Annotated in this window: 53 protein-coding genes and 1 pseudogene (2 of these 54 only partly in view); 22 read left to right on the forward strand and 32 right to left on the reverse strand. The window is 59.2% G+C overall.

What is annotated here, in order from left to right:
• The 4 genes in view from yidC to rpmH are tightly spaced (at most 16 nt apart) and all read right to left on the reverse strand, a layout consistent with a single transcriptional unit that may run on beyond the window.
• A protein-coding gene (yidC, locus tag ACP7B0_RS16740) for a membrane protein insertase YidC (protein ID WP_426142552.1) crosses the window boundary here: on the reverse strand, nt 1-807 show its beginning. 876 nt of this gene lie to the left of the window's left edge; only the first 807 of its 1,683 coding nucleotides appear in the window; it begins with the start codon at nt 805-807; its stop codon lies off the left edge, out of view.
• A 2-nt stretch (nt 808-809) separates the two neighbouring features.
• Entirely contained in the window at nt 810-1,055 is a 246-nt protein-coding gene (gene yidD / locus ACP7B0_RS16745; RefSeq protein WP_020292031.1) for a membrane protein insertion efficiency factor YidD, read from the reverse strand.
• Nucleotides 1,048-1,449 (reverse strand): ribonuclease P protein component, encoded by a 402-nt coding sequence (gene rnpA / locus ACP7B0_RS16750; protein WP_426142553.1) that lies wholly within the window; start codon nt 1,447-1,449, stop codon nt 1,048-1,050. The genes yidD and rnpA overlap by 8 nt, the downstream gene beginning before the upstream one ends.
• A 16-nt stretch (nt 1,450-1,465) precedes the next feature.
• The gene (gene rpmH / locus ACP7B0_RS16755; protein ID WP_003213577.1) at nt 1,466-1,600 is read right to left on the reverse strand and encodes a 50S ribosomal protein L34; all 135 of its coding nucleotides are present in this window, start codon (nt 1,598-1,600) and stop codon (nt 1,466-1,468) included.
• Between the two features lie 587 nt (nt 1,601-2,187).
• Here rpmH and dnaA point away from each other — a divergent pair.
• From dnaA to gyrB, 4 genes are read left to right on the forward strand one after another with little or no spacing between them, the layout of a single operon-like run.
• Nucleotides 2,188-3,696 (forward strand): chromosomal replication initiator protein DnaA, encoded by a 1,509-nt coding sequence (gene dnaA / locus ACP7B0_RS16760; RefSeq protein WP_426142554.1) that lies wholly within the window; start codon nt 2,188-2,190, stop codon nt 3,694-3,696.
• A gap of 38 nt (nt 3,697-3,734) precedes the next feature.
• Entirely contained in the window at nt 3,735-4,838 is a 1,104-nt protein-coding gene (gene dnaN / locus ACP7B0_RS16765) for a DNA polymerase III subunit beta (RefSeq protein ID WP_426142556.1), read from the forward strand.
• A 23-nt stretch (nt 4,839-4,861) separates the two neighbouring features.
• Nucleotides 4,862-5,965: a DNA replication/repair protein RecF gene (recF, locus tag ACP7B0_RS16770; protein ID WP_426142557.1), complete on the forward strand. Its 1,104-nt coding sequence runs from the start codon at nt 4,862-4,864 to the stop codon at nt 5,963-5,965.
• Nucleotides 5,966-5,969: 4 nt separating this feature from the next.
• The gene (gyrB, locus tag ACP7B0_RS16775) at nt 5,970-8,387 is read left to right on the forward strand and encodes a DNA topoisomerase (ATP-hydrolyzing) subunit B (RefSeq protein ID WP_426142559.1); all 2,418 of its coding nucleotides are present in this window, start codon (nt 5,970-5,972) and stop codon (nt 8,385-8,387) included.
• Nucleotides 8,388-8,438: 51 nt separating this feature from the next.
• Here the strand turns inward: gyrB and ACP7B0_RS16780 are convergent, their stop codons facing one another.
• From ACP7B0_RS16780 to ACP7B0_RS16790, 3 genes are all read right to left on the reverse strand, one after another.
• Entirely contained in the window at nt 8,439-9,338 is a 900-nt protein-coding gene (locus tag ACP7B0_RS16780; protein WP_426142560.1) for a LysR family transcriptional regulator, read from the reverse strand.
• Between the two features lie 81 nt (nt 9,339-9,419).
• Entirely contained in the window at nt 9,420-10,592 is a 1,173-nt protein-coding gene (locus tag ACP7B0_RS16785) for an FAD binding domain-containing protein (protein WP_426142561.1), read from the reverse strand.
• A gap of 50 nt (nt 10,593-10,642) precedes the next feature.
• Nucleotides 10,643-11,362, reverse strand: coding sequence for a DsbA family oxidoreductase (locus ACP7B0_RS16790; protein WP_426142562.1), 720 nt, complete (start codon nt 11,360-11,362; stop codon nt 10,643-10,645).
• Between the two features lie 304 nt (nt 11,363-11,666).
• On the opposite strand from ACP7B0_RS16790, the gene ACP7B0_RS16795 reads away from it, so the two are divergent.
• From ACP7B0_RS16795 to ACP7B0_RS16805, 3 genes are read left to right on the forward strand one after another with little or no spacing between them, the layout of a single operon-like run.
• Entirely contained in the window at nt 11,667-12,935 is a 1,269-nt protein-coding gene (locus ACP7B0_RS16795) for a c-type cytochrome (RefSeq protein WP_426142564.1), read from the forward strand.
• Nucleotides 12,936-12,937: 2 nt separating this feature from the next.
• Entirely contained in the window at nt 12,938-13,402 is a 465-nt protein-coding gene (locus tag ACP7B0_RS16800) for a (2Fe-2S)-binding protein (protein ID WP_426142566.1), read from the forward strand.
• A complete protein-coding gene (locus tag ACP7B0_RS16805; RefSeq protein WP_426142567.1) occupies nt 13,399-15,648 on the forward strand; it encodes a molybdopterin cofactor-binding domain-containing protein in 2,250 nt (749 codons plus the stop codon). Before ACP7B0_RS16800 ends, ACP7B0_RS16805 begins: the two co-directional genes overlap by 4 nt.
• Before the next feature lie 67 nt (nt 15,649-15,715).
• On the opposite strand, the gene ACP7B0_RS16810 is transcribed toward ACP7B0_RS16805, so the two are convergent.
• On the reverse strand, nt 15,716-16,633 hold the full coding sequence (locus tag ACP7B0_RS16810) for a LysR family transcriptional regulator (RefSeq protein WP_426142569.1): 918 nt from the start codon (nt 16,631-16,633) through the stop codon (nt 15,716-15,718).
• Nucleotides 16,634-16,758: 125 nt separating this feature from the next.
• Here ACP7B0_RS16810 and ACP7B0_RS16815 point away from each other — a divergent pair, with 125 nt between their 5' ends.
• The 6 genes from ACP7B0_RS16815 to ACP7B0_RS16840 all read left to right on the forward strand — a co-directional run bounded on the left by ACP7B0_RS16815 (nt 16,759) and on the right by ACP7B0_RS16840 (nt 22,517).
• Nucleotides 16,759-17,517 (forward strand): 5-oxoprolinase subunit PxpA, encoded by a 759-nt coding sequence (locus ACP7B0_RS16815; protein WP_426142570.1) that lies wholly within the window; start codon nt 16,759-16,761, stop codon nt 17,515-17,517.
• 102 nt (nt 17,518-17,619) lie between these two features.
• A complete protein-coding gene (locus tag ACP7B0_RS16820; protein ID WP_426142571.1) occupies nt 17,620-17,865 on the forward strand; it encodes an acetyl-CoA carboxylase in 246 nt (81 codons plus the stop codon).
• A 10-nt stretch (nt 17,866-17,875) separates the two neighbouring features.
• Nucleotides 17,876-19,249, forward strand: a complete 1,374-nt coding sequence (locus tag ACP7B0_RS16825) for an acetyl-CoA carboxylase biotin carboxylase subunit (protein ID WP_426142572.1) — start codon at nt 17,876-17,878, stop codon at nt 19,247-19,249.
• The gene (locus ACP7B0_RS16830) at nt 19,246-20,118 is read left to right on the forward strand and encodes a 5-oxoprolinase subunit B family protein (RefSeq protein WP_426142573.1); all 873 of its coding nucleotides are present in this window, start codon (nt 19,246-19,248) and stop codon (nt 20,116-20,118) included. Before ACP7B0_RS16825 ends, ACP7B0_RS16830 begins: the two co-directional genes overlap by 4 nt.
• Nucleotides 20,115-21,089, forward strand: a complete 975-nt coding sequence (locus ACP7B0_RS16835) for a biotin-dependent carboxyltransferase family protein (RefSeq protein ID WP_426142574.1) — start codon at nt 20,115-20,117, stop codon at nt 21,087-21,089. Before ACP7B0_RS16830 ends, ACP7B0_RS16835 begins: the two co-directional genes overlap by 4 nt.
• A gap of 111 nt (nt 21,090-21,200) precedes the next feature.
• On the forward strand, nt 21,201-22,517 hold the full coding sequence (locus tag ACP7B0_RS16840; protein WP_426142575.1) for a purine-cytosine permease family protein: 1,317 nt from the start codon (nt 21,201-21,203) through the stop codon (nt 22,515-22,517).
• A gap of 141 nt (nt 22,518-22,658) precedes the next feature.
• On the opposite strand, the gene ACP7B0_RS16845 is transcribed toward ACP7B0_RS16840, so the two are convergent.
• Nucleotides 22,659-23,615 carry a threonine dehydratase gene (locus tag ACP7B0_RS16845; RefSeq protein WP_426142576.1) on the reverse strand — a complete coding sequence of 319 codons (957 nt, stop codon included), beginning with the start codon at nt 23,613-23,615 and terminating at the stop codon, nt 22,659-22,661.
• Between the two features lie 96 nt (nt 23,616-23,711).
• Here ACP7B0_RS16845 and ACP7B0_RS16850 point away from each other — a divergent pair, with 96 nt between their 5' ends.
• From ACP7B0_RS16850 to ACP7B0_RS16860, 3 genes are all read left to right on the forward strand, one after another.
• Nucleotides 23,712-24,521: a helix-turn-helix transcriptional regulator gene (locus tag ACP7B0_RS16850; RefSeq protein ID WP_426142620.1), complete on the forward strand. Its 810-nt coding sequence runs from the start codon at nt 23,712-23,714 to the stop codon at nt 24,519-24,521.
• Nucleotides 24,522-24,988: 467 nt separating this feature from the next.
• On the forward strand, nt 24,989-25,222 hold the full coding sequence (locus tag ACP7B0_RS16855; protein ID WP_426142621.1) for an arginase family protein: 234 nt from the start codon (nt 24,989-24,991) through the stop codon (nt 25,220-25,222).
• A gap of 124 nt (nt 25,223-25,346) precedes the next feature.
• Nucleotides 25,347-25,667 (forward strand): arginase family protein, encoded by a 321-nt coding sequence (locus ACP7B0_RS16860; protein WP_426142622.1) that lies wholly within the window; start codon nt 25,347-25,349, stop codon nt 25,665-25,667.
• A 102-nt stretch (nt 25,668-25,769) separates the two neighbouring features.
• Here the strand turns inward: ACP7B0_RS16860 and ACP7B0_RS16865 are convergent, their stop codons facing one another.
• From ACP7B0_RS16865 to ACP7B0_RS16875, 3 genes are all read right to left on the reverse strand, one after another.
• The gene (locus ACP7B0_RS16865) at nt 25,770-26,291 is read right to left on the reverse strand and encodes a hypothetical protein (RefSeq protein WP_426142577.1); all 522 of its coding nucleotides are present in this window, start codon (nt 26,289-26,291) and stop codon (nt 25,770-25,772) included.
• Nucleotides 26,288-27,574: an AAA family ATPase gene (locus ACP7B0_RS16870; RefSeq protein WP_426142578.1), complete on the reverse strand. Its 1,287-nt coding sequence runs from the start codon at nt 27,572-27,574 to the stop codon at nt 26,288-26,290. Before ACP7B0_RS16870 ends, ACP7B0_RS16865 begins: the two co-directional genes overlap by 4 nt.
• Before the next feature lie 453 nt (nt 27,575-28,027).
• A complete protein-coding gene (locus tag ACP7B0_RS16875; RefSeq protein WP_426142579.1) occupies nt 28,028-28,897 on the reverse strand; it encodes an AraC family transcriptional regulator in 870 nt (289 codons plus the stop codon).
• Nucleotides 28,898-29,159: 262 nt separating this feature from the next.
• Here ACP7B0_RS16875 and ACP7B0_RS16880 point away from each other — a divergent pair.
• A pseudogene (locus ACP7B0_RS16880) lies at nt 29,160-29,320 on the forward strand (IS66 family transposase); the annotation flags it as partial.
• 57 nt (nt 29,321-29,377) lie between these two features.
• On the opposite strand, the gene ACP7B0_RS16885 reads toward ACP7B0_RS16880, so the two are convergent.
• From ACP7B0_RS16885 to ACP7B0_RS16920, 8 genes are all read right to left on the reverse strand, one after another.
• Nucleotides 29,378-29,764, reverse strand: coding sequence for a cupin domain-containing protein (locus ACP7B0_RS16885; RefSeq protein WP_426142580.1), 387 nt, complete (start codon nt 29,762-29,764; stop codon nt 29,378-29,380).
• A gap of 97 nt (nt 29,765-29,861) precedes the next feature.
• Complete coding sequence (locus ACP7B0_RS16890; protein ID WP_426142581.1) at nt 29,862-30,674, reverse strand: AraC family transcriptional regulator; 813 nt, start codon at nt 30,672-30,674, stop codon at nt 29,862-29,864.
• 119 nt (nt 30,675-30,793) lie between these two features.
• Nucleotides 30,794-31,021 (reverse strand): putative glycolipid-binding domain-containing protein, encoded by a 228-nt coding sequence (locus ACP7B0_RS16895; RefSeq protein WP_426142582.1) that lies wholly within the window; start codon nt 31,019-31,021, stop codon nt 30,794-30,796.
• A 64-nt stretch (nt 31,022-31,085) separates the two neighbouring features.
• The gene (locus ACP7B0_RS16900; RefSeq protein WP_426142583.1) at nt 31,086-31,946 is read right to left on the reverse strand and encodes an energy transducer TonB; all 861 of its coding nucleotides are present in this window, start codon (nt 31,944-31,946) and stop codon (nt 31,086-31,088) included.
• Nucleotides 31,943-32,389 (reverse strand): protein TolR, encoded by a 447-nt coding sequence (gene tolR / locus ACP7B0_RS16905; protein ID WP_426142584.1) that lies wholly within the window; start codon nt 32,387-32,389, stop codon nt 31,943-31,945. The genes ACP7B0_RS16900 and tolR overlap by 4 nt, the downstream gene beginning before the upstream one ends.
• A 13-nt stretch (nt 32,390-32,402) precedes the next feature.
• Nucleotides 32,403-33,113, reverse strand: a complete 711-nt coding sequence (gene tolQ, locus ACP7B0_RS16910) for a protein TolQ (RefSeq protein WP_426142585.1) — start codon at nt 33,111-33,113, stop codon at nt 32,403-32,405.
• Between the two features lie 96 nt (nt 33,114-33,209).
• Nucleotides 33,210-35,132, reverse strand: a complete 1,923-nt coding sequence (locus ACP7B0_RS16915) for a phytase (protein WP_426142586.1) — start codon at nt 35,130-35,132, stop codon at nt 33,210-33,212.
• Between the two features lie 67 nt (nt 35,133-35,199).
• Entirely contained in the window at nt 35,200-37,743 is a 2,544-nt protein-coding gene (locus tag ACP7B0_RS16920) for a TonB-dependent receptor (RefSeq protein WP_426142587.1), read from the reverse strand.
• Nucleotides 37,744-38,106: 363 nt separating this feature from the next.
• Here ACP7B0_RS16920 and ACP7B0_RS16925 point away from each other — a divergent pair, with 363 nt between their 5' ends.
• Entirely contained in the window at nt 38,107-39,021 is a 915-nt protein-coding gene (locus ACP7B0_RS16925; protein WP_426142588.1) for a GGDEF domain-containing protein, read from the forward strand.
• 9 nt (nt 39,022-39,030) lie between these two features.
• Nucleotides 39,031-40,068 carry an AraC family transcriptional regulator ligand-binding domain-containing protein gene (locus tag ACP7B0_RS16930; protein WP_426142589.1) on the forward strand — a complete coding sequence of 346 codons (1,038 nt, stop codon included), beginning with the start codon at nt 39,031-39,033 and terminating at the stop codon, nt 40,066-40,068.
• A 29-nt stretch (nt 40,069-40,097) separates the two neighbouring features.
• On the opposite strand, the gene ACP7B0_RS16935 is transcribed toward ACP7B0_RS16930, so the two are convergent.
• From ACP7B0_RS16935 to ACP7B0_RS16960, 6 genes are all read right to left on the reverse strand, one after another.
• Nucleotides 40,098-41,363 carry a histidine-type phosphatase gene (locus ACP7B0_RS16935; protein WP_426142590.1) on the reverse strand — a complete coding sequence of 422 codons (1,266 nt, stop codon included), beginning with the start codon at nt 41,361-41,363 and terminating at the stop codon, nt 40,098-40,100.
• Between the two features lie 7 nt (nt 41,364-41,370).
• Complete coding sequence (locus ACP7B0_RS16940) at nt 41,371-43,491, reverse strand: TonB-dependent receptor (RefSeq protein ID WP_426142591.1); 2,121 nt, start codon at nt 43,489-43,491, stop codon at nt 41,371-41,373.
• A gap of 115 nt (nt 43,492-43,606) precedes the next feature.
• Nucleotides 43,607-44,032: an ExbD/TolR family protein gene (locus ACP7B0_RS16945; RefSeq protein WP_426142592.1), complete on the reverse strand. Its 426-nt coding sequence runs from the start codon at nt 44,030-44,032 to the stop codon at nt 43,607-43,609.
• Entirely contained in the window at nt 44,032-44,769 is a 738-nt protein-coding gene (locus tag ACP7B0_RS16950) for a MotA/TolQ/ExbB proton channel family protein (RefSeq protein ID WP_426142593.1), read from the reverse strand. The genes ACP7B0_RS16945 and ACP7B0_RS16950 overlap by 1 nt, the downstream gene beginning before the upstream one ends.
• 80 nt (nt 44,770-44,849) lie before the next feature.
• Nucleotides 44,850-45,584, reverse strand: coding sequence for an energy transducer TonB (locus tag ACP7B0_RS16955; RefSeq protein ID WP_426142594.1), 735 nt, complete (start codon nt 45,582-45,584; stop codon nt 44,850-44,852).
• A 173-nt stretch (nt 45,585-45,757) separates the two neighbouring features.
• On the reverse strand, nt 45,758-45,937 hold the full coding sequence (locus tag ACP7B0_RS16960; RefSeq protein WP_426142595.1) for a hypothetical protein: 180 nt from the start codon (nt 45,935-45,937) through the stop codon (nt 45,758-45,760).
• A 47-nt stretch (nt 45,938-45,984) separates the two neighbouring features.
• On the opposite strand from ACP7B0_RS16960, the gene ACP7B0_RS16965 reads away from it, so the two are divergent.
• The gene (locus ACP7B0_RS16965) at nt 45,985-48,630 is read left to right on the forward strand and encodes an MGH1-like glycoside hydrolase domain-containing protein (RefSeq protein ID WP_426142596.1); all 2,646 of its coding nucleotides are present in this window, start codon (nt 45,985-45,987) and stop codon (nt 48,628-48,630) included.
• 184 nt (nt 48,631-48,814) lie between these two features.
• On the opposite strand, the gene ACP7B0_RS16970 is transcribed toward ACP7B0_RS16965, so the two are convergent.
• From ACP7B0_RS16970 to glyQ, 4 genes are read right to left on the reverse strand one after another with little or no spacing between them, the layout of a single operon-like run.
• Nucleotides 48,815-49,585 (reverse strand): lysophospholipid acyltransferase family protein, encoded by a 771-nt coding sequence (locus ACP7B0_RS16970; protein WP_426142597.1) that lies wholly within the window; start codon nt 49,583-49,585, stop codon nt 48,815-48,817.
• A 48-nt stretch (nt 49,586-49,633) separates the two neighbouring features.
• Entirely contained in the window at nt 49,634-50,185 is a 552-nt protein-coding gene (gene gmhB / locus ACP7B0_RS16975; protein ID WP_426142598.1) for a D-glycero-beta-D-manno-heptose 1,7-bisphosphate 7-phosphatase, read from the reverse strand.
• 17 nt (nt 50,186-50,202) lie between these two features.
• Nucleotides 50,203-52,257 (reverse strand): glycine--tRNA ligase subunit beta, encoded by a 2,055-nt coding sequence (glyS, locus tag ACP7B0_RS16980; RefSeq protein ID WP_426142599.1) that lies wholly within the window; start codon nt 52,255-52,257, stop codon nt 50,203-50,205.
• Complete coding sequence (gene glyQ / locus ACP7B0_RS16985) at nt 52,254-53,207, reverse strand: glycine--tRNA ligase subunit alpha (RefSeq protein WP_020292021.1); 954 nt, start codon at nt 53,205-53,207, stop codon at nt 52,254-52,256. Before glyQ ends, glyS begins: the two co-directional genes overlap by 4 nt.
• 80 nt (nt 53,208-53,287) lie before the next feature.
• Here glyQ and ACP7B0_RS16990 point away from each other — a divergent pair, with 80 nt between their 5' ends.
• Complete coding sequence (locus ACP7B0_RS16990; RefSeq protein ID WP_426142601.1) at nt 53,288-53,839, forward strand: DNA-3-methyladenine glycosylase I; 552 nt, start codon at nt 53,288-53,290, stop codon at nt 53,837-53,839.
• Nucleotides 53,840-53,877: 38 nt separating this feature from the next.
• Entirely contained in the window at nt 53,878-54,765 is an 888-nt protein-coding gene (locus ACP7B0_RS16995; RefSeq protein WP_426142602.1) for a lysophospholipid acyltransferase, read from the forward strand.
• 145 nt (nt 54,766-54,910) lie between these two features.
• Here the strand turns inward: ACP7B0_RS16995 and trkA are convergent, their stop codons facing one another.
• Nucleotides 54,911-56,284: a Trk system potassium transporter TrkA gene (gene trkA / locus ACP7B0_RS17000; protein ID WP_426142603.1), complete on the reverse strand. Its 1,374-nt coding sequence runs from the start codon at nt 56,282-56,284 to the stop codon at nt 54,911-54,913.
• A gap of 125 nt (nt 56,285-56,409) precedes the next feature.
• On the reverse strand, nt 56,410-56,976 hold the final stretch of the coding sequence (rsmB, locus tag ACP7B0_RS17005; RefSeq protein ID WP_426142604.1) for a 16S rRNA (cytosine(967)-C(5))-methyltransferase RsmB. 750 nt of this gene lie beyond the right edge of the window; 567 of the gene's 1,317 nt are visible here — the last part of the coding sequence; its start codon lies beyond the right edge, outside the window; it ends in the stop codon at nt 56,410-56,412.

Here is a 56,976-nt window from a genome sequence, read left to right on the forward strand (position 1 = left end):
CCAACCACCTTGAACGGTTTCCTTGATCGAAGCCTTGTCGATGTCTTTCATCGACACCTTTTTGTAGGGCTCCGAAGGCGTCCAGAGGGCAGCACCCAGGTAAGTGGCGGTGCCAGTTGCAGTGGTCGACGATGGATCGGAACTGGCGTCGCGCTTGAGTTGCGCAAACAGGTTACCGGACCATGGCTGAGCGCTCTGGTTGTCGATGACGTAGCTGACAACCAGGTCATACAGGCCGCGCTTGAACGTGAAGCGCTTGATGTAATTGACACCGTCGGCGGTGAATTTCAAATCGACGACCAACTGGTCCTGACCATCGACCATTTGATAGGACTTCTGCGCGCTCGAGTAAACAGGGCGACCTGCTGGACGAGCATCCGGGCCATTGGCGCCGGTCAAACCGCTCTGGGCCAGAAAGAGACGCTCGCCGCCATTGTCGAACAGCTGGAACGGCACTTCAGGATGGTCCTGACGGCGGGGATACAGCGGCAGTCTCAGTTGAACGACATCGCCGCCAACCGGGTCGATTTCGAGGTTGAGCACATCCGTTTTGACCTGGATAAGGTCTTTGCTGGCGGCAACCGGGGTCTCGACTGGAGCAGTCACATCGCCGTTGGCACTAGGAACATCGGCATTTGCAGCATCATTCTTGCCGGCGGCCGTATCCGGTAGAGCCGGTGCGGTGGTGCTGGTAGCAACATTCTGAGTCGGCAAGGCGGCCTGACCGTAGTCTTGGTTCCATTTCAGGACCCCGACGTAGGTCACGATTGCCAGGGCGACGATCAGGATCGTGCGTTTAATATCCATGATTACTCGGCCATCGAAGAAGAACGGGAGGTAGGGACAGGTGGAACCGGGTCATAACCACCGGCATTCCACGGATGACAGCGACCTAATCGACGAAAGGTCAGCCAGCCGCCGCGTAGAAGGCCATGATTTTCGATGGCTTCATACGCGTAGCAGGAGCAACTGGGGTAGAAACGACAGTGACTTGCCATCAGCGGGCTGATCGCATAGCGATAAAACTGGATCGGAACGAGCGCCAGCTTACGCATTGGTACTGTCTACCCCTACTGTTTCGGCTTTTGCCGCTGAAACAGGCTGACTACGCGCCAGACGTTTCCAGAGTTTGCCGAAATGCTGAATCAGTTCGGGGTTGTCTATCTCACCCAAACCTTTGCGCGCGACAATCACGATATCCCAACCGACCAGATGATCCTGGTGTTGGCGAAATGATTCGCGCATTAGGCGTTTCAAGCGGTTGCGCTCAACGGAGAGTTTGACGCTCTTTTTACCGATAACCAGCCCCAGGCGGGGGTGATCGAGGTCGTTGTTACGCGCAAGGAGCAGGAGATTTTTCCCCGGAACCTTGCCGGTAGGGGAGTCAAAGACTGCCTTGAAATGTCGGGGGGTCAGCAAACGCTTTTCCCGACTGAAGTCCTGACTCACCTCCAGTGCCGTGTGATCAAACTGCCAGACGCGCACGACCTTTGGCGCGACGACGCGACAGGACGGCACGGCCGTTTTTGGTAGCCATGCGAGCACGGAAACCGTGAGTACGAGCGCGTTTGATAGTGCTTGGTTGGAAAGTACGTTTCATGTCGTGTTACCTGGTTCGTCCACAACGGGCCGGAATGGCCCCCGTTTTAAGAGACCGGGGATTCTAGAGAAAGCGCGCGGCCAGGTCAATTTCCAACCAACGTTTCCTTCATTTACTTCTTGGGGGGTGTTTTCTCCTGTTCCTGAGATCAATTGGAAATCGAGCGTCGTGCTAGATATAGAAATAAAGAAGGAAAGTATTTAAAGCTTCTTTATAGAGCTTATTAAAGCTAGGGAGCGACCTGTCTGTGGATAACTGCATTGAGCCCTTGAATGACGTGCTGTACAGAGAATGACAACACTGTCGAGAAACCGTGCTCTGCCTGTGCTGCACTGTCGGAAAACCTGTGCATGGAATGGCCTTTTATCCACAGGCGCGTTATCCACAGACTTTCGACCCTACTTATGCAACGAGCTGAAGCATGGTTATCCACAGAGCTTATGCACATGCCGTCTGTCGCTTAAATGACGTACAGGACCCTGACTCACGCCCTTATCTAGGCAAGCTACATGTGGATAAGTCGCGCTCCGGTCGTTACAATGGCCGCTTGTTTTTTGCCTCACCGGCTTTCGACTTAGGGGATATCCGTGTCAGTGGAACTTTGGCAGCAGTGCGTAGAGCTTTTGCGCGACGAGCTGCCTGCCCAGCAATTCAACACCTGGATCCGTCCGCTACAGGTCGAAGCCGAAGGCGACGAGTTGCGCGTCTATGCGCCGAACCGTTTCGTTCTCGATTGGGTGAATGAGAAATACCTGAGTCGCCTGCTGGAGCTGCTGGGTGAGCACGGTCAAGGCCTGGCCCCTGCTCTGTCCTTATTAATAGGCAGCAAGCGCAGCTCCGCTCCTCGGGCTGCCCCCAATGCGCCTTTGGCCGCGTCCGCATCTCAGGCTTCTACCTCAAACCAGATTGTTGCGGCCGCTCCGGCAGCTATGGCGGCTCCTGCGCCTGCTCAGTCAATGCCCGTCCATGACGAACCGTCGCGGGCCAGCTTTGATCCCATGGCGGGCGCGGCCTCGCAGCAGGCACCGGCACGGGCCGAGCAGCGTACTGTCCAGGTCGAAGGCGCGCTCAAGCACACCAGCTATCTGAACCGGACGTTCACCTTCGAAAACTTTGTCGAGGGTAAGTCCAACCAGTTGGCGCGTGCTGCTGCCTGGCAGGTTGCAGACAACCCCAAGCATGGTTACAACCCGCTGTTCCTCTACGGTGGCGTGGGTTTGGGTAAAACCCACTTGATGCATGCTGTGGGTAACCATCTATTAAAGAAGAACCCGAACGCCAAGGTTGTGTACCTGCATTCGGAGCGTTTTGTGGCAGACATGGTCAAGGCGCTGCAACTGAACGCCATCAACGAGTTCAAGCGCTTCTACCGTTCGGTGGATGCGCTGCTGATCGATGACATTCAATTCTTCGCCCGCAAAGAACGTTCTCAGGAAGAATTCTTTCATACTTTCAATGCGTTACTGGAAGGTGGCCAACAAGTCATTCTGACCAGTGACCGTTATCCCAAAGAGATTGAAGGTCTTGAAGAGCGTCTGAAGTCGCGCTTCGGCTGGGGCCTGACGGTCGCGGTCGAGCCACCTGAACTGGAAACCCGGGTCGCGATCCTGATGAAGAAAGCGGATCAGGCGAAGGTGGATCTGCCCCATGACGCGGCGTTCTTCATCGCTCAGCGCATCCGCTCCAACGTTCGTGAACTCGAAGGCGCGCTCAAGCGTGTGATCGCACACTCGCACTTCATGGGTCGCGACATCACCATCGAACTGATCCGTGAATCGCTGAAAGACTTGCTGGCCCTGCAAGACAAGCTGGTGAGTGTGGATAACATTCAGCGCACGGTTGCCGAGTACTACAAGATCAAGATATCCGACCTGCTTTCAAAGCGTCGTTCCCGATCTGTGGCCCGACCGCGTCAGGTGGCAATGGCGTTGTCCAAAGAGTTGACCAACCACAGCCTGCCTGAAATCGGCGATGTGTTCGGCGGCCGTGACCATACGACGGTCTTGCACGCGTGCCGCAAGATCAACGAGCTAAAGGAATCCGACGCGGACATCCGCGAGGACTACAAGAACCTGCTGCGCACTCTGACTACTTGATGACACCAACGCAGCTTATTAAGGCAAGGGACTAGACCATGCATTTCACCATTCAACGCGAAGCCCTGTTGAAACCCCTGCAATTGGTCGCCGGCGTGGTTGAACGCCGCCAGACCTTGCCGGTGCTCTCCAACGTGCTCTTGGTCGTTCAAGGCCAACAGCTTTCGCTGACCGGTACTGACCTAGAGGTCGAGCTCGTCGGCCGTGTTCAGCTGGAAGAACCTGCTGAGCCAGGCGAAATTACGGTTCCTGCGCGCAAGCTGATGGATATCTGCAAGAGCTTGCCCAACGACGCGCTGGTCGACATCAAGCTCGACGATGCCAAGCTGGTCGTCAAAGCGGGCCGTAGTCGTTTTACGTTGTCGACATTGCCTGCCAACGATTTCCCTGCTGTTGAGGAAGGTCCGGGCTCCCTGACCTTCAACCTGGTACAGAGCAAGCTGCGCCGTTTGATCGAGCGCACCAGCTTTGCCATGGCTCAACAGGACGTGCGCTACTACCTCAACGGGATGTTGCTGGAGGTCAGCGCAGGTATCCTGCGTGCCGTTGCCACTGACGGCCACCGTCTGGCCATGTGCTCGATGACTGCCGAAATCGAACAGGCAGACCGTCATCAGGTGATTGTCCCGCGTAAAGGTATTCTTGAACTGGCGCGCTTGCTGACTGAGCAGGATGGCATCGTCAGCATCGTGCTAGGTCAGCATCATATTCGTGCCACAACCGGTGAGTTCACCTTTACGTCGAAACTGGTAGACGGGAAATTTCCTGACTACGAGCGTGTGCTGCCCAAAGGTGGCGACAAACTGGTCCTTGGCGACCGTCAGGCCTTGCGCGAAGCATTCAGCCGTACCGCGATTCTTTCCAACGAAAAATACCGGGGTATTCGTCTGCAGTTGGCCGCTGGCCAGTTGAAGATTCAGGCGAACAACCCGGAGCAGGAAGAAGCGGAAGAAGAAATCAGCGTGGACTACAACGGCGACTCGCTGGAAATCGGCTTCAACGTCAGCTATCTGTTGGACGTTCTGGGCGTCATGACCACCGAACAGGTTCGCCTGATCCTGTCTGACTCCAACAGCAGCGCCTTGGTGCAGGAATCGGATAACGACGATTCTGCCTATGTCGTCATGCCGATGCGCCTGTAACCAGCCTGTTCAGCGGAACCTAGATGTCTCTCAGCCGCGTCTCGGTCACCGGGGTGCGCAATCTGCACCCGGTGACGTTCTCCCCCTCCCCCCGTATCAACATCCTTCACGGTGAAAACGGCAGTGGCAAAACCAGCGTGCTGGAAGCCATCCATTTGCTTGGACTTGCCCGATCCTTTCGCAGCGCTCGTCTGCTCCCCGTCATTCAGTATGAACAACCGTCCTGCACGGTTTTTGGACAAGTCGAACTTGCTGAAGGTGGACACAGCAGCCTGGGTGTTTCGCGGGATCGCCAGGGTGATTTTCAGATTCGGATTGACGGGCAAAATGCACGCAGTGCCGCGCAGCTCGCAGAGACTTTACCGCTGCAACTGATCAACCCGGACAGTTTTCGTTTGCTTGAAGGTGCGCCAAAGATCCGCAGGCAGTTCCTCGATTGGGGTGTGTTCCACGTGGAACAACGTTTCATGTCGACGTGGCAGCGCCTTCAGAAGGCCCTCAGGCAGCGGAACTCGTGGCTGCGGCATGGTACACTTGACGCCGCTTCGCAAGCGGCATGGGATCGTGAGCTGTGCCTGGCCAGTGATGAAATAGATGAGTTTCGCCGAGCATACATCAAGGCTTTGAAGCCAGTCTTTGAACAGACCCTGAGCGAGCTGGTTGAGCTCGAAGGTTTGACCCTGAGCTATTACCGAGGATGGGACAAGGAAAAGGAACTGAGCACGGTGCTCGCTTCTTCTCTTCATCGGGATCAGCAGATGGGCCATACACAAGCGGGACCACAACGCGCTGACTTGCGCCTTAGATTAGGCGCACACAACGCCGCGGATATTTTGTCCCGGGGTCAGCAGAAATTGGTGGTCTGTGCGCTGCGTATTGCCCAAGGGCATCTCGTTAGCCAGGCTCGACGCGGCCAATGTATTTACCTGGTGGATGACCTCCCGTCTGAACTGGACGAGCGTCATCGCCAGGCACTTTGCCGTTTGCTGGAAGAATTACACTGCCAGGTTTTTATTACCTGTGTAGACCACGAATTATTGAGGGAAGGCTGGCAGACGGAAACGCCAGTTGCTTTGTTCCACGTGGAACACGGCCGTATCACCCAGACCCACGACCATCGGGAGTGATTGCATGAGCGAAAACCAAACGTACGACTCCTCCAGCATTAAAGTGCTGAAAGGGCTAGATGCCGTACGCAAGCGTCCCGGAATGTACATCGGTGACACTGACGATGGCAGCGGTCTACACCACATGGTGTTCGAGGTGGTTGATAACTCGATTGACGAAGCACTGGCTGGCCATTGCGACGACATCAGCATCATCATCCACCCTGACGAATCGATTACCGTCCGTGACAACGGTCGCGGCATTCCGGTAGACGTGCATAAAGAAGAAGGCGTCTCGGCGGCAGAGGTCATCATGACCGTGCTCCACGCCGGCGGTAAGTTCGACGACAACTCCTACAAAGTATCCGGCGGCCTGCACGGCGTAGGTGTTTCGGTTGTAAACGCCCTCTCTGAATTACTGCTGCTGACCGTGCGTCGCAGTGGCAAGATCTGGGAACAGACCTACATCCATGGTGTTCCACAAGAGCCTATGCGGATTGTTGGTGAGAGCGATTCCACCGGTACCGAGATCCACTTCAAGCCATCCGCTGAAACCTTCAAGAATATCCACTTCAGCTGGGACATCCTGGCCAAGCGGATTCGTGAACTGTCTTTCCTTAACTCCGGTGTGGGCATCGTCCTGAAAGACGAACGCAGCGGCAAGGAAGAACTGTTCAAGTACGAAGGCGGTTTGCGCGCGTTCGTTGAATACCTGAACACCAACAAGACTCCGGTCAATCAGGTGTTCCACTTCAATATTCAGCGCGAAGATGGCATTGGCGTCGAGATCGCGTTGCAGTGGAACGACAGCTTCAACGAGAATCTGTTGTGCTTCACAAACAACATTCCGCAACGCGACGGCGGTACTCACCTGGTCGGCTTCCGTTCGGCGCTGACGCGTAACCTGAACACGTATATCGAACAGGAAGGTCTGGCCAAGAAGCACAAGGTCGCGACCACCGGTGATGATGCACGTGAAGGTTTGACCGCGATTATTTCGGTGAAAGTGCCGGATCCTAAATTTAGCTCGCAGACCAAAGACAAACTGGTTTCGTCCGAAGTGAAAACGGCAGTTGAACAGGAGATGGGCAAGCACTTCTCCGACTTCCTGCTGGAAAACCCGAACGAAGCCAAAGCCGTTGTTGGCAAGATGATCGACGCTGCTCGCGCTCGTGAAGCCGCGCGCAAGGCTCGTGAGATGACTCGCCGTAAAGGCGCGCTGGACATCGCTGGCTTGCCTGGCAAGCTCGCTGACTGCCAGGAAAAAGACCCTGCTCTCTCCGAACTGTACCTGGTGGAAGGGGACTCTGCTGGCGGATCAGCCAAGCAGGGGCGTAACCGTAAAACTCAAGCGATTCTGCCCCTCAAAGGCAAGATCCTGAACGTCGAGAAGGCGCGTTTTGACAAGATGATCTCTTCCCAGGAAGTGGGCACCTTGATCACGGCGCTTGGCTGCGGCATTGGCCGCGACGAATACAACATCGCCAAGCTGCGCTATCACAACATCATCATCATGACCGATGCTGACGTGGACGGTTCACACATCCGCACCTTGCTGCTGACCTTCTTCTTCCGTCAGTTGCCTGAGCTGATCGAGCGTGGCTATATCTACATCGCTCAACCGCCGCTGTACAAGGTCAAGAAAGGCAAGCAAGAGCAATACATCAAAGACGACGAGGCCATGGAAGAGTACATGACCCAGTCGGCTCTGGAAGACGCCAGCCTGCACTTGAACGAGTCGGCACCGGGTATTTCCGGCGAGCAACTGGAGCGTCTGGTCAACGATTTCCGCATGGTCATGAAGACCCTCAAGCGCCTGTCGCGTTTGTATCCTCAAGAGTTGACCGAGCATTTCGTTTACCTGCCTCCGGTTACCCTTGAGCAACTGTCGGATCACGAAGGCATGCAAGCCTGGCTTGCCCTGTTCGATGCGCGTCTGCGCGTCGGCGAGAAGTCCGGTCTGGTGTACAAGGCCAGCTTGCGTGAAGATCGCGAACGTAACGTCTGGCTGCCTGAGGTGGAACTGATCTCCCACGGTCTGTCGAACTACGTGACGTTCAACCGGGACTTCTTCGGCAGCAACGATTACAAAACCGTCACGGCTTTGGGGCTGCAGATCAGCACGTTGCTGGAAGAAGGCGCTTACGTACAACGTGGCGAACGCAAGAAGCAGGTCAGCGAGTTCAAGGAAGCCCTCGCCTGGTTGATGGCCGAAAGCACCAAGCGTCACACCATCCAGCGCTACAAGGGTCTGGGCGAAATGAACCCGGATCAATTGTGGGAAACCACGATGGACCCTTCTGTACGCCGCATGCTTAAAGTCACCATTGAAGATGCTATCGGTGCTGACCAGATCTTCAACACCCTGATGGGTGACGCGGTGGAACCTCGCCGTGACTTCATCGAAAGCAATGCGCTGGCAGTGTCCAATCTGGACTTCTGACAGGTCGTTGTTGCGCTCATTAAAAACCCGGCTAATGCCGGGTTTTTTTATTCAGTGAGCGAGGATTTCCTTGAGGAACTCTATAAAGACATTGATGCGACTGGAACCCCGGTGGTTGGGCAGATACAGCGCGTTGATGCAGGTGCTCGCATTGCCAGGGTTGACCTCGTATTGCTCCATGACGCGGGTCAGCCGTCCTTCGGCAACGTCGTGACGTACTAGCCAATCGGCCAACAGCGTCACCCCGCCACCGGCCAATGCTGCCTCGCGCAGAATGTCGGCATTGTTGCTTAGCAGCCGGCCCTGCACGTTCAGCCGCATGACTTCCTCATTGCCCAGGAATGTCCAATGGCGGTGGCCCGTGCGGTAATCAAACCGCAGGCATTGATGCTCGAGCAGGTCACGGGGGTGTCGGGGCAGTCCGGTGCGCGTCAGGTATTCGGGGCTCGCCACGACCCAACGCTGGAACCCACCTACCCTTTTGCTGACGATGTCATCATTGACGACCGACGACCCGAGACGCACAGACACGTCGATCTGCTCGGTGAGCAGGTCGGTGACCTCGTCGCTCAGGGAGAGGTTGATTTCCAGGCCGGGATGGCGGTCAAGCAATCGCCCCAGGTGCGGGGCGATGATGCGCCGGCCGAACTCCACCGGGACGCTGGCCCGCAAGCGCCCCTGAGCTTGGCTGCCACGGTCGTTGACCACGGCATCGGCTTCGTCGACGGCTTCCAGAATCTCCAGGGCTTTTTCGTAATAGTGCTGCCCCGCCACGGTGACACTGGTGTTGCGTGTGGTGCGGTTAAGCAGACTGGCCCCCAGCTCGCTTTCCAGCCCCGCGACTTGCCGTGTCACTGACGACGTGGAGATGCCGAGCTTGCGCGCCGCGGATGAATAACCACCGCAGCGTACCGTTTCGACAAACATTTTGAGCGCCAGTAACTTATCCATAAGCCAATACCGAGAGCGAAAAGTCGAGGCACGACTCTGCATGACCGTGCGTTGGGCGTCTTGCATGGCTGTGCTCAAGCGTTAGCGGATGTGCGCGTCGTCTGCGGCTGAATCAGGATGATGAATCCCCATGATCCGGTTGCCCATGCGCACCCCCCAGTCCACCATGCGTTTGCCCTCGGTAAGCTGCTGTTTCTCCCACGCCAGCAGGGCCTTATCCAGATCGGCACTGTCGTCGAGCGCCTGGGCCAGAAACATCGCATTCCGGGCCGCCTTGGCCGTGCTTCCGGCAGTGTGGGGGCGCGGCACAAATGCGGCGTCACCCGTCAACACCACGCGTCCAAAGACCATCCGGGGGACGTCAAGATCGAGGATCGCCTGTACAAAAATGTCCCGGGTCTGGCGAATCAGTTCACGAAACGCTGGGTTCGCGTGCCGTTCGGCCCGTTCCCGAATGCCAGCCTCTTGCTCGGTTGCCAAGGCCCCTGGTGGAACCGAGTGACGACGTCGTTGGCCATGGCGATCAGTGAGCACAGCGTCCAGCTCCGGGCCCGGCGAAGCTTTCAGGTACCAGAGCCAGTTGAACCGTCGCTCGCCGGGCGTCACCGAGCCGTTAACACTTGGCACCATGTACTCCAGCATGAGTGATTCATCGTCTTGCTGGAGCACGAAGTCTTCGTAAAGCGGTGCTTTGGCGAAGTCCGCCAGGGCGCCCTCATCGACCAACCCTCGCCAGACCACATAGCCCGAATAGCTCGCCTGAATCCCCGGCAACACCAGACTTCGCACCGTTGAGCCCGCGCCGTCCGCACCAATGAGCAGGTCGCCCTCGGCGCTGCTGCCGTCGTCAAATACCGCAGTCACTCGACGTTCGTGTTCTGTCAGATCAACCAGCGTCTTGCCACGGTGGTAGTGCTCGGCAGGGAATGCCGCGAGCAGCGCGTTGTAGAGCGTGTTCCAGGACGTTTGGGTTTGCGGCATCGGCTCTCTGTGCACAACCGTGCCTGCTTGATCCAGATAGAGACGATCATGGGACCGGACACCCAGCGCATGGGTAGGTTTGATCTCCGCGTAGCGAAAATGCTGCAAGACGTCCGCTTGTAAAACGATGCCGCCGCCACGGCTGTCGAGCACCGCCGGGGATCGCTCGAATATCTCGACGTGCCAGCCGATTGCGCGCAACGCCGTGGCCGCGAACAGTCCGCCTAAAGATCCACCAATGACCAACGCCCGCCGAGCGTCTGGACGATTCATAACCTTTCTCCTCGTAGCCTGTTTCTCGAAGCCGCATGGGTGACGGTGTTTTAAGCCAACGCCGGATGGTCGATGTTCCCCTTGGCATCGCCGCCGAAAAATGTGCTGGCGTTCGCCAGGTTGAGTTCGGCTGCCTGGCTTCGGCTGAGTCGCTGGATGATGATTTCGGGGGGCTGCGCACCACTGATCACGTCATCCGCGATGCGGATACTTGGCACCATGCGCACACCGGATGCCTTGGTTTGCGCTTCGAGTTTCAAGACTTCGGCAGTGCCTGCATCGGAGTCGAGAAAGTCGACAATTGGCCCGCGCGCCAACCCCGTTTCGGCAGCGATGTCGGCCAGCACCTTGAGGTCGCCGATATCGCGCCCTTCACCGAAGTACGCCTTGAAGATGGCCTTGACCAGAGAGGACGCGTCTCTGCCCGCCTGTTGTACCTGCCATACCAGCCGATGGGCCGCCAGGGTGTTGGGGGTTTTTTCGACTCGCGCATAATCGAACTCAAGACCGATAGCCTTACCCGCGTGGGTGACCTGCGCGTCCATGGCCTGGCTACGCGCCCAGTTGCCAAACTTGGCTGAGCGGTAGGCTTTGCGATCCATGCCCTGGCGAGGCATTTGGGGGTTCAACTGATAGGGCACAAACATGATGGGGTGATCAGCTGAAAGCCCCGAAACGGCTAGCGCACGTTCGAGGTTTTCCTCGCCGATCCAGCACCATGGGCAGATTAAGTCGTAAGTCACTTGAATGGTGGATGAGTGCAAACTCATGAAAGTCTCCGATGTTGAATGTGTTCACACCCCCAAGGTAGGCGTCCGGAGCCGCCCCGAGAATCCATCGGCTGCACAACGCAGCGTTTCGTCAAACGCAACGCCCGGCCGCGTGACCCATTGGCGGCGCGGCTCAACTTAAGGTTTGGCGTCGTTGCGTTCGGCGCAATGTAGCGTTGCGCCAACAGGGTCTACCCCAGCCCGACCGCCCCCTCTAAGCTCGGGTAACAAAAAGTCGCCGTAGGCCCATCGCATGCGGAGGATTGAAAAAGCTGTCGTTAACTCAGTTCGAGGGGCTAAGGCGATGAAACGTCAGACGATCATCGGTGCCATTCTCGCGATCGGCATCGTGGGGATAGGGTTCGCGTTCTGGATGATGTGGCGACCGGCAATTGCCCCGGTCAATCATCCGCAAAGCGCGGATCGCGAAGCCCTGGACAGGGGGCGACGCGTGGTCGAGGCGGGAGACTGTGCGGTCTGCCACACACGGCCGGGGGGCGCTTACCTGGCAGGCGGTCTGCCGCTGGTAACACCCTTCGGAACGCTGTTTACCACCAACATCACCCCGGACCCGGAATCCGGTATCGGCCAGTGGTCGCTGGACGCATTTGAACGGGCCATGCGTGAGGGCGTCGCGCGCGATGGCCATTTCCTCTATCCGGCCTTCCCCTACGTGCATTACCGGAAGATGAGCGCTGCCGATATTGCCGACGCCTATACCTTCCTGATGAGTGTCGACCCGGTCAATTACACCGCGCCTGACAACCACATGGTTTTCCCGATGAACTTCCGTCCGCTGGTGTCTTTCTGGAACCTGCTGTTCCTGCATGGGGATCCACTGGAGCCCCTTCCCGACCGTTCGGCGCAATGGAATCGCGGGCGCTACCTGGTCGAAGGTCCCGGGCATTGTTCATCCTGTCATTCGCCGCTGAATGTGATCGGCGGGGAGAAAAGCAGCGAGCTGTTCAATGGCGCCATCGTCGACGGCTGGACGGCCCCTGCCCTGCGCGGACTGGCGGATGGGCCACACCCCTGGAATGAAGCGCAGTTGGTCGCTTATCTGACGGGCGAGGTTGCCGAAGGACACGGTGGAGCTGCGGGCCCCATGTTGCCGGTCAGCCTGAGCATCGCGCAATTGCCGGCGGAGGATGCCCATGCCATCGCCCGGTATATTCTCGACCTCAAAAAGACCTCCACGGATGAGCCCTCTGCGCCTCGCGCTCCGGCAGCCGCGCCCAGTGCCCAGGCGCTATTGGGCGCGTCGCTGTTCGAGGGGGCCTGCGCGAGTTGTCACGGCAGCGGCGCGCCGATGCGTACCCTTGAATCGAGACCCGCTCTGGCACAGACCTCCGCCGTGATGGCGGACTCACCACGCAACCTGATCCAGACCGTCCTGCAGGGCATCCCGATGTCCACCGCCGCTTCCAGTCACTACATGCCTGGTTTCGCGCAGGTTCTGGACGATACCCATCTGGCCGCCATTGCCGTGTATCTGCGCAACGAGGGCGCCGCGACAAGGCCCTGGACGGATCTCGACAAGACCCTTAAAAGCATTCGGGCTCAGGAGCAGTAACCGTGATCACACTGGATATCAACGGCAAGACTCATCACCTGGACATCCCCGAAGACATGCCGCTGCTGTATGCCTTGCGCAACCAGTTGGGCCTCAATGGTGCCAAGTACGGCTGTGGTTTGGGTCAGTGCGGCGCGTGCACGGTTTTGTTGAACGACAAACCCGTGTTTTCCTGCCTGACGCCGTGCGGCGCGCTGGAGGGAAAATCCGTGCGCACCGTGGAGAGTCTGGGCAGCGCCGACCAGCCGGGACCCTTGCAGAAAGCCTTTATTGACGAACAGGCTGCCCAGTGTGGTTATTGCATCGCGGGGATGATCGTACGGGCGCAGGCGTTGCTGGAGGCCAACCCTCATCCGGACGATGAAACGATCCGTCGCCACATGGCGCCCAACCTGTGCCGTTGCGGCACCCATGTGCGGATCCTGGCCGCTATCAAGTCGGTCATCGCGCAGGGAGGCAAGGTATGAAAAGCTCCCCGCAAAACGTCAACCTGAGCCGCCGCGCCTTCATCATCAACGGTACGTTGGTGATGGGGTTCGCGATGCTTCCAGGGATTCCACGCGCTTTCGCTGACTCCGAAGTGGACACCCTGGGGACGACAATCCTTGCGCCTGATCTGCCAGGCAGCTTGCGGGCCACGCCCCATCTGGACGCCTGGATCCGGATTGACGCGAAAGACGGCATCACCGTCTACACCGGCAAGGTGGAGCTCGGCACGGGCGTCAAGACTGCGCTCCTGCAGATCGCCGCCGAGCGCCTGGAAGTGTCACCTGCGCTCATCCGCTTCCTCACCGCCGACACCGCGCTGACACCCAACGAAGGCTACACCGCTGGCAGCCATACAATCGTCGACAGCGGCACTGCGCTGTTCAACGCCGCCGCCCAGGTGCGTCAGCTGTTACTCGAGTCCGCCGCGCGGCAATGGCAGCTCAGCGTCGACAGCCTGAGCACGCGGGACGCGGTGATCCACGACGTGCAAGGCCGCAGCATGACCTACCTGCAAGCCGTCGCCGGGGTTCAACTGCATCGCTTCGCATCGGCCAGCTCGCCCTTCAAGCCCGCCAGTCGCTTCACTCTGATCGGTACGTCATTGCCTCGCCTGGACATTCCAGCCAAGGTCAGCGGCGGTGCGGCGTATGTGCAGGACATGCGCCTGCCTGACATGCTGCATGCCCGCGTGATCCGGCCTCCCCGGCGCGGCAGCCAATTGCTGGACATTGACGAAGCCGCCCTCAAGGGGCTCCCCGGGGTGGTGAAGCTGGTCCGTAACGGCAGCTACCTCGCGGTGGTCGCCACCGATGAATGGCTGGCGGTCAAAGCCATGCGCGTGGGGTATGCCACTGCCCGTTGGACAGAAGGCAATCCGCTTCCCGATTCGAGCCATATCCATCAACTGCTGACCGAGCTGCCAGCGCGACGCTACCCGGTGAGCGCCAAAGGCAACCTCGGAGACGCTTCGCCGCGCACCTTCAAAGCGCGGGTGACCAAGCAATACCTGATGCACGGCTCCATCGGGCCGTCCTGCGCGATGGCCTGGTTTCAGGACGGCACACTGACCGTCTGGACGCACACTCAAGGCGTCTATCCACTGCGCGCAGGAATCGCCGAGATGCTCGGCCTGCCGGTCACCCAGGTCCGTTGTATCCACGTTGAGGGTTCCGGTTGTTATGGCCACAACGGCGCCGATGACGCCGCCGCCGATGCCGCGCTGGTCGCCATGGCCGTACCGGGAAAGCCGATACGCGTGCAATGGATGCGCGAACAGGAAAATATCTGGGAGCCCTACAGCTCGGCCATGCTGACCGAGGTGGAAGCGGGGCTGGACGACGGCGGACGTATCAGGGACTGGAAATACCAACTCTGGAGTACGCCGCACAACGAACGCATCGTCAATGCCGGGCGCCTGTTACCGGCGTGGCTGTTGGCCAAACCCTTCGCCCCTGCCCCATCGGTCCCGATTGCCCAACCCGAGGGCGACGGCGATCGCAACGCCATTCCGCTGTACGAGATTCCCAACGTGAAGGTCGACATGAATTTTGTTCTGAGCATGCCGTTCAGGACCTCGGCCATGCGTTCGCTCGGTGCCCATATCAACGTGTTCGCCATTGAGAGCAGCATTGATGAACTGGCGTTGCAGGCCGCCGTCGATCCGGTGCCGTTTCGTCTTCAGCATCTGAGCGATCCGCGGGCACGGGCGGTGGTGGAACGGACGGCCAGCGCCTTCGGTTGGCCGCAAAAAGCCAAGGGCCCCGGCAGCGGCAGCGGCTTTGCCTTCGCGCGCTACAAGAACATCATGGGTTATTGCGCCATCGCCGTGCAGCTGCATGTGCAGCGCCAGACCGGGCAAGTGATCATTGATCGCGTGGTCGCGGCGGTGGATGTCGGGCAAATCGTCAGCCCGGATGGCCTGCTCAATCAAATCCAGGGTGGAATCGTGCAGTCCGCCAGTTGGACGCTCTACGAGCGAATTCTCTATGACGCCAGTGGCATGCACAGCTTCGATTGGAGCGGTTATCCCATCATGCGATTCCCCGATGTGCCGCAACAACTCGAGGTGCACATGCTGGATCAGCCGGATCAGCCTTTTCTCGGTGCGGCGGAAATCGTCCAGGGCCCTATGGCCGCAGCGCTGGGTAATGCCCTGCGCGATGCCACCGGCAAGCGTTTGCTGGATCTGCCGCTGGCGCGACGCGGTTGGCAAGAAGCACTGTAATGATGAGCGGTCCTGGTGTTCCACATGTTCCACGTGGAACAGAATAGCCGCTTCGTAGTTGCCGCATTCAGCGTCGCGCGGAGAGTTGTTGCGGCGCCAGGAATGCATCGTGGAAATAATTACGAAACGCCTGCATGGCGGGGCTGAATTCCCGCTCCCGATGCCATGCCAGGCCAACGCTCATGGGGGTCACCTTGTCGGTGACGGTCAGGGTTTCGATGCGCTTGCCCTCCAGCGACCAGGGGCGGTGTACCAGGTCCGAGAGGATTGCCACGCCCCGACCATTGGCGACCATGCTGCGCACAGCTTCGACGGAGCTTGTACGTACCCGCACGTTGGGCTGTTGCTGCGTGTGTTCCCAGTAGCGCATGGCGCTTTGCTCTGCTTCGTCGACGGTCAGCAGGATGTAGGGTTCTTTCGCAACGTCGGCCAGGCTGACCGCCGAACGTTCACACAACGGATGATGGCTGGGCAGCCACAACCGGCGTTCGGAGTTGAAGAGGATTTCCGAGACGATGTCCGGGTGCGTGAGGTTCGCGGTCAGCACCACCGCCATGTCGAATCGTCCTTCCAGCAGCCCTTGCTCGATGGCTGAGCGTTCCTGCTCGTAAACATCGATGGTCACGTCCGGATGCCAGTGTTCCAGTCGTTGCAGGTGGTGGGGCAGGAAGTAACCGATCACGGTGTAGCTCGTGGCCAGCCGCAAAAGGCCACTGGCGCGCAGGTCTGGCAATGGGCTGTTCAATGCGTCATCAACGCTGCGCAAGATCACGTAGGCCCGATTCAGAAAGTGCCGCCCGGCATCGGTCAGGTTCATGCCCTGAGCCGAGCGCTGGAACAGCAGCGTGCCCAGCGTGCTTTCCAGCTCCTTGATCGCCGTGGTCACTGCGGACTGGGAAATATTCAGATGGATCGCTGCTTGAGAGATTTGCCCGATCTCGGCGGTGGCAACGAAGTAACGAACCTGGCGCAGGGTCAGAGACATGGACACTCCGAACAGTGAGGTATCTGTTTTTCAGAAGATATCCTATCTGTTAATAGATCTTCCCAAGGGGCAGAGGGGAATCTAACGTGGCCTGCATGAAGTCACAAGTGCGGGGAACAGGCGTTATGCAGGCAGTAGATTTCAACTCCGACATGGGCGAGGGTTTTGGCCCCTGGACCATTGGCGATGGCGTCGACAATGAGCTGATGGGCTTCATCAGTTCGGCCAATATCGCCACCGGTTTTCATGCGGGCGACCCCAGTACCATGCGTCGCACCGTCGAGCACGCCAAACACCTGGGTGTGGCCGTCGGCGCGCATCCGGGGTTTCGGGATCTGGTCGGTTTTGGTCGTCGACACATCAATGCCCCGGCTCAGGAACTGGTCGACGACATGCTGTATCAGTTGGGTGCCCTTCGGGAAATCGCCCGGGTTCAAGGCGTGCCCCTGCAACACATCAAGCCTCACGGCGCGCTGTACATGCACCTGGCTCGGGACGAAGAAGCGGCCCGCCTGCTGGTGGAAAATCTCCAACGTCTGGAGCCTGAATTGCTGCTGTATTGCATGCCCGATTCCGTGATCTGGCATATCGCCAAAGCACTCGGCCAACCGGTTATTCGCGAGTTCTATGCCGACCGCGAGTACGACCTCAGCGGCTCCATCGTCTTCACCCGCAACGTACGTGCCTACGACCCGGCTCAAGTGGCCGCGCGCGTGCTGCGCGCCTGTCAGCAAGGCGTGGTGCGCACGGTGGAAGGTGAAGACCTGGCAATCGAATTCGATTCCATCTGTTTGCACAGTGATACGCCGGGCGCACTGGCGTTAGTCGATGCCACACGCAGCGCACTCGATAGCGCCGGAATTGTCGTTCGCGCACCGCGCTGAAGCGTGAATGTTTGAAGTCAAAACACCTGGCACTCATAAGCCAGGGTTTAACCCCATTTATTTTTCGCCTGCCTTTCTACAACTATTCCAAGAGGAACAGACATGGCCGAACGCACAGTGATTACCCCATTACCGGGCACCTTCTACCGCAAAGCCACCCCGGAATCGGCGAACTACGTTGAGGTGGGCGCGCATGTCAGCGCCGACACCGTGATTGGCCTGATTGAAGTCATGAAGCAGTTCTCCGAACTGACCGCCGGGGCTGCGGGGCGCCTCAGCGCATTCCTGATCGAGGACGGTGATCCGGTGGAGCCGGGTCAAGTCGTCGCCACGCTCGACGACGAGTGAGGACGCGACCATGACGCAAGCCATCCGCAAATTACTGATCGCCAACCGGGGTGAAATCGCCGTGCGGATCATCCGCGCAGCCAAGGAACTGGGGATTCCCACTGTGGCCGCGTGCAGCGAGGCCGACGTCGATTCCATGGCGGCGCGCATGGCCGATGAGGTTCACCTCCTCGGCCCGGCCCGTGCCGACAAAAGTTACCTGAACATCGAAGCATTGCTCGACGCCTTGAAAGCCACGGGTGCCAACGCAGTCCACCCCGGTTATGGCTTTCTTTCGGAAAACGCCGACTTTGCCGAAGCGGTCCTCGCGGCTGGCGCAATCTTCGTGGGTCCGAGCCCGGACACGATCCGACGCATGGGCGATAAAGCCGAGGCGCGGCTCACGGCGCAAGCCGCTGGCGTACCGGTTGTGCCGGGTTCACCGGGTGAACTGTTCGATGTCGAGTCGGCGGTCAAGGCTGCCGAAGCCGTTGGCTTCCCCCTCTTAATCAAAGCTTCTGCGGGTGGCGGCGGGCGTGGTATTCGTCTGGCGGAAAACGCCCAACAACTGATCGAAGAATTTCCCCGTTCCCAGCGCGAAGCCCAGGCCGCGTTCGGCAATGACGCGGTGTACCTGGAGCGGTTTATCAGCAAGGCCCGGCACATTGAAGTGCAGGTGCTGGGTGACGGTCACCATGCCGTGCATTTGTTTGAGCGCGAATGTTCGCTGCAACGTCGTCGCCAGAAAATTTTCGAAGAAGCGCCGTCACCGGTCCTCACGCATAAGCAACGGGAAACACTCTGCGCCAGCGCCGTACGCCTGACCGAATCCTTGGGCTACAAGGGCGCCGGGACGCTGGAATACCTGTATGACGAGGCAACCGGCGAGTTCTTCTTTATCGAAATGAACACGCGAATCCAGGTGGAACACCCGGTCAGCGAACTGGTTACCGGCATTGATCTGGTCCAGGCAATGTTGCGCATTGCGGGCGGCGAGCCGCTGGGCTTCAAGCAAAGCGACATTCGCCTCAACGGTGCCGCCCTGCAAATGCGCCTGAACGCCGAAGACCCGTCGCGGGATTTTTTCCCCAGCCCGGGTCTGGTCGAAACGTTGGCCTGGCCGCAAGGCGAAGGCATTCGCGTTGATACGCACCTGTATCCAGGCTACCGCGTGCCGCCCTACTATGACTCGCTGCTGGCCAAGCTGATCGTTCACGGCGCGGATCGCGCCCAAGCCCTGGCCCGTGCGCGAGACGCGGTATCGCGCACCACGCTGACCGGCATGGCCAGCACCCTGCCGCTGCACGGCCAGTTGCTCGAACAACCGTGGCTGCACTGCGCTGACTTTCACACGGGCACCCTGGAGCTCTGGCTGGCTGCGCGCCGCAGCGGAGGTGAAGCATGAGTACGCCCATCCGCTACAGCTTTGGTGCTGATGAGCATTTGTTCGCCGAAGTCAGCGAAAGCATGTCCCTGGATGCCTTTTTCAAAGGCCTGGCCGTCACTCGCGCCGTGGAGCGGCTGGCGCTGGATGGCGTGCTGGATATATGCCTGGCCAATGCGTCCTTCCAGATTCGTTTTGACCCGGACCGTATCGACCCCCACACCCTGCTCGAAACGGTGAAAGTCGCCGAGGCCGGGGCCGTCGCCGAACGCACGTTGCAGACGCGCATCATCGAGATTCCGGTGCTCTACAACGACCCCTGGACCCACGAAACCCTGATGCGTTTTCGCGATCGGCATCAAGACCCCAGCGCGACGGATCTGGAATACGCCGCGCGCATCAACGGCCTTGCGGACGTCGAGTCATTCATTGCGGCCCACAGCGGTGCGCCGTGGTTTGTCTCAATGGTCGGCTTTGTCGCGGGCCTGCCGTTCATGTTTCAGATGGTCGAGCGCGAGCGTCAGTTGCAGGTGCCCAAATACCTGCGCCCACGCACCGACACACCGAAATTGACCCTCGGTCATGGCGGTTGTTTTGGCTGTATTTACTCGGTGCGCGGCGCTGGCGGTTACCAGATGTTTGGCGTGACACCCGCGCCGATCTACGACCCGCAGCAGAACCTTGCCTACCTCAAAGACCACATGGTGTTTTTCCGTCCGGGCGACATCGTGCAGTTCAAACCGATCGACCGTGAAGCCTACGACCATGCGGTGGCCGAAGTGGACGCCGGGCGCTTTGATTTGCGGATTCGTCCGGTGGAGTTTTCGCTGGATGCGTTTCTGGCCGATCCCGTTGGCTATCCCAAGTCGTTGCAGGAGGTGTTGGCATGATCAAGGTACTCAAACCCGGTCTCGCCACCTCGGTACAAGACCTGGGCCGCGAAGGCTATTACCACTTGGGCATTCCGCCTTCGGGTGCGCTTGATCAATACGCCCTGAGCGCGGCCAATCAGCTGGTCGGCAACCCGGCCGGTTCGGCGGCGCTGGAGTGCACATTGCTCGGGCCGGAGTTGGAGTTTCAGCAGGATACGCTGGTGGCGGTCAGCGGCGCGCACATGACGCCTCGTGTCGATGGTGTGGAAATGCGCCACGACACCGCGTTCACGGTGAAGGCCGGACAAGTGCTGCGCTTTGATTTCCCCAGGGCCGGCGCTCGCACCTACGTGGCGGTGGCCGGTGGCATTGACGTGCCGGAGGTACTTGGCAGCCGTTCCACTTATGCACTGGGGGCGCTCGGCGGTTTTCAGGGCCGCAGGCTGGTGGCCGGTGATGAACTGCCGGTCGGTATCGCCAGCGGCAAGGGCCGTGAGGGGGCCAGTTTGCCCATGGCACTGCGGCAATCCCTGGGGGGTGAAATCACCCTGCGCGTCGTGCCGGGGCTGTACTACCACCGTTTGACCGAATCCGCCGCCGAGAGCTTTTTCGGTGAACCGTGGTCGGTCGGTTCGGAGGCCGACCGCATCGGCTATCGCTTCAAGGGCGGCAGTGCCCTGAGTTTTCAACCCCGGGAGCAGCCGTTTGGCGCGGGTTCCGATCCGTCGAACATCGTCGACAGTTGCTATCCGATTGGCTCGATACAGGTTCCCGCCGGGCTCGAACCCATCGTGTTGCACCGCGATGCAGTGTCCGGTGGCGGCTACGCGATGATTGGCACGGTGATCAGCGCCGACCTCGATCTGATCGGCCAGATGCAACCCAACCAGAAGGCCCGCTTCGTGGCGGTCACTCTCGAAGAAGCGTTGCAAGCGCGACATTCCTATAAGAAAAAACTCAGTTGCCTGAGCAAGCTGTTCTCTTCCTGATTCTGCCCGCCACATAGCGCGGGCCCTGCCAGACGGCAAGCCAACGCCGCACTTCGGTGCGGTGGCGGCTGCCCGCGCTTCAACCTTTGACTGGTTCTGGAGTTCACGCATATGGCTGGTTTATCGCAATCGAGTCAAACCGGGCAGGATCCGGCTCATCATCCTGTTCCCACCGAGGCCCGCATGGGGCGACTGTCCCTGACCATGGCCTGGTGGGCGGTGTGCAGTGCAATGTTCTACATCGTGGTCGGCGCATCACTGGCGTTGTCCTACGGTGCGCGTAATGCGCTGATCGGGATGGTCCTGTCGGTCATCAGTTATGGATTGGTCAACAGCGTGCTCAGCCGCTTCGCGATCCGTAGCGGCCTGTCAGTGGCGTTGTTTTCACGGCTGTTGTTTGGCAGCACCGGGGCCTGTCTGGCGACGTTGATCTTCTTTTCCACGGCCATCTATTACGCCGTGTTCGAAGGCTCCGTAATCGCCGTCGCGTTCAATCACCTCTACCCTGCCCTTGTCTACCCGCTGGCGGCATTGGCGGTGGTGCTCTACAGCGTGCCCCTGATTCTGGGCAGCGTTCAGCACTGGCTGGACAAATTCAACGGCGTGTTGCTGCCGGTGTACCTGGGTGGTTTGCTGGTGGCCGTGGGCTTATCAATCAGTCGTTACGGCTACCAGCCGCAGTGGCTGGATTTCGGCCCCGAGACGCCCAGTGCCTTTGGCTGGTGGGATTGCTTCGTCGCTTACATGGGCGTCTGGATATTGATGCTCTTCACCTTCGACTACGCACGTTTCGGCAAGCCCGAAGACGCCGAGTATCACGGCCGCTGGAATTTCGGCATGCCGTTCTACGCGACAGCGTTTCTGCTCAATGGTGCAGCCGGCATCTATCTGGTCAGCAGTATTCCCCACGAAGGCGCGCTGAACGAAGTCTCGGTGGTGATGGCGATTCTGCAGTTGATGGGCTTGTGGGGATTACTGTTTGTCTGGGCCACGCAAACCCGGATCAACACCGCCAATTACTACCTGGCGACCTTGAACATACAGGCATTCTTTGGCCGTTTTGGCCTGCGCGGTTCTTACCTGATGTGGGCGTTGGCGGTCGGGGTGATTGTCTACGGCTTGATGCTCGCGGACGTGTTTGCCTACCTCCTCAAGGCGCTGGCCTATCAGGGGATATTCGTGGTGGCGTGGGTCGGCGTCGCATTGGCGCAGATTATCTATGGTCGCAGCGACGTCGCGGCACTCAATCAGGTGCCCGCGTTCAACCCCGTGGGCTTGACGGCCTGGTTCGGCGCCACGGCGTTGGGGCTTGCATTGATGTTTGCTGGCGGCGGCCTTGCCAGCTTCTCCGCGCCCGCTACGGTGATCGTTGCCTTTGCCCTGCAGTCGGGGCTGGCCCATCGAAGCCGGTTACCGTTGGCGGGGTAGCGTTTTTCAGTCACTCGGTCTGCATTCGCGGACGGGTTCCAGTGACTGTTTTTGGCTGACAGCGACGGGGTGGCTAACCCGTCGCTGATCCCCACTCACCGTTTTGTCTGTCAGCGCGTCGTCAACGTCGACGCCAGGCTGTCACGCAATCACCCGCGCATACACCGACCTGTCCACATTCCCACCGGACAGGATCACACCCACCTTGCGGCCCAGGTTTGTTTCGCGCTCCTGAATCAGCGCTGCCAGGGGCGCTGCGCCGGCGCCTTCAGCGAGGTTGTGGGTGTCGGAATAATAGATACGCATGGCCTCGCAGATCTGCGCATCGCTGACCGAGACGATCCGCGCCGCGCCTGCCGCATAGACCGCAAAGGCGTCGGGAACCGGCTTGCGCACGGCCAAACCGTCAGCAAAGGTATTTGCCGAATCCGTCTCGTGTAACGCCCCGGCATCAAACGACAACTTTGCCGCAGCGGCCTCGGTGGACACCACACCCACCACCTGCGTCTTGAGGCCCAGCGCATCGCGGGCGGCGATCACCCCGCAAATCCCCGATCCACAACCAATGGGCACATAGACGGTGTCCAGGTCCGGGGCAGCCTTGAACAGCTCCAGCGCATACGTGGCGACACCTTTGACCAGCTCGGTGTGAAAGGGCGGCACCAGATGCAGGCCATGCACCTGTGCCAGGCGTGCGGCCTCGTCACGGGCCTCATCAAAGTCGCGGCCACACTCCACCACTTCACCGCCAAAGCCGCGCATGGCGTTGTTCTTTTCCGGGGAATTGCCTTGCGGCACGACAATCAACGCCCGCAAACCCAGTGCGCCTGCGGCCAGCGCCAGGCTCTGCCCATGATTGCCGCGGGTCGCGCTGACGACCCCTTTTGCGTTCGGGTGCGTACGCTTGAGCCAATGCATAAAGGTAATGCCACCGCGCACCTTGAAAGCGCCGGTAGGCGTGTGATTTTCATGCTTGACCCACACGTCGCAACCCAGCCGCTCGGCCAGCAAGGGCCAGGCGTATTGGGCAGTGGCAGGCATGACCTGATAGACCAGACGCGCAGCCTGTTCGATATCGTCGAGCGTCATTCTGTGCATGATGGGGCCTCCGAAGGTTTGGCCCAGTCTAGAGACGGGCGAAGCCGGTTGGCTTTCAGAAAACCGACCTGACGTTTGCGCGCCCTCTTCGCTACTATGGCGCTCATGAGCCCTCGCCATTGCCCTTCGTCATCGCGCTTGCCTGAACCGGTCCGTCGGATCGAAACAGGGCCGTGGACGATTGAATTGCTCCCCGGCAGCGCCTACGCGACCCGATACGTACCGACTCAGGCGGCGATTGGCTTCGCCTTCGACAGCCAGCGCGGCCTGCACGCGATCGGCAGCGACCGGGTACTTCCCTTCACGGCCGTACCCAATGGCCTGGCCTTCGTCCCGGCGGGGTGTGACGTGTTGTCCGAATCCCCTCAGGGTGGCGAATACCTGCGGGTCATCCGCACCGACGGTATCGCGCTGGTGGGTGATCGAGCCTTCAACAACCGCATCGATCCGCAGGCGACGAAGCTCGCATTGCGCATGCGCAACGCCCTGTTGCAGGCCTCAGTGGTGGACGACTGGGAAAGCTGGGCGCTCGCCCTGGCTGAACGGGCTCAACGTCACGACGCAGTGCCGATGCCGCACACTGGCGCGATAACCGGTGGCCGGATGCGCTTGCTCGATGAGTTCATTGACGCGTCCCTTGGCGGCCCGCTGAGCGTAAAAGCGATGGCGCAGTTGTTCGGATTGTCCGAAGGCTATTTCATGCGCGCCTTCAAGACCACCACCGGCAAAAGCCCCCACGCCTACCTGATCGACCGACGCCTCGCCAAAGCCCGCGCCCTGATGCGCGACTCCCCCGCCAGCCTGTCAGACATCGCCCTCACCTGCGGTTTCAACTCCCAGGCACACATGACCACCGTCTTCAGGCAGCGGCTGGGTGTGAGTCCTGCGCAGTTGCGTTGGGGGTAGATTGGGGGGATGGCTGGTGGTTGGAAGTGGGGATTTGGTCAAGGGGGGCTTTCGGTCATGAGCAGTCGTTAACCATTGGCAGCTAACGGCCAGAAGCTGCCGTCTGTGGCAAGTTTTATCGGCCGGGAATTATGCACGGGTAGCGGCTACAACTTTCGAGGAGACGGGTGCTACCCTGATAAGCCATTTCCCTATACCACCCGGCGACACCCGTTAGGAGAACACGCTGAATGATGACCTCTACTCCATGCTGGTGATCGCTGCGCCCTCGAATCTGGGACTAAGGCCATGAACCTGGTACGTGGCGGGCTCCCTCTGCGCTGATTGCTGCGGGTCTACTCAAGGCGATCAACGCTCGCGAATTCAAAAAGTTACCAAGGCCTAATTATTCGCCAGGAGCTCAGCCAGGAACACGTTTGCGGAACGGTAATGCCATTAGCTCGTTCAATATCGGCTTGGCGAATCTGGTGGGTGAAGCCAGCAGGCGAGGCGTTTTTGCGCTTGTCATTGAAGGCGATTGTTCAATCCTTCTAGGCGCATTAGCCGGTGCTCGCGAAGCCGGTCCTGTCTCTCTTATCCATATCGATGGACACAGCGATTTTCGCCACCCAGGTAACTACGATTCAGAACAAAGCCTGGGTGCAGTGGCGGGCATGGATCTCGCGCTTGCGACTGGTCGGCTGGTCGGGGGGAGTCTTTAGCGACGCAATGGCCAGGCTTGGCAGGTCCTCTAGTCGCTGACGCAGATGTTATTCAACTGGGCGAACGGAAAACCGCGATGAAGATTTTGCCTGGCCCGATATAAATAGTACGGCTATCACCCGGATCGATGTCTTTGATGCGTTGATGATAGGTCCAACGGCAGTTCTTGCACGCATTCGTGAAACGCTCGATCGAAAGCCCTATCAAGGGTTCTGGATACATCTGGACGTAGATGTGCTGGACCAATCCGTAATGCCTGCTGTGGATTCTCCTGGTTCCCCAGGTATTCCAACTCCCGACTTACTGAGCATTATTTCGCCATTAATAGCAAACCCTCGATGCAGGGGGATGACCGTAACGGTATTTGACCCTGATCTGGACCCTGATGGACGCTTCGCCGCTGTCATCGTAGGAATGTTGGCACAGCTGCCGTTCCCCGGTTAGGTGGCTCCTTTCGCCTCAAAGCGGACGTTCGCGGTAGGCAGAAACCAGCCGATAACAGCCGGTCCTGGCTATTCGATTATCTCCTGGCCTGTCCAGTCATCATCAGGGAGCAGAGGGCAGAAGGTAGAAACTTTTAGGTATAAAACCCCCGGACGTTAATGTGTTGCAAAAAAAATGATGGTCAGCCACGGCGCTAAACCATGAGATGGTACGGATCTCACCGTTCTTTATAGCAATTTTGCAAAATACGGCTCTTGCTCTATCATCGTTAGAGGCAATGATTTTATCGCTTTCCAAAGCTGCATCTAAAAGATGACAGTCTTTGAGTGCCACTTCTTTTTCTTTGCCGTCTTCGACGTGTGCTTCAATAAGGCTTTTTATTGTGCTTGTTGGTGTAACAAATATAATTCGTTTCTTTGCCACCATAGAGGCCATCCATCTGGTTGCAAATTTGGATCTATGATCTCTCCATTCTTTTCTGAGCGTTGGACACATTGCCGCCTTGTGACCTCCCGCAGCTACGGACTCTAGAAGCTTTCGAGATCCACTAGACACAGGGTGCTCTGTCAGGCCCGAAGAGCGGGCAATATCAGCATCGATAACAAATGCAAAGGAAGCAGTCATATTAACGAGTCCTCAACTGCGTCCAGGTACATTTGTTCTACCTCAAGGCTTGTGTCGTCGAAATCTTCCGGCCACTCTCCGAATGCGCCTTGGTCATCTAGGCCCGCTTGGTCGACTCTTGTTTCACCAGTATCTAGGTTTTGAGTAAACCAATTCAATGAGACCTTTTTACTGTCCAACTGTTTTTTCACTACCGCTAGCTGAATTCCTCGTATAAGGATTGAGCTATGCGTTTCAATGATCACGCGAACCCCTTTATTGATCGCTTGGACGATGATTGATGCTAGCTTGAATTGGGCTTTCGGGTGCAGATGAAGCTCTGGCTGCTCAATATAAACCGGCTGGCCTTTCTTCGCCCCTATAAGCGCAACCAGTATAGGTAGCGTCTGTGATACGCCGAACCCGACATCGGCAATGTTAACGAGGTCTGAACTTGTGCCAGATTTGCTCCTTGAGACTTGAATCTCGACGCTCGTGTCATCCACCTTAGAGGCTTTAATATTACTGGCAAGTCCGAGTTCGAAGAGCTGATTTTTAAGTGTTTTATACCTTACGCTGTGTTTTGCGCCCTTTGACCAGTCGCTCACGATGCTTGCAACATATTTTTCGAAGGACCCAGGATAAACATCATCAGAAGCTGCGATTTTATAAGATCTTTCAGGGTTACCCCGCAGCCCAGGGACGTGTATCAGTCGGGTAATGAACTGCTCGAGCATCTGAGTGGGGTCGATGCTGGCTTTTAGTGGGAAAAACTCTTTTCCATCAAGGGATAGCTCCGCTCTGATGAAGCACTTCTCCCTAATTGCTTTCCAAGAGACTGATTTTTTTCTTTCTACATAGAAGTCTTTGATGAATTTGAAGTCATCCGCCGGCAATAGGCTTTCGATTTCAGCACCGATCATTCCAGTCCTGAGAGCAAGTCCGCCTGGCATCTTAGGACTCGTCATGCGTACACAGTCAGCTTGGAGTCCCACGCCTTTTTTGTATTTATAAGATGCTGTACAACTACTCGAGTCTGTCGACATTGAGACGCTGAACGATTTTTTGTCGTAGCCTGGAACCTTCGAGATAAGCTGGCTTGAGTCGGTTAGTTTTGCATTTTCACCATAAAGAACAAGCGAGCCAGCATCGTAATGATTCTCTATCGTCTGCTTTAGTACTAGGAAAGGTTGCATGAAACTAGACTTGCCAGAGCTATTCGCGCCGGATAGGATAGTTAGACCATCAAATCGTAACTCTTGCTTCGAAGCTATAGACTTGTAGCCCTCAACGGATAGCTTCATTTTTAATCCCTTTATTTTTTGACATGCTTGCAGTCCTTTGAATATTTCGAAGCGTTGAGAGTATGTATGCAGCTAAACAATTCACTTGGTTACGGCTCCAAACCATGATCTAGGAAAGCTTTTGATGGTTTACCACGTTGCCTAGCCTCAATGAGACAATGTAAAGATTCGCAGAAAAGTCCAACCTGCGTCTAGTTAAATTTTTCAAGTGATTAAAATTAATCACTGTCTTTCGTTCAAAAGGTCTTCAAGCTCTATGTTTTTTTATGACCAATCTCTACAAACTCGCCTCAACTGCCGCAGCTTTGCTGTATTGCTTCACTCCTAATTCCGAACATTTTACGAGAGTCGACCGTCCGCTTGTGGCGGATCGCCGCCTGTCGTGAAGGGCAGAAATCGACCCTGAACGGACACTCGTCAACGTCAGCTCAGGGTCGAAAGCTGTTTGCTCCGCTATTGCAGTGGAACGTACACATCGGTTTGCCATTGATCCTGCGGTGTCTCGGGATAGGCGCTCAGGTAATTGAAGAACAGCGGCTGGTCACGAAGTTCCTCTCCGCTGGCAGGAAGCCAATCGCGGTAAATCGGATAGATCGTTTCGCCGATGTGATCCGGTGACCCCGCGTGTCGCACCACGACGCAGCGACCGGCAGGAATGACGATCTCGTGCACGCCGAACTCATTCGGCGCCACGGCTTCGTGAATCTCGCCGCAGATTGCGAAGCGGAAGGCTTGTGGAGGTGTCGTATCGGGGTTGCTATAGGGAATACCAAAGGTGCGACTCGATGCCACCGGCGACTGTCCGCTCTGCATACGCCACTCGATGAACATGCGCACGCTCTCATTGACGAGCCCGGCGGGTCCGCAGTGTTCAAGCGCTGCTACCCTGACTTCAGGGAAATCTACGATTCGTACTTGCATGATGATAGTCCTGGAAAAGTGAGGGATTGCGAATACCGCATTCCAGACCTGCCAGTTCGGTTCATTCCTGAACGCACTCGGCGTCGTACCGAACGCCCGCCTGAACGCCCTGCAAAATGCCTCGGGACTTTCAAAGCCGGCACCGAGTGCGGCGTCCAGTACCGAATGATCAGCGAGGGCGGCCAGGCTATGTGCCGCGCGTCGTAGTCGCATCAGTTGCACATAACGTGAGACAGGCACTCCAACGAACGCGGTGAATTGTCGATGGAAGTGAAATGCCGAAAAGTTCGCCACATGGCTCAACGTCTTCACCGACAGGTCACCTTCGAGATTGGCATCAATGTAGGCGAGTACGTCGTTGAAGCGTTTTGTGTAAGCGAAATGGGTCGGCATGTCAGACACTGGGAAAAGCTCCTGAAAGTACGGTCGGCAATAGAGTCGCCTACAGCGGTACGAACGCGCCTAGCCGCGCTTGCTCAAGGCACGTTTTGGATTGGCCAATTCGATCTCTTCCAAGGAGATGTAAAGGTCAGGGGGCATTGCAGGTGCCCACTTCTGGCCGATTGCAGCCCCTGCCCCACGCAGCCACCAACCCAAAGCAAAACACCCAACACAACAACGCCAAGTCAATGACACCCCCTGTTCCGCCCTAAACCCGAACAGAGATAGAACCCAACACCCCACACCTCACCTTGCATTGCCCAATGAGCCTGCAAGCCAGCCGATGCCGTCAATCGGCGACGCAGACGGAGCAGTCGTTGCGCCGAGGATGCGGCGTTGTCGGCTGTGTTGCCGCGTATCGAGGTGATCCACGAACTGCCCGAGCGCCGCTGAATACGAGGTACATCACCCCTCTTTCGAGAAGTAAGTGATAAAAATTATCTAGATCCAGACATCATTAACGGCCGTCCTTTCGCTTTTCTCATCGCCGGTATTCAATACGCCAGCGGGCTCGATCAGTAACAACTTTACCTCCCGCTCCGCGTAGGGTTTGTGCTCGACGCCTTTGGGCACCACATACATTTCGCCTTGCTCGATCATCACGGCGCCATCCCTGAAGTCAATTCGAAGCTGCCCTTCCAATACGATGAAGGTTTCATCGGTATCGGCATGGCTGTGCCAGATGAAATCTCCTTCAATCTTCACGACTTTGAACTGGTAGTTGTTCATTTGCGCGATGACCTTGGGGGTCCACTGCTCACTGAAGAGGTCGTATTTTTTCGAGAAGTTGATCGCGGAGTATTGGGTCACGGCGGATTTATCAGGCATTTGAGTCTCCCAGGTGTTCAAGAAGTCGACGCCTGACTTTATGCATCAACGGAGGCGGCGTATTGCATGATTGTGCAGGTTGGCGACGGCAATCCGGTCAAAACGGTTTCAGGCGCTTCAGCCACTTTCCGGGCGGCACGCCATAGGCCTGGATAAACTGACGAGTCATATGGCTTTGGTCAAAGAAGCCCGCCGATAGGGCCGATTCTGCCAGTGGATAGCCCGACCTCAGCATGGCCTTGGCGAGATCGAGTCGTCGCTGTGTCATGTACCGGTAGGGGCTTGTCCCATACAGAGCGCGGAAGTCTCTGCTAAGGCTCCACCGGTCTCGACCACTCACCTGTGACAGTTCTTCCAGTGTCACCACACGATCCAGAGCAGAGTGAATAAACGCCCGCGCCCGCTCCGCGGCGACAAAGTCCAGCGCTTTGCGGGACACTCTTTGCCCTGAAATCTGATCCAGCACGTGGGCCAGGTCATAAATCAGGTCGTCTTCTTCGAGTGGCTCCATGGCGGCGTCCAGGTTGCACAACAACGCCCGTATGGCGTGGTGCAACCGAGGGTCATTCGATAACCCCCCTTCAATAAAGGGCAGCGGTTTTCCGCCCAATACCTGCTGAATCAACGCCGGTTCGATGTACACCATCCGATAGCGAAAACCTGCGTCGGTGCCTGCCTGGCCGTCATGCACCTCATCAGGATGCAACACCATGATATTGCCCGGCAGACTGTGACGCTGGCAGCGACGGTACTGGAAGCTTTGAACGCCGGACAGGGTTGTGCCGATGGCATACGTGTCGTGACGGTGAGGCGTGAAGCCGTGCCCGTTAAAGAAGGCTTCGATGCGTTCCATTTTCTGGAGTGTGGGTGAGTGTTTGACCCAGTCGCTGACAGGAATGTGATCCGACATAGTGCGGCACCAAGGCGATGATGTTTCACAGTACCAGACTTCGCCAATGGCTCACGATCAGGGCTCGCCATGCCCGGAACGTGTTGAACAGCCACTCGATGACCCACCGGGTTGAGCCTCTAGCGAACCCTTCGAAAGGTTTCAGGATAGTCGAGCACAAGGCCGTGCTTGTCCACGTCGAGCTCCGCCGTAAATCCCCGAAAGATGCCCTCATATCGATACCGCTGATTGAGCGCCAGGCAGCTATAGCGTTGTTGGGCAACCTGAGGCAAAAAGTCACCCGTGATTTGTGCTGGCAGCCCTCGTGGGACCGGCTTTAGCCGGGAAGGCAGTGTCAGGGTCGGCAAAGATTCAGCGTCTGTCCTGGCCTCTTCCCGGCTAAAGCCGGTCCCACGACTACAGATCGGGTTTTTATTTGATTCGGTAGTGGAAGGTGTTGCGCACGGCAGGCACCGAGACGGCCTTGCCGTCGATGGTCCGTGGCTGATAGCGGAAGGTCTGTGCCGCAGCCAGCGATGGGCGCATGAACAGTGGATGGCAGCCGTCGAGCACTTTCGGGTTTTCGATTTTGCCCTGCGGGTTCACGGTGTATTCCACGGTGCAGTCGCCTTCGAGGTTCTTGTCCAGGGCCCGCTGCGGATAGTCCGGTGCCTCTTTGCTCAGGGGTAGATATTGTCGGCTGTCGGCGGCGGCCTGTGCCGCTTGTTGCCTGCTGCGTTCCGCAGCCTGGCGCGCCCGTTCGGCGTTTTTTTGCTGGAGGGCAAGTTGTTCCTGCTGACGTTGTTGCGCCTGCACGCGGTTTTGTTCCTCGGCTTCGCGCTGCTCCTGTTGCGCTTGAAGCTGCTGTTGCTTCTCGACCTGTTGTTCGCGCTTTTTGTCCTCTACCCGCTTGTGGGCCAGTGCGGCCTGCTCCAGCTTTTGCGCCTGGATTTTGGGGTCGACGGTCGGCTTGGCCGGTTCGGGCACGGGTACCGGTACCGGCGGCGCAGGTTGAGGGATGGCGGGTGGCGGCTCAATGGCTTGCGGTTGAACGGCCGCAACCTCCGGCTGAGGGTCTGGCTCGGCAGCGGGAGGCAACATCACCATATGGGTTTTCAGGACCATGGGTTGATCAGGCACAGGCATTTCCACGGACCACCCAGACACCAACAACGCCAGCACCACCCCGTGCAGCGCAAAAGCCAGGCCTGCCGCCAGGCTGTTTCTGCAAAGGTCGGGCAGCACCGTATCGCGCCAGGTGGACGCTTGACGGTGCATGATCATTGCGGTCATTGCGGGGCCTCGGTGACCAGTCCCAGGTTACTGACGCCGCTGCGCTGTAGGGCCGCCATCGCCGCTACCACGCTGGCGTATTGCGCATCCTTGTCGGCGCGGATGTAGACCTCTGTGTCGCTGCGCTCAGCGATAATCTGCGTGATTCTGGCGCTCATCTCATCCAGTTCCACAGCACTGTCGGTCGTGCTCCGGGTATCGAGTTCGCCGCCGACGTTCCAGTAATAGCCGCCCTCGGCTTTCACCGACAGGGTGACAATCTGCTTGCGCGTGTCATTGGCCAGCGCCTGACTGGCCACCTTGGGCAACTCGATCTTCACACCCTGGGTCAGCATCGGCGCGGTGACCATAAAGATCACCAGCAACACCAGCATGACGTCGATGTAAGGAACCACATTCATTTCGGCCTTGGGCCCGTGCTTGCGTTGCGGCCTGATCAACATCGGTGAACTCCTCTCAGGCGGCTGCGGCCAGGTTCATCGACGCGCCGTGAAGCTTGCGATGCATACGCACCTGCAGCTCGTTGCCAAAGGCGTAATAGCGGGTCAGAAGCGTCTGGCTGCGGGCAGAAAAACGGTTGTAGGCGATGACGGCCGGGATGGCCGCGAACAGGCCGATGGCCGTGGCAATGAGCGCTTCGGCGATGCCCGGCGCAACCGTTGATAGCGTTGCCTGCTGCACCTGAGACAAACCAAGGAAGGAATTCATGATCCCCCAAACCGTGCCGAACAAGCCGATGTACGGGCTTACCGAACCCACGGTGGCGAGAAACTGGAGGCCTTTTTCCAGTTGTACTTCTTGTTCGCTGATGGCGACATAGAGGGAGCGTTCGACGCCTTCAAGGACGACCTCGGGCGAGTTGGCACTGTGCTGGCCGAGCTGGTCGTAGGCCTGGATACCGGCCTGGAAGATCGGTTCCACACCATTGTCACGGCTGTGCGGCCTCTCCCCGTTGCGGCTGAGTGAGTGCAAGTCCGACGTGTTGCGAAAGCTCAGCACGAAGGTGTTCAACTGCCGCTCGTTACGTTTGAGCACTTGGCTGCGCTGGATGATCAGGTACCAGCTCATCAGCGAAGCGAGCAGCAGCGTCAGCATCACCGCCTTGACCAACAGGCTGGCATCGCTGATCAACCCCCATACCGTCATATGTTCCAGTGTCGCCTGCATGTTCGGACTCCTTAGCGTGCGCCTGTCTGGTGGCCACTGAAGGGCGGCCAGAGGCTATTCGATGAAATGTTGATGACCGGTTGATGACAGCTTGTGTCAGGGTAATTTCAAGGCTTTGGTGACCTCGGCCCAAGGCACGAATTTGAAGTTCTGGGCTTGCTCGGGCATGCGCTTGCGCCCGTCCTGAACCACCAGCATGCCGTTGGCCCAAGGGCCGCCAAGGTTCACCGAGGTGACTTCAAGGCCGTCGGTTTCCGAGGCGCCGTCTATGCCCGCGTCTGCATTCAGCCCGACCCGGAACGCGCCGCGAGAAGCAAACGGCGGCTCGGCATCAAGCACCACGTAGCTGTCGTTGCCCTGACTGGAAATCACCAGGTAATCGCGGGCGTCACTCTGGTACAGCCCCAACCCTTCAACATCTGCGTGCAGTTGCGCACCGACGCGGATCACGCTGGTCAATGCCGCTGGCTGATCGGCCCGAGCGTCCACAGCCCAGACACCGACGTCCTCTTCACCGATAAACAAGCGTTGGCGCTGGTCATCAGCGACGCAGCCTTCAGGCTGGCTGTCGACCTTGAACCGGCGGACCAGCTCGCCCTGAATGGTGCCGTTGGGCGCACTGAGACGGTATTGCAGGAAGGTGCCGTCTTTGTCATTGGCGAACGCGTAGAGTTCGCCGGCGACCGGTTGAAACAGGCAGATGCCGTAGATGTTTTTCAGCGGCGTCGCAATCTCGCCGGCTTCACGCAGTTCGCCCGTGGCGCGGTCGATGCTGAACAGGCTCAGGCTGTTGTGATCGCGATTGCTGGCCACGGCCAGATCAACGCTGTGCTGAGCAATAGTGAAGTTGGGTCGCACATCGACATTGTTCAAACGTCCGACCGGCAAGTCCTGAAGCAGCTTGCCCTGCAGGTCATACGCCAGCAGACCCTGCTTTTTATTGGTGCCCAGCACCCGACTCAATTCGGGTTTCTGCGGATGTATCCAGATGGCCGGATCATCCGCGGCGTCGCCCTGGCGCGCGACCGGATCGCTTTGGCTGATGGCGCCGACGTTCGGGAGTACGGGGGGCAGGTTAGCGACCGGGGTCTGCCAGTTCATTTCGCCCTGGTACAAGCGCCCGTCATCGTCGTCGCGTACCAGCAGTTGCAAGCCGTTGGCAGTGCGGCGTGCGGCGAGGTTCTGCGGTTCTTTCAGGCCCGGCAGCGGTAAGGCGTCCTTTGCCGACCAGCCGTTTCCTTGCCGCTGGTAGAGGTGCAGTTTCGCGGTTTGCGGGTCCAGCGCGACGAGGCCGCCTGGCACTGTGGCCATCGCCCCGGCTGATTGCTCGGTGTCGCTCGCCGGTGCGAGCAGCGCCACAGGCTGGCGCACCACGTCTGCTTCCGAGTGCGCCGGATACGCCCACCAACCGAGGTTTTCTTCGTTCACAAAAAACTGGTTGGCCGCGTCATCCACCTGACAGAACTGCGCCGAGGGCGGCAAAGGCAAGCCGCGAACCCGTTGTGGCTGGGTGTTCAGGGTTGAACCGGTGCCCACCAGCCATTGTTCGCCCTTGCCCTCCTCGCCCACGAGGAACAGAAACAGGTTTTTGGCATCGTCCCGGTACAGGCACAACCCGTTGACTGGATAGTCGCGAGCTGGAAGGTAGATCGGCTGCCCCCAGTTTCGACTGTGGAGATCCAGGCTGACCAACAGCGCTTGCTGGCGGTCATTGTCCAGGCTGGCGACCAGCACTTGCTGGCCCGCCGAGCGCAGGTCCAGGCTGCTGAACGAACCCGGCAGGCGCGTCAGCTCCTTGCCCTGTTCATCGAGCAATAACAAACCGTTGCGTTCGCTGGCCCCCAGTCGTTCGGGGCCCATGTCATCGGGAAGAAATGCCAGCGCGTCCAGCTCAAGGTCTTGGCCTTGTCCCCAGGCTTGCAGCTTCAGCGTCGGGGTCGTCGTAGCGGCCATCGCTGATCCGGTCGCGAGGCTGAGCACCATCGCCAGCAGACCGGCCTTGGGCAAAAAAGTAGTCATCAACAGATAAATCCTTGTTGTTCAAGCAGGCGGGCGGCAGCGCCAGCGCGATGCCGCCCCGGCCTTGTTAGAAGTGGGTAAAGGTCAGGCCGACTTTGTAAGTCGGGCCGTACTCTTCGTACTGCGCGTTGTAAGTGCCGCGCCCGGTCGAGACGAAGTAAGGTTCGTCGGTGAGGTTCTGGGCCTCGAAGCTGACTTGCAGGTTTTTGGTCAGCGAATAGCGCGCGCTGAAATCGACGAAGGTCTGGTCGTTGACGTATAGGTCATGAGCCTTGTCGTTGATGGCCGCCAGCTCGTAGAGGTAGTCGGACTTGTAGTTGGCCGACAGACGCAGACTGAGCTTCTCGTCTTCCCACCCGACCATCAGGTTGCCGACGGTATCGGATTGGCTGGGTAGACTGATGTCGCGTTTGCGTTGGGTGCCGGTGGTCTGATCGAAACCCGTGATGCTGGCGTCGGAGCGGCTGAATGTCGCGTTGGCGCCCATCAGCAGGCCGTTCCAGGGCGCTGGCAGCCAGTCGAATTTTTGCGAGTAGGCCAACTCCAGACCATACAGCTTGGCGCTGTCGCCATTGGCGTAGGTGTGCGCTTCGGAGAAATCCGTCCAACTGCCGGAACCGGCCAGGTCGGTGTTGTAAACGAAGTTCTTGATGTCCTTGTAGAACACGAATGCCGAGACGGTGCCGGCATGGCCCATGAAGTGCTCGATGCCCAGATCCAGGTTGCTCGACTCAAGGGGCTTGAGTTCCGGATCACCAAAGGTCGCTTCGTCCCCGTCGATGACAAACCCCGGCGCCAGTTGGCCGAAGGTCGGGCGCACCACGGATTTGGTCCAGGCGGCGCGGACCTGGGTATTTTTATCCAGTTGGTAGCGCGCATGCAGGCCCGGCAGCCAGTTGTGATAACTGCGCTTGGTGTCTGTGCTGGTAAAGGTGCCATCCGTTACGCCGGTGCCCTTGGCCTCAAGTTCGGTGCCCTCGTAGCGCATCCCGGCGATGAAGCGCCAGTCGTCGATGTCCACCGTGTTCATCAGGTAGCCAGCGTTGATGTCTTCGCTGATTTTGAAGTCGTTGACCGTGGACTCTTCCTCGTCATAGAAGTCCGCGCTATTGAGGCCACCGATCAGGTTCCTGATCGAGCTGCCGCTGATACCCGGCCCGTAATTGCCCAGGCGATAGTCCACCGTGCCTTGCTGGAAGCGAGTGAGGTTCAGTTGCTCATCGGTCAGCCCCAGCGCATCGAAATCCTCGTAGACCCACGCTTCCAGATCGTTGTCTTTGTTGCGACGGCTGACCTTGCCGCCGAACTTGAGCTGAGACGCGTAGCCGCTGAAGTCGTAGTCGCGGGCGAGGTCCAGGCGCAGGTTCTTTTCGGTATCCGTGGTTTTCTGTTTTTCCCACTCGACTTGATCAAGGGTGAAATTGGCAGGGTCATAGAAAGCCGAGCTGATGACAGGTCGTGGCTTGTCATTGTCGTAGTAGCCGGCGTCGGTAAAATCGCTGTTGCCGGAGAACGTGGCGTCGGCGATATGCCCGGGGCTGTCCTCGCTGGAGCGACTGTAGCCAGCCTGGCCGCTGAGCGTCCAAAGCCCGAACATGCGTTCGCCGCCCAACACGTAGGACTGAATTTCCTGGGTTTCCTCGCGCTGCTTCAAGTGGCGCGAACCTTCAGCATCGCCCAACTGCCCCGACGCTTGCGGGTCAGCAAATTCGATGTTGGCGGCGTTGCGGGTCTCGCTGTCTTTATAGGAGCTGTACAACGTGCGCAGGTAATAGCTGCTGGTGTCGTCCGGCTTGTAGTCGAAGTTCAGGCCTCCGCCAGCCCGTTCACGGCTGATGTCGTAGTCGCGCTGCTCGAATTCTTCGAGTTTGGCACCCTGATCGAAATCCCAGGCACCCCCGGTTTCGACGTTGTCGGAACCGAAATCACGCTTCTGCCAGCTCAGCGCTGCGGCGACACCGAAGTTGTCGATGCCGTCACCCAGGCTGAAGCGGTCACTGATGGCCCCGGAGAATTTGGGGCTGGTCTGACGGGTGTTCTTGTCGTAGCTGGCTTCGCTGCTGCCGGTGTAAAACAGGCCCTTATGGTCAAAGGCCGAGAGGCTCTTCACGTCGACGGTGCCGCCCAGGGAGTTGGCGTCCATGTCCGGGGTGAGGGTTTTGATCACGGACAGCGACTGCACCAGCTCCGACGGCAACACATCCAGCGCTACCGCGCGACGGTCGCTTTCCGGGGATGGCACCAGCGTGCCGTTGATGGTCACGCTGTTGAGGTCCGGACCCAGGCCTCGAACGCTGACGAAACGCCCTTCGCCCTGATCGCGCTCAACGCTGACACCGGGCAGGCGCTGTGCCGCTTCCGCCACGTTCTCATCGGGCAACTGGCCGACGCCGTCGGCGTGCACCACGCTTTTGATGCTGTCGGAGCTGCGCTGCTCCTTGAGTGCCTGATCGAGGCTGGCAGCCTGACCGACAACCTGAACGTGCTCGGTGTTGGCCGTGTCGTCGGCGGCGCTGAGTCGCTCGCTCACGATAGCCATGGTCAATGCGGTCAGCGTAAAGCCGACGATCCCTGCCGTACTGCGGCGCTGGTGATTGCTGCCCTGGTACATGATGGTCCTCCCCCCCAAACGCCAGGCAAGCGGCCCGGCAACTGGGAGGGCAAGCTAGGGGGAGGCAGTGACGGTTCTGTGACAGTTCCCGAGGGTAGGCGGCGTGATCGAAGCTTTTCGCCCGTTTTCAGGCCCCCACAGGACCAAAGTGAGCTGATATGACCTCCCCTTCAGAGGCTTTTACGCCTTGGGACGTTGCCATAGCCGGTATGGGCGGGGGCTTGCGGCGAATCAGCGGCAAAAAAATCGTGCGTGTCGGTGAGCTGATTCGACCTTTTTGGCCTTTTGTGCGCCGTCACTGGGCTGTCACAAACATCTGTTGAGCTGGCGCGCATTGCCTTCACACCATAAGGATTGCCACCCATGGGCGCCGCGTTCAAATTTCATCGCTGGAAAATGGGCGTTTTGCTGGTGGCCGCGAATCTGGGATTACTCCTGCATCTGGCCTTTGGCGAAATCAAGCCGGTCAGTGAATTGGTGTGGCTGGACATCATCGGCGAAGGCGGAACCGCCCTGCTGGTGCTGGTGTGGCTGGGCCTGGTGCTCAAGAGCCGACCGGGGGGCAGCGTCACCAACTATCTGGTGTTGGGCCTGAGCTGCATTTTCTTCTCCTGGTGGATCGACAGCCTTGACGAGTTCATCCGCCTGCCAGAGACCATCACCTGGGATCACTGGCTGGAATCCGGGCCGATGCCCATCGGCATGATCCTGCTGACCCTTGGCATCTACCATTGGCACCGTGAACAATTGGCGATCAGCGCGCAGATGGAGAAGCGTGAGCTGTTGTTTCGTGAGCATCGGCTGTTCGACAAGCTCACCCCCTTGGGCGGCGCTGATTATCTGAAGCGGCAACTGGACGCGACCCTGATGGAAAGCCAGAACCAACAGCAGCCGCTGTCGCTGCTGGCCCTGGATCTGGACGGTTTTGCAGCCATCAATCAGGGGTATGGGCATGCCGAAGGCGACGCTGTGTTGCAAGCCGTCAGCCATTTGCTGTTGCTCAATTTGCGCCGGCAAGACCTGCTCTGCCGTCTGGCAGGCGACCGTTTTGTGGTGCTGCTGCCCAACACCGGTGAAAGCCAGGCCCGTTTGATTGCGCTGGAGTTGCAGGAAGCGGTACACAGCCTGGCCCACAAAACGCGGCAACACGGCGAGCGGGTTCAGCTCTCGGCCAGCACGGCGGTGGTCATGGCCATGAACGAGTCGCCGGAGGCCCTTCTGAAACGGCTCAACCTTGGGCTTGCTCGCAGCAAACAGACGCTGACGAACGTCGCCTGAGGCCCGCTCATGACCCTGAAAACCCGTTGGTACGAAACCGACAGCCGCTTCATTCCTGGTCATTATCAACCGGCGTCGTTGATTGATCTGGCCTTGTCCCGGGATATCGACAGTCATCGTCTGTTACGCGGCACCGGTCTGTTTCATGAGGATATTCTGGCCGGCCAGACCCGCCTGAGCCCGCAGCAGTTTCTCGCCCTGATCGGCAACAGCCGACGCTTGCTGGACGCCGATGACAGCAGCTTTCTGTTCGGTCAGCGTCTGCTGCCCGGCCATTACGGTGCCGCCAGCCACGCCCTGCGGCACGCGCAAAATCTGCATCAGGCGCTCGACACGCTGGTGCAACAGCAAGCCCTGCTCTGCCCGCTGGTGTCGCCACGACTGCTGATGGATGACAAGCACGCGTACGTCTATTGGCTGAACAGTTGTGGCGCGGGTGAGCAATGGCGGTTTTTGCTGGAGGCCAGCATGACCTCGCTGGTTTCCATGAGCCGATGGCTGAGCGGCGAGCGTTTGCCTTGGGAATGCAGCTTCAGCCATGCCGAGCCACGTTATGTCGAGCAGTACTGGGTGCATCTGGGTGAGCAGACCGAATTCCAGCGACCCGTGGACATGATGCGTATCCCCCGCCGCTTTCTCGCCGCGCCGTGGCCTGACGCATCGGCCACGGCCGGTCAGGTTGCACGGCAGGAAGCGCAAGGCCAGATCAGCCAACTCGGGTTTGAGGCCAGCTTTCTGGACTGCGTCTACCGCTACCTGCAAACGCACATCCGCCAGGCGCCGAGCCTGGAGCGGCTGGCTCAGCATTTCGCCATGAGCCCGGCAACCCTCAAACGAAAACTGCAAAAGCACGACACGGGTTTTCAACAGCAAGTTGATCTGGTGCGCAAGCACATGGCGCTTTATCTCTATCAGTTCAGAGGTTTCAGCAGCGAAGAAGTGGCGGAATACCTGAGCTTCAACGACGCTGCAAACTTTCGCCGATCGTTCAAACGCTGGACCGGAAGCACGCCCAGACTGATCCGGCGGTTGTTTGATGCCGGATGAGCCGGGGCCGTAAGCCGTCCGCGTCGTCTCTATTGATCGGTATACCGCTGCGGTTCGGTCGCGCTGGGGTCAATGCGTTTTTCCATCTCCGCCACAAAGTCGTTCAGTGGCATCAGCGGCGCATCGGCTATCCCCGGGTACTGAACCTGATAGGGTGGCGCATTGGATAGGCTGCGTAACTGATCCAGGCTCTGCGCAACATAGGCCAGGCTCACAAAGTGCTCGCCTGTGTGGTCGTTCACCCACCGTTCGAACAGAATTGTGCCGCCCGGTGCGGCGTCGTTCTCGGGGTATTCGGCGATTTTCCAGTCAAAACCCAAGAGCGTGCGCAGTTGCGCGATATTGCTGTCGTGGCCCACGTAGGCCAGCCATTTAGCGCCGGGCGGGCTATCTGCGCCGGCGGGTTGCAGGGCCAGGAGGATTTGCTCAAGCAATTGCGACGCCCCCCGTTGGGCAATGTAAGGCACATGATTGCTCAGCGCGTATTTGCCTGAACGCAAGGCCATCAGGCGCGACACGTCCGCTGCGGTGCGACCCTCGCCAAAGGCTACCTGATCCAGTGGCAAGCCTTCGGCGTATTGCATGCGGATGGTCTCGCTCATGGACGCGCCCACACTCAAGGGCCCGGCGAGTTTGACCGTGCTGCCCTTGTGCTTGAGCGCCCAAGGCTGCTCGCTCAAGGCGCAGTTCTTTTTCCCGCACGGTGTCGGTACGCCGACCAGCCGCTGCATGGCCAATAGCGGTGCGGCGTAGCGTTGCCGAGCCGCGCCGACGCTACCGCCCATGGCTTGCAATATGGCTGCTTCGGCACGGGCCGGATCCAGCGGTGCGAGGCCGTTTTCGCTGCCGTGGAACAGCCGGTCTTCGCTTTCGCGGGTATGGTGCACGGCCACGCTGCAACCGGGGAACATCCCTTCCATCAACGCAGCGCTGGTGGCCTGGGTGCGCGCCACCGGGCTGGACCAGACGAATGTCTCCTCGGGTTGCGGGCACTGTCCGGCCTTGAACAGGCCGAGTTCATCCAGTGTGTGGCGCTGCCACTGACCCAGCAGTACGGTGGCGGCGCGGCCATGGGCAGTGAGCTGGCCGTCGCGGATGCCAAAGTCCGGCCAGGTTTTCGCCGACCAGCCTTGCAGTTCGGCGGTGTCGGTGGCCGGGCGGATGCCGTGGCGCATCACCAGCACCACCTTGTCCAGGCGCAGGCCGGTGGTGTCCAGAGAGGCCGCCTGCAAGGGCAAGACCACGCACAAGCCCAGCAACAGGCTCAAACCGTGCAGCAAAGTCGATTTCATCATCAAGGGCCTAGAAGTCATAACGTGTATTGAGGCTAAGGGTCCGGGGCGAGCCCGGTTGCAGGTAGTTTTCCTGGTAGTAGGTCCAGTATTTCTTGTTGGCCAGGTTGGTGACGTTGGCGCCTAAGGTCAGCGCGTGGCCACCGGCGAGGTGCAGGCGATACCCGGTTCCGGCGTCGAACAGGTTATAGGCTGGCAGCGTATGCACGTTGCCCGAATCCACGGCCATTTCGCCGATGCGTTGCGCTCCGGTATGCAGGAATAGCCCCGGTACCACGGGTAACCGATAGGTGATCTGGGTCGCCGCCTGATAATGGGCGGCACCGGCAGCGCGATTGCCATCTACGTCGTCACCGGCGTCGCGGTACTCCGAATCCAGGGACATGACACTGCCTTCCAGTGTCAGGTCCGGCGTGGGATCGACACTGGCGTTCAGCTCCAGGCCCTGGTAGCGGATAGTGCCGCTTTGCACGTAGACGTTGGCCGCGTTGGTGTACTCGGCACCGCGATCGATGCGGAAGGCCGCCGCAGTGGCGCTCCAGTTGCGCTGCTGGGCTTTCACCCCGACTTCGTATTGCTTGCTGCGCAGGGGGCCTTGGGTCTGGTCGGCGTTGGCAGCCGTGCTCGGTGCGGTGCCGCCGCTTTCCAGCGATTCGACGTAGCTGGCGTACATCGTCACGTCCTGAGTCGGCTTGTACATCAGCGCCACGGTCGGGGTAGCAGGACGAGCCTTGTAGTTCGTTGCGTCAGAGGTGGCAGAGTCGTGGGTTTCTTCGCGGAAGGTTTCGTTGCGCAGGCCCGCCAACAACGACCAGTGCTCCCCCAGACCGATGGTATCGCTGGCAAACACAGCGCTTTCGTTGATCTTGTCGTCGCCGTAGGTGCCGCCGCTGTAGTCGATGTTGTACACCGAGAAAATCGTCGGGTTGTACACAATGCCTTTGCCCACTGTGGTTTTGGGCGTGTTCACCGACTTGTCAGAGTTGAGTTCGGAGTAGCTGCTGCCCAGTACCACGTCATGGCTGAACCAGCCAGTGTCGAACTTACCCTCCAGGGTGCCCATGACGTCGTTGTAGTCGTAAGCATGGTATTCGGAGCTGACCTTATCGGAGTAGGCACCCAGGTCGCTGGAGATCTGATATTGGTCTTTGGCGTAGCGGCGTGTTGAATCGCTGTAGCGGTAGGCCAGCTTGCCCTGCCAGTCAGGTGAGAATTTATAGGTCGCGCTCAACGTCGACAGGCTGTAGTCGACGTCGGTGTAGGACCCGTTGCTGAACAGGCGCTTGCTGCCGTCGATAGGCTTGGGCAAGGCGTATTTGGTGTTGACGATAATGTCGGTGCCGCCGCTGGTCTTGCGCTGCTGGTACAGGGTGTCGAAGTCGATGCTCAGGTCATCGCTGAGCTGCGCATTCAGGGCCAGGCCCACCGCCGTGCGGTTGACTTTGGCACCCCCGGAAGCGGCATCTCCCTCTTCATGCACCACGTTGAACCGGTAGCCAAATCGTTTGTCGTCGAGACGTCCGCCGGTGTCCAGGTGTTCCTTATAAAGGTTGTCGGACTGGTAGCCGGCGTCGACGCTCAAGGTGGTCTTGTCAGTGGGCCGCTTGGTCACGTAGTTGACGATCCCGCCGGGGCTACCGAAGCCGTACATGAACCCCGACAAGCCCTTGAGCACCTCGACCCGATCGAACATCTCCAAGGGCATTTCCACGCCCCGATTGATGTTTGCCATACCGTCGACCTTGTAGCCGTTCAAGTCATCCAGCGGCAGGCCGCGCACCGCCAGGGTGGCCGGGTGCGTACCGTAGCTGGAGCTGATGGACGTCACCGAGGCATCGTACTTCACCGCTTCGGACAAAATACCCGCCTGACGCGCCTGGATTTCCTCGCTGCTGACACTCTTGAGCGAGAACGGCGTGTCAATCACCGCGTGGCTGCCCAGGGCGCCGCTGGACGCCTTCTGATGCAGGGCTGGCTTGCGCTTGGTGGCCTTCACGGTGACCTGGGGCAAGGTGTTCAGCACGCTGTCGTCTATAGCCGGCGGCGCGTCGGCGGCAAAGGATTGCAGACCCATGGACAACGCGGCAAAACCGAGGCCGGCTCGAACGTACAACGGGGATTTGCGAAACATGACTGCACCTTCAAAACGGCCGTTCAAGGCCCTGTTGGTTTTTTGTGGCGTGCACTTCCCCCAGGCCGACTGCAACACCCATCGAGCGCAATCAACGAGGGGGCGGCGCAGTGGGTTAAGGGGTCGCTGTCTGAGTCACGAAACCGATTTTGTCGAGTCCACCGGACTGCGCCGCGGCCATCACCTGCACCACCTTTTCATAGGGTGTGTTGCGCTCGGCACGTAGGTGCAGTTCGGGCGCTGGCTGGCGAGCCGCGGCCTCGGCGATCAATGCCGGAAGCTCGCTGTCGGTGATGTCACGGTCATCCCAGTGCAGGTGACCGTTGTTGTCCAGCGCCAGGTCCACGGCGGCCGGCGGTTTAATGTCATGCGCCGCTGCGGCCTTGGGCAGGTCAATTTTTACCGCGTGTTGAATAGCGGGCACGGTAATGATGAAGATCACCAGCAGCACCAGCATCACATCCACCAACGGCGTGGTGTTGATCTCGGGGTTGAAGCTGTCTTCGTCCAGGTCGTCGCTATCCAGCAGTCCACCGGCCATCAGATGTACTCCGCCTGGGCGTTGAAGGTGCTGCGAGCCGATACCGCACCGTGCGGCGTGGCGCGGGCGCCGATCACCAGCAGGTCGTGCAACTCGAAGGCGAACTTACCCAGCTCGGCAAGTGTTTGCTTGTTGCTGCGCACCAGCAGGTTGTAGCCCAGGGTGGCCGGGATGGCCACGGCCAGGCCCAGGGCCGTCATGATCAGGGTTTCACCCACCGGCCCGGCGACCTTGTCGATGCTTGCGTCACCGGTCAGGCCGATCTTCATCAACGCGTGGTAGATGCCCCACACGGTGCCCAGCAAACCGACAAATGGGGCGCTGGAACCCACGGTGGCCAGGATTGCCATGCCACTTTGCAATTGCCCGCCCGCCGTAAGAAGGGCCTGGCGCAGGGCACGGGTCAGCCATTCGCTGAAGGCTGGCGGGTTCATGTCGCTGTCAAGCGCTTCACGGTGTTGGCGCGCGGCACTGACGCCGGCATGAGTGAGTTCGGCGTAGGCACTGTGGCGACCCAGTTGCTGCATGTGCTGCATGCCGTCCTTGAGCGTCGGCGCACTCCAGAACGCCGAGAGCAATCTGGGCGAGCGCAGGCGAAGAAGCGCCAGGCGCACCAGCTTCTCAATCATGACGTACCAGGAGGCAATCGACATCGCCAGCAGTATCAACGCCACGCCACGGGTGACAACGTCGGCCTGCTGCCACAAAACATTCAGTCCCAGTGATCCGGTTTCCATCTGCTTTTCCTTTCTTTGAAGTGAGCGCCGCCCTGAGCGAGAGGCCCTTCGAATAAAAACGGGTTAACGCCTGGCGGGTGTTAACTGTCGAGCTGAAACCTGAGCGGTACGATTACGTAAACCGACACAGCATGGCCGTCTTCCAGATACGGTTTGAACAGTGCGCCGCGCGCCGCCGTCCTGCCGGCCTCGTCGAGGTTGCCGAAACCTGACGAGCGCACCACGTCCACCGCGCCGGGCTTGCCGTGTTCGTCCACCAGCACACGCAAGACCACCGTGCCCTCATGGCCTTCTTCGCGGGCGCTATCGGGGTATTCCGGTTGCGGTTCACGCAGGTATTCGACGCCACGGGTGATGGTCTTGGGTTGGGGCGGCGGCGCTGGCATGGCTGCCACGACCGGTGCGGCGGCCGGAGCGCTGATAGCCGTACTGCTTGGCTTGTCTGGCGTGGCGACCGTCGCCAGGGAATGTTGCGCGATCTTCGGCTTTGCCACCGGTTTGGTTCGGGCCACGGGGGGAACGGCCGCTACCGGTGGAGGCGTGACTGTGGCAACCGGCGGTGGCGGCGTGGGCGCGGTGCTGACCTCCGGTGCAGGGGCGGGCGCAGGCGCAGGGGCCGGCTCATTGATCACCGACGCGTAGATCGTGCGTGTCACCGGTGTAACGGGCTTCGCGACGGATGGCCAATTTAGCCCGGTTAACACCATGGCGTGCAACGCCACTACCAGCGCGACCACCCCACCACGTCGCAACAGGCGAGTGGCGCTGCCTGCAGGCAATGCCTGAAGGAGCGTGGGCGTCGAGGTTGCATACATGGTCACTCTCCTCCTCTGACTGGAAGCCAGGGCTGCGGCGAACGCTCGTGAGCAACGGGCAAATCTGCCACAACACAATTAGTTACAAAATGTTTCGGAGAGGACAATGGATGCGAAAGATGACGCATGAATGACACACAACAAATCTTCATAAATGGAGAAACAGACGGTGGTCATTTCTTGAAAATGGTAAGCCTGCAGGCTTCTGGAAAATTCTCACGCGCCATCTTCTTTAAGGGCCGCGCCAGCGAGAGCGTCCAGATGTGGAGGTGTCTTGAGCGTTTTTTTTGCAGGTGACAGCAGAGGCTGAACGTCACCTGAATAATCACCAAGCCGGTATGAAGTTCAGCCATGCACGTCTTACACTCTTGCCCATTCTGTCCCGACCTTTGGAATCTCGATGACTGCAAAGCCTGCGCCCAGCATCCTGGACACCGTCGAAGGTCAGCGGCTGACTGGCCTTGATGCCGAGCGATGGCGCGAGTGGGGGCCTTATCTCAGTGAGCGCCAGTGGGGAACGGTCCGTGAGGACTACAGCGCCGATGGCGATGCATGGAATTACTTTCCTCACGACCATGCGCGCAGCCGGGCGTATCGCTGGGGCGAAGACGGGCTCGCCGGATTCTCGGACAAGTCCCAGCATTGGTGCCTGGGGCTCGGGTTGTGGAACGAGCAGGACCCCATCCTGAAAGAGCGATTGTTCGGGCTGAACAATGCCGAGGGCAATCATGGCGAAGACGTCAAAGAGCTGTATTTCTACGTCGACGGTGTTCCAAGTCATGCCTACATGCGCATGCTTTATAAATATCCGCACGTTGCGTTTCCCTATGACCAACTCGTCAGCGAGAACGCGCAACGAGGGCTGGGCGACCCTGAATACGAAATCCTCGACACCGGCGTGTTCAATGAGGGCTATTTCGATGTAACGGTGGAGTACGCCAAGTACGAAGTCGACGACATTTTCATGCGCATCACTGTGCATAACCGCTGCGAACATTCCGCCAGGCTCCATGTGCTGCCGCATCTCTGGGCCCGCAACACCTGGCGCTGGACGGAGGACGCTGCGATTCCTTCATTGCGTCTGCAGGATCAACAGGTTGTGGCGCAGCATCATGAACAGGGCACCAAAGTGGTGAGCGCGTGGAGTGAGCACGCGGGGTTTGAGTGGCTGTTCTGCAACAACGAAACCAACACGCTCAGGCTGGGAGGGCCACCGACCGACGGCCCGTTCAAGGACGGGATCAACGATTTTCTGGTCGCTGGCGATGACCAGGCTGTTGTGCGTGATGCAGGCACCCGCGCCGCCGCGCACTTTGTGCTGTCCCTCGAAGGGCACGCCAGCCAGGTCGTTTACCTGCGTTTGTGCCCCGCTGACGCGCCGACGGTGGATGCCGAGGCGCTGTTTACAGAGCGCAGAGCCCAGGCCGATGAGTTCTACGCCGCCCTGCAACATGAACTGGCCGATGCCGATGCCCGGGATGTTCAGCGTCAGGCCCTGGCGGGATTGCTGTGGTCGAAGCAGCTCTACTACTTCGATGTGAACAGCTGGCTCAACGGCGACCCGACACAGCCGCCGCCCTCCCCCGAGCGCGTCAACGTGCGCAACAAGCATTGGCGGCACCTCACCAATTTCGACATCCTGTGCATGCCGGACAAGTGGGAATACCCGTGGTACGCCTCCTGGGATCAGGCGTTTCAAGCCGTGGCTTACGCATTGATTGACGTCGGGTTTGCCAAGCAGCAATTGTTGATGCTGGTTCAAGACCGTTTCATGCACCCGAACGGGCAGTTGCCTGCTTATGAATGGCGCTTCGACGATGCTAATCCGCCCGTGCATGCCTGGGCGACCTGGCGCGTCTACACGATGGAGCAGGCCCTCAAAGGCGAGGGTGATGTGGGTTTCCTGGAGCGCATTTTCCACAAGCTGCTGCTGAATTTCTCCTGGTGGGTCAATCGCAAGGACGCCGAAGGCCGTAACCTGTTCCAGGGCGGTTTTCTCGGGCTCGATAACATCGCCCTGTTCGACCGCTCCGCCGAACCGCCGCCGGGTTATCAGCTGGATCAGGCCGATGGCACCGCGTGGATCGCCGCTTACGCCCTCGACCTGATGCGTATAGCCCTGGAGTTGGCCAAGCGCAACGCCGCGTATGTGGACATTTCGGTCAAGTTTTTCGAGCACTTTCTGTACATCGCGGGCGCCATCAACTCTGTGGACGACGACGCCGAAGGTCTTTGGGACGAACAGGACGGGTTCTTCTACGACATGCTGCGTTGCCCGAATGGAGAACGGCAGCCGGTACGCTTTCGCTCCATCGTGGGCTTGATGCCCTTATTTGCCGTGCAGGTGCTGGAGCAGCGTGAGCATGAAGGTTTGCCAGGGTTGCGTGAGCGTCTGCTGTCTTTTCTGAAACACCGCCCGGACCTCGCCATGCTGGTTTCGCGCTGGACGGAGCCCGGCAAAGGCAATCGTCTGCTGCTGGCCTTGCTCAGAGGTCAGCGGACCAAGGACTTGCTCAAGCGGATGCTGGATGAGGCTGAGTTCCTGTCCGGGTTCGGCATTCGTTCCGTGTCTAAAACCTATGCGGACAACCCGTTCAAGATGCGCATGAACGGTGACTCGCTGTGTGCCGACTACCAACCCGCCGAGTCCCCGTCGCGGCTATTTGGCGGGAATTCCAATTGGCGCGGTCCCTTGTGGATGCCGGTCAATTACATGTTGATTGAGTCGCTTCGGGAGTTTCATCGCTACTACGGTGAGAACTTCTCCATCGAGTTTCCGACGCATTCGGGGTATCTGGCTTCCCTTGATGACGTGGCCGACGAACTGAGCGTGCGGCTGACCCGCTTGTTTCTCAAGGGTGAGGACGGCAATAGACCCTCTATGGCGGGTTACCCCCAACTGCAAGCCGATCCGCACAGCCGGGATCTGGTGCTGTTCCACGAATACTTCCATGGCGAAACCGGCCGGGGTTTGGGTGCCTCGCATCAGACCGGATGGAGCGCATTGGTTGCGCTTCTCCTGCAGCCGCAGAACCGCCGCTCATAAGCTCGCTCAAGACGCCTCCGTGGTCACAAAAAAACCGACTTCAGTGAACTCGGTTTTTGGTGTTCATAAAAACTTATGCACGTTTTTGGTTCATTAATGAGCGTTTGAAATAAGTAATTAAATTAATGGCTTAGCGTCGTTTTCTACAGCTTTTCCAAAAACGGTGCACAGGTTATCCACAAAATCACACGGCAGCCTGTTCACTGCTCGGCGCTGGTGCAACCACTGAACCCATGGCTGCCTGAGTCGCTTCATTCCAGGCTTGGACGCGATCATTCAACGCCGCAATGGCGCGTGGCCCCGTGCCCTCGGCGTACATGGGCGCGCCGATGACCACCTGGATCGTGCCGGGCTTTTTCGCCCAGCCTTCCTTTGGCCAATACTTGCCCGCGTTGTGCGCAATCGGCAGCACGGGCAGATCGGCGTTCACCGCCAAGGCAGTGCCGCCTCGGGAAAACTTGCCGACCTGACCGAACGGCACGCGGGTGCCCTCAGGGAAGATCAGCACCCAGACGCCATCCTTGAGTAGCTCATGACCCTTCTTCGCGATTTCCTTCAGCGCCGCCTTGGGGTTCTCACGATCAATGGCGATAGGTCGCAGCATTGCCATGGCCCAGCCAAAGAAAGGCACATACAGCAATTCACGCTTGAGCACCTGGCTCAATGGCTGAAAATGCGCGGACAGAAAGAAGGTTTCCCAAGTGCTCTGATGGTTTGAAATGATCACACAGGGCGTCGCCGGGACGTTTTCCTGGCCGATCACTTCGACCCGGATGTTGAGAAAAACCCGCGTGAGCCACAGCGCGCAACGGCACCAGTACACGTTGATGAAACGATAGCGAGCACGAAACGGCAGGAACGGCGCGATAAAGAAACTCAAGGTGCACCACAGCAGCGAACTGGTGCCCAGCAGCAGGTAAAAGAAAAAGGTTCTGATTGCCTGCAGGATCGACATAACTACTTTTACCGTACGGGACTGGTTCCCGCCCAATGAAGCGTACCGCTAGTGGTGCTGCGGACCGCTCTTGTGGATAAGTTCTGCGGCAACTGCCGCCAGATCGTCAAAAATCAAAGTGCCCATGGGCAGTGAACCTGCCATGGTCTTGCTGCCCTTGCCGGTCTTGACCAGAACCGGTTGAGAGTCGACGGCCAGCGCCGCCTGAAGGTCACCCTTGCTGTCGCCTATAAACCAGATGCCGGTCAGGTCCACCCCGTAATGATGGGCGATGGTCTGCAACATGCCGGGCCTGGGCTTGCGGCAATCGCAGCCTTCGTCCGGGCCATGTGGACAATAAACGATCAGACCGACTTCACCGCCCTGCCCGGCCACCAGTTCGCGCAAGCGCGTATGCATGGCCTCAAGCGTTGCGATGTCGTAATAGCCCCGGGCAATGCCGGACTGGTTGGTGGCCACCGCCACCGTCCAGCCGGCCTTGCTCAGTTGGGCTATCGCTTCGATCGAGCCGGGGATCGGAATCCATTCCTGCACCGACTTTATGTAATCGTCGGAGTCCTGGTTAATGACTCCGTCCCGATCAAGGATCAACAGCTTCACGGTTCGCCCCTTAGCGATCAGCCCAGCAGCGAAATGTCCGCGACACCCAGGAACAGGCCACGCAGACGCGCCAGCAGCGCATAACGGTTGGCCCGCACGTTGGCATCCTCGGCGTTGACCATCACCGCCTCGAAGAACGCATCGACCGGCTCGCGCAAGGCAGCCAGACGCGCCAGGGTTTCGCTGTACTGACGCGCGGCCGCCATGGGCGCCACGGCCTGATCCGCTTGCTGGATCGCGGAGTACAAGGAGAACTCGTGGGCGTTGTCGAAGTACTTGGGTTCAACGGTCTGGGCAATCTTGCCTTCGGCCTTGCCCAGCAGATTCGATACGCGCTTGTTGACCGAGGCCAGTGCTGCGGCTTCAGGTAACGTGCGGAACGCCTGAACGGCCTGGACGCGCTGATCGAAATCCAGTGCCGAACCCGGCTGCAGGGCACGAACGGACAGGTAAACCGCCACCTCGACGCCTTCGTCCTCGTAACGGGCACGCAGACGGTCGAAGATAAATTCCAGCACCTGTTCAGGAAGCCCGGCAGGCTTGATCTTGGCGCCGAACTGATTCACCGCAAACTTCACGGTTTCGATCAGGTCCAGATCCAGTTGTTTTTCGATCAGGATGCGCAGGATGCCCAACGCGGCACGACGCAGTGCATACGGGTCTTTGCTGCCGGTGGGCAACATGCCGATACCGAAGATACCCACCAGCGTGTCCAGCTTGTCAGCGATGGCAACCGCTGCGCCGGTCAAGGTGGTCGGCAGTTCCGCACCCGCGCCACGGGGCATGTACTGCTCGTTCAGCGCCAGTGCCACATCTTCCGGCTCGCCATCGGCCTTGGCGTAGTAATAACCGGCAACACCCTGCATTTCAGGGAATTCACCGACCATTTCCGTCGCCAGATCGCACTTGGAGAGCAGACCGGCGCGTGCAGCGCGTTGTGCGTCGCCGCCAATGCGCGGGGCAATGAACGCCGCCAGCTTGGAGACGCGCTCGGCCTTGTCGAAAACGCTGCCCAACTGAGCCTGGAACACGACGTTCTGCAGGCGCTGGTTAAACGTTTCGAGCTTCTGCTTCTTGTCCTGCTTGAAGAAGAACTCGGCGTCGGTCAGGCGTGGGCGAACGACTTTCTCGTTACCCTGGACGATCTGCGACGGGTCCTTGCTTTCGATGTTCGCCACGGTAATAAAGCGCGGCAGCAATTTACCGTCGGCATCCAGCAGGCAGAAATACTTCTGGTTGTCCTGCATGGTGGTGATCAAGGCTTCCTGCGGCACTTCCAGGAAGCGCTCTTCGAAAGAACACACCAGCGGCACCGGCCACTCCACCAGGGAAGCGACTTCGTCCAGCAGGCTTGGCGGCACGATGGCGGTGCCTTCGTGCTGGGTGGCCAGTTGTTCGACGCGCTTGGTGATGATCAGGCGACGTTCTTCAAAGTCGGCCAGCACATAAGCGGCCCGCAGGTCGCTCACGTAGCTGGCTGGCGAAGTGATGCGCACGCTTTGCGGGTGATGGAAACGGTGACCGCGGGACTCACGGCCGGACGTCTGGGCCAGGATCGTGCAATCAATGACCTGATCGCCAAACAGCATGACCAGCCATTGGGTCGGACGCACGAACTCTTCCTTGCGAGCCCCCCAGCGCATGCGCTTGGGAATCGGCAGGTCGTTCAACGAGTCTTCAACGATGGTCGGCAGCAGGCTCGCCGTTGCCTTGCCCGCAATGGTCTGGCTGTAGCGCAGCTTCGGGCCGCTCTGATCGATTTCACTCAGGTCCACGCCGCACTTCTTGGCGAAACCCAGTGCCGCCTGGGTCGGATTGCCGTCGGCATCGAACGCGGCCTGGCGTGGCGGGCCATCCAGATTGACACTGCGATCCGGTTGCTGGGTCGACAGGTCGGTAATCAGCACGGCCAGACGACGCGGCGCGCCGAACACCTGCTTGGCGCTGTAGGTCAGGCCCGCAGCCTGCAAACCTTTTTCGATACCGGCCAGAAAGGCATCGGCCAATGTGTTGAGCGCTTTTGGCGGCAGCTCTTCGGTGCCCAGTTCAACCAGGAAATCTTGAGCACTCATTGTTGCGCCTCCAGCTTAGCCAACACTTCATCACGTAAATCAGGCGGTGCCATCGGGAAACCCAGCTTGGCGCGGGCCATCAGATAAGCCTGGGCCACCGAACGGGCCAGCGTGCGCACACGCAGAATGTATTGCTGACGTGCGGTGACGGAAATTGCCCGACGTGCATCCAGCAGGTTGAAGGTGTGCGACGCCTTCAGAACCATTTCATAGCTTGGCAGCGGCAACGGTTGATCCAGTTCGATCAGACGCTTGGCTTCGCTTTCGTAGAAATCGAACAGTTCGAACAGCTTGTCGACGTTGGCGTGCTCGAAGTTGTAGGTCGATTGCTCCACTTCGTTCTGGTGGAACACATCGCCGTAAGTCACGCGACCGAATGGACCGTCAGCCCAGACCAGGTCATAGACCGAGTCGACGTTCTGCAGGTACATGGCCAGACGTTCCAGGCCGTACGTGATTTCGCCGGTCACCGGGTAGCATTCGATGCCGCCCGCTTGCTGGAAGTACGTGAACTGCGAGACTTCCATGCCGTTGAGCCAGATTTCCCAGCCCAGACCCCAGGCGCCCAGGGTCGGCGACTCCCAGTTGTCTTCGACAAAACGCACGTCGTGGACCAGCGGGTCCAGGCCGACATGCTTGAGCGAACCCAGGTACAACTCCTGGAAGTTGTCCGGGTTCGGCTTGAGAACCACCTGGAACTGATAGTAATGCTGCAGGCGGTTAGGGTTTTCGCCGTAACGGCCATCTGTAGGACGGCGGCTTGGCTGTACGTAGGCTGCGTTCCAGGTTTCCGGGCCTACGGCGCGCAGAAACGTGGCAGTGTGGAAAGTGCCGGCGCCTACTTCCATATCGTAGGGCTGAAGTACCACACAACCTTGCTCGGCCCAGTATTGCTGGAGGGCGAGGATCAAGTCTTGGAAGGTACGCACGGCTGGCGTAGGCTGGCTCACAAAATTCACCTGTACTGGGGCTGCGATTTAAAGAGCGGGAGTATACCCGATTCGGCCGCGCCTCCACCCTTGGGAGCCCTATGGCACGCTGCTTTTGGTGCAACGATGACCCTGTTTACATCGATTATCACGATCTGGAGTGGGGCGTACCGCTGCGCGATGCGCAGAAGCTCTTCGAGTTGCTTTTGCTCGAAGGGTTCCAGGCGGGCCTTTCCTGGATCACCGTTCTGAAGAAACGCCCGCGCTATCGGGAGGTGATGTTCGGGTTTGATGTGCATCGAATTGCGGCCATGACCGACGACGAAATCGAAACGCTGATGCTGGAACCCGGCATCATTCGCAACCGTCTCAAACTGAACGCCGCGCGCCGCAACGCCAGAGCCTGGCTGGCTCTGGACAATCCGGTGGCGTTTCTCTGGTCCTTTGTGGGCGGCCAGCAAAAGGTCAACCACTTCAAGGATCGCAGCGAAGTGCCCGCCATCACGCCAGAGGCCGAAGCCATGAGCAAGGCCCTGAAAAAAGCCGGCTTCACGTTCGTGGGCCCGACCATTTGTTACGCGTACATGCAGTCCAGCGGCATGGTCATGGATCACACCGTTGATTGTGATCGCTACGCGGATTTGGTGCGCTGACGGTTACAATGGCCGCCTTGAGTTTTAGGGAGTGACCTGTGGAAAAGTTTAAAGGCGCGCTGATGGTCGGCGCATTGCGACTGTTTGCCCTGCTGCCATGGCGCGTCGTGCAATGGGTCGGCACCGGTATTGGCTGGCTGATGTGGAAACTGCCCAATCGCTCCCGTGAAGTGGCGCGGATCAATCTGGCCAAGTGTTTCCCTGAAATGGACGCCGTCGAGCGCGAGCGACTGGTCGGGCAGAGTTTGATGAGCATCGGCAAGACCTTGACCGAAAGCGCCTGCGCCTGGATCTGGCCCGCCCAGAAATCCATCGATCTGGTGCGCGAGGTCGAAGGGCTGGACGTGCTCAAGGAGGCGCTGGCGTCCGGCAAGGGCGTCGTCGGTATCACCAGCCACCTGGGCAACTGGGAAGTGCTCAACCACTTCTATTGCAGCCAGTGCAAACCGATCATTTTCTACCGGCCACCGAAGCTCAAGGCCGTGGACGATCTGCTGCGCAAACAGCGCGTGCAACTGGGCAACCGGGTGGCGGCGTCCACCAAGGAAGGCATTCTCAGTGTCATCAAGGAAGTGCGCAAAGGCGGCTCCGTGGGCATCCCGGCTGATCCTGAGCCTGCGGAATCGGCAGGTATCTTTGTGCCGTTCTTCGCCACCATGGCGCTGACCAGCAAATTCGTCCCCAACATGCTGGCGGGCGGCAAAGCGGTCGGCGTGTTCCTGCATGCCATGCGCCTGCCGGATGGCTCGGGCTACAAAGTGGTGCTGGAAGCCGCGCCCGAAGCGATGTACAGCACCGACGCCGAAACCTCGGCCGCCGCCATGAGCAAAGTCGTCGAGAAATACGTGCGGGCGTATCCGAGCCAGTACATGTGGACGATGAAGCGCTTCAAGAAACGTCCGGCCGGGGAACAGCGCTGGTATTGAAAGAGGGGTCAGTTGCATTGGATCTGTTGGAGCGAGGCTTGCCCGCGAAGAACGGTAACGCGGTGCGCCTGACATACCGAGGCGACTGATTCGCGGGCAAGTTGGATCGCCGCCCGCCCGCCCGCTCCAACAACTGTGGGACGTTTTAAAAGAAACTCAACCCCACCTGAAACAGCCGCTCCACATCGCGGATGTATTTTTTATCCACAAGAAACAGGATCACATGGTCGCCGGTGGCGATCACGGTGGCGTCGTGGGCGATGATGACTTCGTCAGCGCGGATGATGGCGCCGATGGTGGTGCCCGACGGTAGCGCAATGTCCTTGATGGCTCTGCCGATCACCTTGCTGGATTTGGCATCGCCATGGGCCACGGCCTCGATGGCTTCAGCCGCACCCCGGCGCAGGGAGTGAACGCTGACGATGTCGCCTCGGCGCACGTGGGTCAGCAAGGTGCCGATGGTCGCCAGTTGCGGGCTTACCGCGATATCGATTTCCCCGCCTTGCACCAGGTCCACGTAAGCCGGGTTGTTGATGATGGTCATCACCTTGCGCGCGCCCATGCGCTTGGCCAGCAACGACGACATGATGTTGGCTTCGTCATCGTTGGTCAGCGCCAGGAACAGGTCGGTGTTGGCGATGTTCTCTTCCATCAACAGGTCGCGGTCCGAGGCGCTGCCTTGCAGGACCACGGTGCTGTCGAGGGTTTCGGACAGGTAGCGGCAGCGCGCCGGGTTCACTTCGATGATCTTGACCTGATAACGGCTTTCGATGGCCTCGGCCAGCCGCTCACCGATGTGGCCGCCGCCCGCAATGACGATGCGTTTGTAGTTGTCGTCCAGACGGCGCATTTCGCTCATGACTGCCCGGATATCGGCCTTGGCAGCAATGAAAAACACTTCGTCGTCAGCTTCGATGACCGTATCGCCCTGGGGCAGAATCGGCCGGTCACGCCGGAAGATCGCCGCCACGCGCATATCGACGTTGGGCATGTGTTCGCGCAATTGACGCAATTGCTGACCCACCAGCGGCCCGCCGTAATACGCCTTCACGGCCACCAGTTGTGCCTTGCCGCCCGCGAAGTCGATGACTTGCAGGGAGCCCGGATATTCAATCAGGCGCTTGATGTAGTTGGTGACCACCTGCTCGGGGCTGATCAACACATCGACGGGGATGGCGTCGTTGTCGAACAGACCGGCACGGGTCAGGTAAGCCGCTTCCCGCACCCGGGCGATTTTGGTCGGGGTGTGGAACAGCGTGTAGGCGACCTGGCAGGCGACCATGTTGGTTTCGTCGCTGCTGGTGACGGCCACCAGCATGTCGGCGTCTTCGGCCCCGGCCTGGCGCAGCACGGTGGGGAACGAGCCTCGGCCCTGCACGGTGCGGATGTCCAGGCGGTCGCCCAGGTCACGCAACCGATCGCCGTCGGTGTCGACCACCGTGATGTCATTGGCTTCACCGGCCAGATGTTCCGCCAGCGTTCCGCCGACTTGTCCTGCGCCGAGGATGATAATTTTCAATCAATTGCTCCTTGAGACGGCGAGTGGGGCTGGCTTGAGCCGGGAAGGGGCCGGTGCATTCGATACATCTGCCACGCCACTGGCGCCGCCTTCCCGGCTAAAGCCGGTCCCACGAAAAGTGACCTTCACGCCGCGATCTTGATCAGTTTGGCGTAATAAAACCCGTCATGCCCACCTTCTTGCGCCAACAACTGGCGTCCGTGGGGTTGTTTGAGACCGGGGGGCGGCTGATCGAGTTGTCCGGCGATATCCAGCTCCCGGGCGCCCGGGGTTCGGGCGAGGAAGGCGTCGATAACGTCGGTATTTTCCATGGGCAGCGTTGAACAGGTGGCATACAAAAGTATGCCGCCCACTTGCAACGTCGGCCACAGCGCGTCGAGCAGCTCACCTTGCAGCGTCGCAAGGGCCGGGATGTCGTCAGCCTGACGCGTCAGCTTGATATCGGGATGGCGGCGAATAACGCCCGTGGCCGAGCACGGGGCATCGAGCAGAATGCGCTGGAACGGCTTGCCGTCCCACCATTGCGCGGTTTCCCGGGCATCGGCGGCGATCAGTTCCGCGCTCAGGCCCAGACGCTCGAGGTTTTCCCGAACGCGAACCAGCCGCTTGGCTTCCAGATCCACGGCGACCACGCCGGCCAGCGCGGGCTGCACTTCCAGCAAATGGCAGGTTTTGCCACCGGGCGCGCAACA

This window comes from Pseudomonas sp. DWP3-1-2, from assembly GCF_049896285.1.
Lineage (GTDB): Bacteria > Pseudomonadota > Gammaproteobacteria > Pseudomonadales > Pseudomonadaceae > Aquipseudomonas.

What these genes read in the sequence shown, in the direction of transcription:
- gyrB (WP_426142559.1), top strand. Translation starts at nt 5,970, where the DNA reads ATGAGCGAAAACCAAACGTACGACTCCTCCAGCATTAAAGTGCTGAAA.
- ACP7B0_RS16965 (WP_426142596.1), top strand. Translation starts at nt 45,985, where the DNA reads ATGACTGCAAAGCCTGCGCCCAGCATCCTGGACACCGTCGAAGGTCAG.
- ACP7B0_RS16850 (WP_426142620.1), top strand. Translation starts at nt 23,712, where the DNA reads ATGGCGCTCATGAGCCCTCGCCATTGCCCTTCGTCATCGCGCTTGCCT.
- ACP7B0_RS16865 (WP_426142577.1), bottom strand. Translation starts at nt 26,291, where the DNA reads ATGACTGCTTCCTTTGCATTTGTTATCGATGCTGATATTGCCCGCTCT.
- ACP7B0_RS16840 (WP_426142575.1), top strand. Translation starts at nt 21,201, where the DNA reads ATGGCTGGTTTATCGCAATCGAGTCAAACCGGGCAGGATCCGGCTCAT.
- ACP7B0_RS16820 (WP_426142571.1), top strand. Translation starts at nt 17,620, where the DNA reads ATGGCCGAACGCACAGTGATTACCCCATTACCGGGCACCTTCTACCGC.
- ACP7B0_RS16845 (WP_426142576.1), bottom strand. Translation starts at nt 23,615, where the DNA reads ATGCACAGAATGACGCTCGACGATATCGAACAGGCTGCGCGTCTGGTC.
- ACP7B0_RS16815 (WP_426142570.1), top strand. Translation starts at nt 16,759, where the DNA reads ATGCAGGCAGTAGATTTCAACTCCGACATGGGCGAGGGTTTTGGCCCC.
- ACP7B0_RS16830 (WP_426142573.1), top strand. Translation starts at nt 19,246, where the DNA reads ATGAGTACGCCCATCCGCTACAGCTTTGGTGCTGATGAGCATTTGTTC.
- ACP7B0_RS16900 (WP_426142583.1), bottom strand. Translation starts at nt 31,946, where the DNA reads ATGACCGCAATGATCATGCACCGTCAAGCGTCCACCTGGCGCGATACG.
- ACP7B0_RS16810 (WP_426142569.1), bottom strand. Translation starts at nt 16,633, where the DNA reads ATGTCTCTGACCCTGCGCCAGGTTCGTTACTTCGTTGCCACCGCCGAG.
- rpmH (WP_003213577.1), bottom strand. Translation starts at nt 1,600, where the DNA reads ATGAAACGTACTTTCCAACCAAGCACTATCAAACGCGCTCGTACTCAC.
- ACP7B0_RS16960 (WP_426142595.1), bottom strand. Translation starts at nt 45,937, where the DNA reads ATGGCTGAACTTCATACCGGCTTGGTGATTATTCAGGTGACGTTCAGC.
- ACP7B0_RS16955 (WP_426142594.1), bottom strand. Translation starts at nt 45,584, where the DNA reads ATGTATGCAACCTCGACGCCCACGCTCCTTCAGGCATTGCCTGCAGGC.
- ACP7B0_RS16940 (WP_426142591.1), bottom strand. Translation starts at nt 43,491, where the DNA reads ATGTTTCGCAAATCCCCGTTGTACGTTCGAGCCGGCCTCGGTTTTGCC.
- ACP7B0_RS16930 (WP_426142589.1), top strand. Translation starts at nt 39,031, where the DNA reads ATGACCCTGAAAACCCGTTGGTACGAAACCGACAGCCGCTTCATTCCT.
- ACP7B0_RS16825 (WP_426142572.1), top strand. Translation starts at nt 17,876, where the DNA reads ATGACGCAAGCCATCCGCAAATTACTGATCGCCAACCGGGGTGAAATC.
- ACP7B0_RS16935 (WP_426142590.1), bottom strand. Translation starts at nt 41,363, where the DNA reads ATGATGAAATCGACTTTGCTGCACGGTTTGAGCCTGTTGCTGGGCTTG.
- ACP7B0_RS16835 (WP_426142574.1), top strand. Translation starts at nt 20,115, where the DNA reads ATGATCAAGGTACTCAAACCCGGTCTCGCCACCTCGGTACAAGACCTG.
- ACP7B0_RS16990 (WP_426142601.1), top strand. Translation starts at nt 53,288, where the DNA reads ATGGCACGCTGCTTTTGGTGCAACGATGACCCTGTTTACATCGATTAT.
- glyS (WP_426142599.1), bottom strand. Translation starts at nt 52,257, where the DNA reads ATGAGTGCTCAAGATTTCCTGGTTGAACTGGGCACCGAAGAGCTGCCG.
- ACP7B0_RS16785 (WP_426142561.1), bottom strand. Translation starts at nt 10,592, where the DNA reads ATGAATCGTCCAGACGCTCGGCGGGCGTTGGTCATTGGTGGATCTTTA.
- recF (WP_426142557.1), top strand. Translation starts at nt 4,862, where the DNA reads ATGTCTCTCAGCCGCGTCTCGGTCACCGGGGTGCGCAATCTGCACCCG.
- tolQ (WP_426142585.1), bottom strand. Translation starts at nt 33,113, where the DNA reads ATGCAGGCGACACTGGAACATATGACGGTATGGGGGTTGATCAGCGAT.
- ACP7B0_RS16950 (WP_426142593.1), bottom strand. Translation starts at nt 44,769, where the DNA reads ATGGAAACCGGATCACTGGGACTGAATGTTTTGTGGCAGCAGGCCGAC.
- dnaN (WP_426142556.1), top strand. Translation starts at nt 3,735, where the DNA reads ATGCATTTCACCATTCAACGCGAAGCCCTGTTGAAACCCCTGCAATTG.
- tolR (WP_426142584.1), bottom strand. Translation starts at nt 32,389, where the DNA reads ATGTTGATCAGGCCGCAACGCAAGCACGGGCCCAAGGCCGAAATGAAT.
- yidD (WP_020292031.1), bottom strand. Translation starts at nt 1,055, where the DNA reads ATGCGTAAGCTGGCGCTCGTTCCGATCCAGTTTTATCGCTATGCGATC.
- ACP7B0_RS16780 (WP_426142560.1), bottom strand. Translation starts at nt 9,338, where the DNA reads ATGGATAAGTTACTGGCGCTCAAAATGTTTGTCGAAACGGTACGCTGC.
- ACP7B0_RS16795 (WP_426142564.1), top strand. Translation starts at nt 11,667, where the DNA reads ATGAAACGTCAGACGATCATCGGTGCCATTCTCGCGATCGGCATCGTG.
- ACP7B0_RS16920 (WP_426142587.1), bottom strand. Translation starts at nt 37,743, where the DNA reads ATGTACCAGGGCAGCAATCACCAGCGCCGCAGTACGGCAGGGATCGTC.
- ACP7B0_RS16790 (WP_426142562.1), bottom strand. Translation starts at nt 11,362, where the DNA reads ATGAGTTTGCACTCATCCACCATTCAAGTGACTTACGACTTAATCTGC.
- ACP7B0_RS16915 (WP_426142586.1), bottom strand. Translation starts at nt 35,132, where the DNA reads ATGACTACTTTTTTGCCCAAGGCCGGTCTGCTGGCGATGGTGCTCAGC.
- ACP7B0_RS16970 (WP_426142597.1), bottom strand. Translation starts at nt 49,585, where the DNA reads ATGTCGATCCTGCAGGCAATCAGAACCTTTTTCTTTTACCTGCTGCTG.
- ACP7B0_RS16870 (WP_426142578.1), bottom strand. Translation starts at nt 27,574, where the DNA reads ATGAAGCTATCCGTTGAGGGCTACAAGTCTATAGCTTCGAAGCAAGAG.
- ACP7B0_RS16885 (WP_426142580.1), bottom strand. Translation starts at nt 29,764, where the DNA reads ATGCCTGATAAATCCGCCGTGACCCAATACTCCGCGATCAACTTCTCG.
- ACP7B0_RS16890 (WP_426142581.1), bottom strand. Translation starts at nt 30,674, where the DNA reads ATGTCGGATCACATTCCTGTCAGCGACTGGGTCAAACACTCACCCACA.
- ACP7B0_RS16945 (WP_426142592.1), bottom strand. Translation starts at nt 44,032, where the DNA reads ATGGCCGGTGGACTGCTGGATAGCGACGACCTGGACGAAGACAGCTTC.
- ACP7B0_RS16805 (WP_426142567.1), top strand. Translation starts at nt 13,399, where the DNA reads ATGAAAAGCTCCCCGCAAAACGTCAACCTGAGCCGCCGCGCCTTCATC.
- ACP7B0_RS16925 (WP_426142588.1), top strand. Translation starts at nt 38,107, where the DNA reads ATGGGCGCCGCGTTCAAATTTCATCGCTGGAAAATGGGCGTTTTGCTG.